The organism is Aquitalea pelogenes (assembly GCF_041914625.1).
Lineage (GTDB): Bacteria > Pseudomonadota > Gammaproteobacteria > Burkholderiales > Chromobacteriaceae > Aquitalea > Aquitalea pelogenes.
This window is the reverse complement of the sequence record NZ_JAYSDA010000014.1, coordinates 57,672-112,717: the sequence shown is the minus strand read 5'-3', so window position 1 is coordinate 112,717 and position 55,046 is coordinate 57,672. Positions and strand designations below refer to the sequence as shown.

The 55,046-nt window shown below is 59.2% G+C and carries 43 protein-coding genes and 1 tRNA gene (1 of these 44 only partly in view); 24 read left to right on the top strand and 20 right to left on the bottom strand.

What is annotated here, in order from left to right; translation table 11 throughout:
• Nucleotides 1-291: 291 nt before the first annotated feature.
• Nucleotides 292-1,074, bottom strand: a complete 783-nt coding sequence (locus ACE3SE_RS12760; protein WP_045846727.1) for a ferredoxin--NADP reductase — start codon at nt 1,072-1,074, stop codon at nt 292-294.
• Between the two features lie 460 nt (nt 1,075-1,534).
• On the opposite strand from ACE3SE_RS12760, the gene ACE3SE_RS12755 reads away from it, so the two are divergent.
• Nucleotides 1,535-2,545 carry an isocitrate/isopropylmalate dehydrogenase family protein gene (locus ACE3SE_RS12755; protein ID WP_062788880.1) on the top strand — a complete coding sequence of 337 codons (1,011 nt, stop codon included), beginning with the start codon at nt 1,535-1,537 and terminating at the stop codon, nt 2,543-2,545.
• A gap of 666 nt (nt 2,546-3,211) precedes the next feature.
• Here ACE3SE_RS12755 and ACE3SE_RS12750 read toward each other — a convergent pair.
• Together ACE3SE_RS12750 and ACE3SE_RS12745 are read right to left on the bottom strand one after the other, a co-directional pair.
• A complete protein-coding gene (locus ACE3SE_RS12750) occupies nt 3,212-4,249 on the bottom strand; it encodes a glycosyltransferase family 4 protein (protein ID WP_374555765.1) in 1,038 nt (345 codons plus the stop codon).
• Nucleotides 4,237-5,172: a UDP-2,3-diacylglucosamine diphosphatase gene (locus ACE3SE_RS12745; protein WP_374555764.1), complete on the bottom strand. Its 936-nt coding sequence runs from the start codon at nt 5,170-5,172 to the stop codon at nt 4,237-4,239. The genes ACE3SE_RS12750 and ACE3SE_RS12745 overlap by 13 nt, the downstream gene beginning before the upstream one ends.
• Nucleotides 5,173-5,412: 240 nt before the next feature.
• Here ACE3SE_RS12745 and ACE3SE_RS12740 point away from each other — a divergent pair, with 240 nt between their 5' ends.
• Nucleotides 5,413-6,075 (top strand): response regulator, encoded by a 663-nt coding sequence (locus ACE3SE_RS12740; RefSeq protein ID WP_045846724.1) that lies wholly within the window; start codon nt 5,413-5,415, stop codon nt 6,073-6,075.
• Nucleotides 6,072-7,433 carry an ATP-binding protein gene (locus ACE3SE_RS12735; protein WP_374555762.1) on the top strand — a complete coding sequence of 454 codons (1,362 nt, stop codon included), beginning with the start codon at nt 6,072-6,074 and terminating at the stop codon, nt 7,431-7,433. Before ACE3SE_RS12740 ends, ACE3SE_RS12735 begins: the two co-directional genes overlap by 4 nt.
• 156 nt (nt 7,434-7,589) lie before the next feature.
• Here the strand turns inward: ACE3SE_RS12735 and ACE3SE_RS12730 are convergent, their stop codons facing one another.
• A complete protein-coding gene (locus tag ACE3SE_RS12730) occupies nt 7,590-7,979 on the bottom strand; it encodes a hypothetical protein (RefSeq protein ID WP_374555760.1) in 390 nt (129 codons plus the stop codon).
• A gap of 138 nt (nt 7,980-8,117) precedes the next feature.
• Here ACE3SE_RS12730 and ACE3SE_RS12725 point away from each other — a divergent pair, with 138 nt between their 5' ends.
• The 5 genes from ACE3SE_RS12725 to ACE3SE_RS12705 all read left to right on the top strand — a co-directional run bounded on the left by ACE3SE_RS12725 (nt 8,118) and on the right by ACE3SE_RS12705 (nt 16,019).
• Nucleotides 8,118-9,377, top strand: a complete 1,260-nt coding sequence (locus ACE3SE_RS12725) for a sensor histidine kinase (RefSeq protein WP_374555758.1) — start codon at nt 8,118-8,120, stop codon at nt 9,375-9,377.
• Between the two features lie 2 nt (nt 9,378-9,379).
• The gene (locus ACE3SE_RS12720) at nt 9,380-9,907 is read left to right on the top strand and encodes a response regulator transcription factor (RefSeq protein ID WP_062788876.1); all 528 of its coding nucleotides are present in this window, start codon (nt 9,380-9,382) and stop codon (nt 9,905-9,907) included.
• 317 nt (nt 9,908-10,224) lie between these two features.
• Nucleotides 10,225-11,847 (top strand): 3-(methylthio)propionyl-CoA ligase, encoded by a 1,623-nt coding sequence (locus tag ACE3SE_RS12715; RefSeq protein WP_062788875.1) that lies wholly within the window; start codon nt 10,225-10,227, stop codon nt 11,845-11,847.
• A 481-nt stretch (nt 11,848-12,328) separates the two neighbouring features.
• A complete protein-coding gene (locus ACE3SE_RS12710; RefSeq protein ID WP_374555756.1) occupies nt 12,329-14,203 on the top strand; it encodes a methyl-accepting chemotaxis protein in 1,875 nt (624 codons plus the stop codon).
• 64 nt (nt 14,204-14,267) lie between these two features.
• A complete protein-coding gene (locus ACE3SE_RS12705) occupies nt 14,268-16,019 on the top strand; it encodes a tetratricopeptide repeat protein (protein ID WP_374555754.1) in 1,752 nt (583 codons plus the stop codon).
• A 4-nt stretch (nt 16,020-16,023) separates the two neighbouring features.
• Here ACE3SE_RS12705 and ACE3SE_RS12700 read toward each other — a convergent pair whose 3' ends face one another.
• From ACE3SE_RS12700 to ACE3SE_RS12670, 7 genes are all read right to left on the bottom strand, one after another.
• Complete coding sequence (locus ACE3SE_RS12700) at nt 16,024-17,421, bottom strand: FAD-binding oxidoreductase (protein ID WP_374555752.1); 1,398 nt, start codon at nt 17,419-17,421, stop codon at nt 16,024-16,026.
• Nucleotide 17,422: 1 nt separating this feature from the next.
• Entirely contained in the window at nt 17,423-17,938 is a 516-nt protein-coding gene (locus tag ACE3SE_RS12695) for a cupin domain-containing protein (RefSeq protein WP_374555750.1), read from the bottom strand.
• 17 nt (nt 17,939-17,955) lie between these two features.
• Nucleotides 17,956-18,579, bottom strand: a complete 624-nt coding sequence (locus tag ACE3SE_RS12690) for a glutathione S-transferase family protein (RefSeq protein ID WP_374555748.1) — start codon at nt 18,577-18,579, stop codon at nt 17,956-17,958.
• Between the two features lie 36 nt (nt 18,580-18,615).
• Nucleotides 18,616-20,139 (bottom strand): sodium:solute symporter family transporter, encoded by a 1,524-nt coding sequence (locus ACE3SE_RS12685; RefSeq protein ID WP_374555746.1) that lies wholly within the window; start codon nt 20,137-20,139, stop codon nt 18,616-18,618.
• On the bottom strand, nt 20,136-20,354 hold the full coding sequence (locus ACE3SE_RS12680) for a hypothetical protein (protein WP_374555744.1): 219 nt from the start codon (nt 20,352-20,354) through the stop codon (nt 20,136-20,138). Before ACE3SE_RS12680 ends, ACE3SE_RS12685 begins: the two co-directional genes overlap by 4 nt.
• 58 nt (nt 20,355-20,412) lie before the next feature.
• Nucleotides 20,413-21,768 carry an aldehyde dehydrogenase family protein gene (locus tag ACE3SE_RS12675; RefSeq protein ID WP_045846713.1) on the bottom strand — a complete coding sequence of 452 codons (1,356 nt, stop codon included), beginning with the start codon at nt 21,766-21,768 and terminating at the stop codon, nt 20,413-20,415.
• Nucleotides 21,769-22,110: 342 nt separating this feature from the next.
• On the bottom strand, nt 22,111-22,902 hold the full coding sequence (locus tag ACE3SE_RS12670; RefSeq protein ID WP_045846712.1) for a helix-turn-helix transcriptional regulator: 792 nt from the start codon (nt 22,900-22,902) through the stop codon (nt 22,111-22,113).
• Nucleotides 22,903-23,693: 791 nt separating this feature from the next.
• On the opposite strand from ACE3SE_RS12670, the gene ACE3SE_RS12665 reads away from it, so the two are divergent.
• Nucleotides 23,694-24,659, top strand: coding sequence for a LysR family transcriptional regulator (locus ACE3SE_RS12665; RefSeq protein ID WP_045846711.1), 966 nt, complete (start codon nt 23,694-23,696; stop codon nt 24,657-24,659).
• Nucleotides 24,660-24,730: 71 nt separating this feature from the next.
• On the opposite strand, the gene ubiT is transcribed toward ACE3SE_RS12665, so the two are convergent.
• The 4 genes from ubiT to ACE3SE_RS12645 all read right to left on the bottom strand — a co-directional run bounded on the left by ubiT (nt 24,731) and on the right by ACE3SE_RS12645 (nt 27,679).
• A complete protein-coding gene (ubiT, locus tag ACE3SE_RS12660) occupies nt 24,731-25,165 on the bottom strand; it encodes a ubiquinone anaerobic biosynthesis accessory factor UbiT (RefSeq protein ID WP_374555741.1) in 435 nt (144 codons plus the stop codon).
• The gene (locus tag ACE3SE_RS12655; protein ID WP_131357604.1) at nt 25,152-26,081 is read right to left on the bottom strand and encodes a U32 family peptidase; all 930 of its coding nucleotides are present in this window, start codon (nt 26,079-26,081) and stop codon (nt 25,152-25,154) included. Before ACE3SE_RS12655 ends, ubiT begins: the two co-directional genes overlap by 14 nt.
• A 54-nt stretch (nt 26,082-26,135) precedes the next feature.
• Nucleotides 26,136-27,152, bottom strand: coding sequence for a ubiquinone anaerobic biosynthesis protein UbiU (gene ubiU, locus ACE3SE_RS12650; RefSeq protein WP_045846743.1), 1,017 nt, complete (start codon nt 27,150-27,152; stop codon nt 26,136-26,138).
• 143 nt (nt 27,153-27,295) lie between these two features.
• Nucleotides 27,296-27,679, bottom strand: a complete 384-nt coding sequence (locus tag ACE3SE_RS12645) for a SirB2 family protein (RefSeq protein ID WP_374555739.1) — start codon at nt 27,677-27,679, stop codon at nt 27,296-27,298.
• A 93-nt stretch (nt 27,680-27,772) separates the two neighbouring features.
• On the opposite strand from ACE3SE_RS12645, the gene recC reads away from it, so the two are divergent.
• From recC to ACE3SE_RS12590, 11 genes are all read left to right on the top strand, one after another.
• On the top strand, nt 27,773-30,967 hold the full coding sequence (gene recC, locus ACE3SE_RS12640) for an exodeoxyribonuclease V subunit gamma (RefSeq protein WP_374555737.1): 3,195 nt from the start codon (nt 27,773-27,775) through the stop codon (nt 30,965-30,967).
• Nucleotides 30,964-34,527: an exodeoxyribonuclease V subunit beta gene (gene recB, locus ACE3SE_RS12635; protein WP_374555735.1), complete on the top strand. Its 3,564-nt coding sequence runs from the start codon at nt 30,964-30,966 to the stop codon at nt 34,525-34,527. The genes recC and recB overlap by 4 nt, the downstream gene beginning before the upstream one ends.
• 122 nt (nt 34,528-34,649) lie before the next feature.
• A complete protein-coding gene (pap, locus tag ACE3SE_RS12630; RefSeq protein WP_374555733.1) occupies nt 34,650-36,134 on the top strand; it encodes a polyphosphate:AMP phosphotransferase in 1,485 nt (494 codons plus the stop codon).
• Nucleotides 36,127-36,855: a substrate-binding periplasmic protein gene (locus ACE3SE_RS12625; protein WP_374555731.1), complete on the top strand. Its 729-nt coding sequence runs from the start codon at nt 36,127-36,129 to the stop codon at nt 36,853-36,855. Before pap ends, ACE3SE_RS12625 begins: the two co-directional genes overlap by 8 nt.
• Complete coding sequence (gene recD / locus ACE3SE_RS12620; RefSeq protein ID WP_374555729.1) at nt 36,852-38,576, top strand: exodeoxyribonuclease V subunit alpha; 1,725 nt, start codon at nt 36,852-36,854, stop codon at nt 38,574-38,576. The genes ACE3SE_RS12625 and recD overlap by 4 nt, the downstream gene beginning before the upstream one ends.
• 126 nt (nt 38,577-38,702) lie before the next feature.
• Nucleotides 38,703-39,584, top strand: coding sequence for an NUDIX hydrolase (locus ACE3SE_RS12615; RefSeq protein WP_374555727.1), 882 nt, complete (start codon nt 38,703-38,705; stop codon nt 39,582-39,584).
• Between the two features lie 137 nt (nt 39,585-39,721).
• Nucleotides 39,722-39,916 carry a hypothetical protein gene (locus tag ACE3SE_RS12610; RefSeq protein WP_062788859.1) on the top strand — a complete coding sequence of 65 codons (195 nt, stop codon included), beginning with the start codon at nt 39,722-39,724 and terminating at the stop codon, nt 39,914-39,916.
• Between the two features lie 359 nt (nt 39,917-40,275).
• On the top strand, nt 40,276-43,956 hold the full coding sequence (locus ACE3SE_RS12605; RefSeq protein WP_374555725.1) for a transporter substrate-binding domain-containing protein: 3,681 nt from the start codon (nt 40,276-40,278) through the stop codon (nt 43,954-43,956).
• Between the two features lie 182 nt (nt 43,957-44,138).
• Complete coding sequence (bfr, locus tag ACE3SE_RS12600) at nt 44,139-44,609, top strand: bacterioferritin (RefSeq protein WP_045846700.1); 471 nt, start codon at nt 44,139-44,141, stop codon at nt 44,607-44,609.
• Nucleotides 44,610-44,617: 8 nt separating this feature from the next.
• Nucleotides 44,618-45,091, top strand: a complete 474-nt coding sequence (bfr, locus tag ACE3SE_RS12595) for a bacterioferritin (RefSeq protein ID WP_045846699.1) — start codon at nt 44,618-44,620, stop codon at nt 45,089-45,091.
• Nucleotides 45,092-45,726: 635 nt separating this feature from the next.
• Nucleotides 45,727-47,199, top strand: coding sequence for a tyrosine-type recombinase/integrase (locus ACE3SE_RS12590; RefSeq protein ID WP_374555722.1), 1,473 nt, complete (start codon nt 45,727-45,729; stop codon nt 47,197-47,199).
• 66 nt (nt 47,200-47,265) lie between these two features.
• On the opposite strand, the gene ACE3SE_RS12585 is transcribed toward ACE3SE_RS12590, so the two are convergent.
• Nucleotides 47,266-47,868, bottom strand: coding sequence for a hypothetical protein (locus tag ACE3SE_RS12585; RefSeq protein WP_374555720.1), 603 nt, complete (start codon nt 47,866-47,868; stop codon nt 47,266-47,268).
• A gap of 2 nt (nt 47,869-47,870) precedes the next feature.
• Nucleotides 47,871-48,626, bottom strand: a complete 756-nt coding sequence (locus tag ACE3SE_RS12580; RefSeq protein ID WP_374555718.1) for a hypothetical protein — start codon at nt 48,624-48,626, stop codon at nt 47,871-47,873.
• Nucleotides 48,627-50,421: 1,795 nt separating this feature from the next.
• On the opposite strand from ACE3SE_RS12580, the gene ACE3SE_RS12575 reads away from it, so the two are divergent.
• Together ACE3SE_RS12575 and ACE3SE_RS12570 are read left to right on the top strand one after the other, a co-directional pair.
• On the top strand, nt 50,422-51,003 hold the full coding sequence (locus tag ACE3SE_RS12575; RefSeq protein ID WP_374555717.1) for a YagK/YfjJ domain-containing protein: 582 nt from the start codon (nt 50,422-50,424) through the stop codon (nt 51,001-51,003).
• Nucleotides 50,943-51,251 carry a restriction endonuclease gene (locus ACE3SE_RS12570; RefSeq protein ID WP_374555715.1) on the top strand — a complete coding sequence of 103 codons (309 nt, stop codon included), beginning with the start codon at nt 50,943-50,945 and terminating at the stop codon, nt 51,249-51,251. Before ACE3SE_RS12575 ends, ACE3SE_RS12570 begins: the two co-directional genes overlap by 61 nt.
• Nucleotides 51,252-51,315: 64 nt before the next feature.
• Here the strand turns inward: ACE3SE_RS12570 and ACE3SE_RS12565 are convergent, their stop codons facing one another.
• Both ACE3SE_RS12565 and ACE3SE_RS12560 read right to left on the bottom strand, forming a co-directional pair.
• A complete protein-coding gene (locus tag ACE3SE_RS12565; RefSeq protein ID WP_374555713.1) occupies nt 51,316-51,591 on the bottom strand; it encodes a hypothetical protein in 276 nt (91 codons plus the stop codon).
• 147 nt (nt 51,592-51,738) lie between these two features.
• Nucleotides 51,739-51,815 (bottom strand) — tRNA-Arg (locus ACE3SE_RS12560).
• Between the two features lie 140 nt (nt 51,816-51,955).
• On the opposite strand from ACE3SE_RS12560, the gene ACE3SE_RS12555 reads away from it, so the two are divergent.
• On the top strand, nt 51,956-52,696 hold the full coding sequence (locus tag ACE3SE_RS12555; RefSeq protein WP_045846698.1) for a c-type cytochrome: 741 nt from the start codon (nt 51,956-51,958) through the stop codon (nt 52,694-52,696).
• Between the two features lie 71 nt (nt 52,697-52,767).
• Here the strand turns inward: ACE3SE_RS12555 and ACE3SE_RS12550 are convergent, their stop codons facing one another.
• Entirely contained in the window at nt 52,768-54,783 is a 2,016-nt protein-coding gene (locus ACE3SE_RS12550) for a UvrD-helicase domain-containing protein (RefSeq protein WP_374555711.1), read from the bottom strand.
• Between the two features lie 150 nt (nt 54,784-54,933).
• Between ACE3SE_RS12550 and ACE3SE_RS12545 the strand changes: the two genes are divergently transcribed.
• Nucleotides 54,934-55,046: the 5' portion of a symmetrical bis(5'-nucleosyl)-tetraphosphatase gene (locus ACE3SE_RS12545; RefSeq protein ID WP_045846696.1), read on the top strand. 709 nt of this gene lie beyond the right edge of the window; the window shows 113 of its 822 coding nt (coding positions 1-113); its start codon is at nt 54,934-54,936; its stop codon lies off the right edge, out of view.

Here is a 55,046-nt window from a genome sequence, read left to right as displayed (position 1 = left end):
AGAAAGTAGAAGCTTCCGCTCAGAAAGCCCAGGCTGCTGACGCTTCCGCTCCGGCCAAGAAGCACGCTGCCAAAAAACATCACGCTAAAAAGCACGCTGCCAAGAAAGCCGCTCCGGCTTCCGCAGCAAACTAATCAGACGTCAGCGTCTGGCTCGCAATAAGAAAAGGGAGGCTTCGGCCTCCCTTTTTTGCATCTGCCATTTCCGCTGATGCCACTGCTGTGGTGTACCGGCAAAGAAAAACGCCATCCGGCTGGATGGCGTTTTGTCATTTCCCCGGAAAAAGCGGAATCATTTTTCCACAAAAGCACGTTCGATGGCGTAGTCGCCCGGTTCGCCCATACGCGGCGATTCCTTGAAACCCATGCCATTCAGGATTTCGCACAGGTCGTGCAGCATGGACGGGCTACCGCAGATCAGCACGCGGTCGTTTTCCGGGTTCAGCTGCGGCAGGCCGATGTCGGCGCACATCTTGCCGTTGGTGATCAGGTCGGTCAGGCGGCCCTGATTGCGGAACGGTTCGCGGGTAACGGTCGGGTAGTAAATCAGCTTTTCTTTCACGATATCGCCAAAGAACTCGTTTTCCGGCAGTTCTTTGGTGATGTAGTCGTGATAGCCCAGTTCATTTACCCAGCGTACGCCGTGGGTCAGGATGACTTTGTCGTAGCGTTCGTAGACTTCCGGGTCCTTGATGATGGACATGAACGGTGCCAGGCCGGTACCGGTGGACAACAGATACAGGTTCTTGCCCGGCAGCAGGTTGTCTTGTACCAGGGTGCCAGTGGGCTTCTTGCTGATCAGCACGGTATCGCCAACTTGCAGGTGTTGCAGTTTGGAGGTCAGCGGGCCGTCTTGTACCTTGATGCTGTAAAACTCCAGATGCTCTTCGTAGTTGGAGCTGACAATGGAGTAGGCACGCATCAGCGGCTTGCCGTTTACTTCCAGGCCGATCATGACGAATTGGCCATTGATGAAGCGCAGGCCGGCATCGCGGGTGCAGGTGAAGGTGAACAGGGTGTCGTTCCAGTGGTGAACCGACAATACCTTTTCAGCGGTCAAATTGGGGGAGGACATATAAATTGCTGCTCGCTATCCAATAGAAATCAAGGAATGAGTGGTTGCGGCGATTTTACCCTTTTCAGGGACGCTTGACTAAACATTGCTAGCTGTTCTCACTATGTCATTAAACATAATGATCAAATCGCCACGACGCAAAGCCTGCAACAGCTTTTGGCATGCTATGGCGGGCATACGGCGGGAAAGTCAACTGGAACAGGATGTTACCTTAAAGAGTGGGGCAGCCCTAACGATTTCTTTCCGCTGTGTTTATTCCTGTTTGTTCTTAGCAATGCGTTGATTTAGATCAGCGAATTGTATCGCGCGCTGCGCTAGTGCATAAAACTGTAGCCAGGCGGCTGTTGTCAGACAGTGTACAGCCAGATGCCGATTTGCCATTCTGATGTCATCTTTTTTGTATGGTGCAAAGCTGGACGCGTACAATCTGCTGTCCTGCTGACAGAAAGCGGAGCAAGCAATGAAGCTGTGTGTGATTCCCGGAGACGGGATCGGCCACGAGGTGGTTCCCGTTGCCGTGGGTGTGCTGCAAGCGGTGCTGCCAGGTTTGCAACTGGTGTTTGCCGATGCCGGCTGGGAAACCTTCCGGCGCCAGGGCAAGGCCTTGCCGGACAAGACGCTGGAGGCTGCGCGCGAGTGTGGTGCCGTGTTTTTCGGGGCGGTGAGTTCTCCCATGCAACTGGTTGAAGGGTATCGCTCCCCCATTGTCCAGTTGCGGCGTGAACTCGGCTGTCATGCCAATATCCGTCCCACGCTCAGCCTGCCGCTGACAGTGTGCCGGCAGGGAATCGACCTGATCATCGTCCGGGAAAATACCGAAGACCTTTACGTTGGGGACGAGCAGTCCGATGGCGAAGTGGCGGTTGCCATCAAGCGCATCACGCGTACTGCATCACTCCGCGTTGCCAGAAGTGCGTTTGAACTGGCCAGACATGCCGGCCGCCAGCGCATCACCATTATCCACAAGGCAAATATCCTGCCACGCACCGATGGCCTGTTTCGCGACTGTGCCCGCGAGGTGGCGCGGGAATATCCGGAAATTGTCGTGGATGAAATGCTGGTGGATACCGCGGCCATGCGTTTGGCGCAATCTCCGGAAAGCTTTGACATGCTGCTGGCTCCCAATCTGTACGGCGATATCCTGTCAGACCTGGTCGCTGCTTTTGCCGGTGGTTTGGGGCTGGCACCATCGCTGAATCTGGGCGTGACCGCCGCCATTGCCGAGCCGGTGCATGGTTCTGCCCCGGATATTGCCGGGCAGGGGATTGCCAATCCGTTGGCGGCCATTCTCAGTGCTGCCATGTTGCTGCGTATCTGGTGGCAGCGGGCTGATCTGGCCATGAGGGTGGAACAGGCGGTTCTGGCGACCTTGCAGGATGGCATTGCCACGCCAGATGTGATTTCGCCGGGGGTGAGTACGCAGCATCTGGCGCGGGCGGTGATCGACAGGTTGAAACAGGCGCAGGGATAGAGAAGCAGAAATAGAAAGAGGGCGGCTTGACCGGCCGCCCTCTGTGGTGTGTCACTGCATGCTTGAAAAGAAGGATTTGCGGGATAACGCAAACATCACATACAAGTCTTCACCCTGCCTGGCCCCGAACATGTCTGCCAACGATGCTCTTGACTGCAGCCTTGCAGGTCTACCAAAGAACAGGCTGTATGCACAGCACAAGATAAGCCTCAAACAACTGATGTTACGGTAGTGCTGCCCGGTTTCGTCTGGGCGGTAACATCATGCTCGCTACCTGTTACGGCAGCGCAGAGGGGAATTTCTTCCCGGTTTACTCATCATGCTTTAGCAAAGTCTGTTGTTTCGTGTCTGGCGTACCGACTACCTGTCGTCTGATGCATCCGCAATGGACGCTTGCTGCGCTCTCGGACAAGCTTGAACTGCCCGCCATCAAACCTGAAAAGGCGATGGGTTCTGAACGCCGGTGTGAACAAGGTTGTCGGAATCCGGCCAATGACTCATCCCAAACCCTCCCTGTTACTGAATGATTTCAGTATAGGCCTGACATTGGCGGACTCAAGTTTTTTTTCGGTCCCGGCGTTGTTTTTTCTATGCCATTGTTCTGATTGTTTGCCAGCGAAGGCTTGGCCAGCGCTGCGATTTTGCAACGCTGGCCAGGCTGGCGACTCAGCCGGTCTGCGCTTCCAGCCTGGCCACTTGTGCTGGCTGATTGGGATGCAGGTGTCGCTCGAACTGACGGGTGGCGGCAGCCCAGGAATATCGCTCGGCCACGGTCCGCACATGCTCACGGTCCAGTTTGAGCGCTTCCAGACAAGCTTGACGCAGATCGTCGTGCAATACGCCAGCGCCGCTGTGGCCCACCACATCGCGCGGTCCGGCTACCGGATAAGCAGCTACCGGTGTGCCACAGGCCATGGCTTCCAGTAGTACCAAGCCAAAGGTGTCGGTCAGGCTGGGGAAAACAAAGACATCCGCGGCGCGGTAGAAGCGGGCCAGCTCGGGCTGCGGAAACACACCGGCAAAGTGGACCTCGGGGTATTCGCGTTGCAGCCGGGACAGCAGCGGGCCATCCCCCACTACCCATTTGCTGCCGGGCAGGTCCAGTTTCAGGAAAGCCTCGATGTTTTTTTCCACCGCAACGCGCCCGATATAGACAAAGCGCGGCGCACGGCTTTCTTCCAGCCGGTCACGTTCACCCGGGCTGAACATGCTGATGTCCACGCCGCGGCTCCACAGCACCACCTTGTCAAAGCCGCGGGCACGCAGGTCGTCGGCAATGGACTGGGTGGGCACCATGGTGGCAGCACCTGCATTGTGGAAGCGACGCATCCAGGCATAGCTGATGGATAGCGGCAGGCGGGTGCGGGCGGCGATGTATTCCGGAAAACGGGTGTGATAAGCCGTGGTGAACTGTAGCTTGTGGCGCAGGCAGTAACGGCGGGCGGCCAGACCAAGCGGGCCTTCCGTGGCAATGTGGATGGCATGCGGCGCCAGTGCGGCGATGCGTTGTGCCACCTGGCGGTAAGGCAATATGGACAGCCGGATGTCCGGGTAGGTGGGGCAGGGCAGGGTGTGGAATTCCAGCGGGGTGATCATTTCAACTTGATGCCCGAAGGCAGTCAGTTCGCGGCAGGTTTCGGTCAGGGTGCGGACTACGCCGTTGACCTGGGGCTGCCAGGCGTCGGTCACGATCAGGATGCGCATGGGGTCTCCTGGCTGGGGTCGGACTGCGAAGGGATGGTGTCGTGGTATTGCAGGGCCTGCGGGACGGCTATGCCGGGCTGGCCCAGCGGGCTGTGTTCGATGCCGGCTTGCGGTTTGTCCTGGGACGCGCGTACTTTCCGGCTGGTTTTTTCCGGCTGGCTCAGCAGCGTGGTCCAGTACACCACTTCCAGCCGGCCATCGGCATGTTCAACCAGGGCTGACAGGCTTTCCACCCAGTCGCCACTGTTGCCGTACAGTACCCCGTCGATGTCGCGGATTTCCGCCTTGTGGATGTGACCGCAGATCACCCCGTCGTAATGGCGGCGGCGTGCTTCTCCGGCCAGGATTTTTTCAAAGTCGCTGATGAAGTTCACCGCGTTCTTCACCTTGTGCTTGAGGTATTGCGACAGCGACCAGTAAGGCAGGTCCAGCTGTTTGCGCAGCCAGTTGAAGCCGCGATTCAGTTGCAGGATGACGGTGTATAGCGAGTCGCCCACATAGGCCAGCCACTTGATGTGCTGGATGACGCCATCGAATTCGTCGCCGTGGATGATGAGCAGGCGCTTGCCGTCGGCGGTGACATGTTCGGCTTCGCGCCGGATGGCGATGCCGCCAAAATCCAGCCCGGTGTAATGACGGGCGGCTTCGTCATGATTACCCGGTACGTATACCACCTGACAGCCCTTGCGCGCCTTGCGTAGTACTTTCTGCACCACATCGTTGTGGCTTTGTTTCCAGTACCAGGATTTCTTCAGCTGCCAGCCGTCAACGATATCGCCCACCAGATAGAGATGGTCGGATTCGTTGTGCTTGAGAAAGTCCAGCAGATGGTCGGCGCGACAGCCGGCAGTGCCCAGATGGACGTCGGAAATCCAGATGGCGCGGTAGTGGCGCGGTTTGACAGTGTCGGTGGCGGGCTGCATATCGGGTCCGTTCTACCGTGGTGTACAGCGCCATGCTGCATGTGCCAGATGACGGGGCGATGAGGCTTTGGTGACGGCTGCATGACGCAGGCGGTTTAAGTCGGGTTTAAGACAGTTGTGCTTTACTGGTGCAAGCCAGGCTGGGGCTCGCTTGATCAGCGCCATGGTTTTTGGGGGCAGGATCGTGTTGCAATAAGCCAGCCAGTCGGCTGTGATGGCGTTAGAGACAAGGAAATCAACATGCGCATACTGGTGGTGGAAGATGACCCGCTGATTGGCGATGGCCTGAAAATGGGACTGAGCCAGCTGGGCTTCGCAGTGGACTGGTTTCGGCAGGGGCGTGAAGGCCTGGCGGCACTGACCGCTGCGCCATTTGATGCCGTGGTGCTGGACCTGGGCCTGCCGGGCATGGACGGCATGGATATCCTGACCGCCTGGCGCAAGGCCGGGCAGGATGTGCCGGTGCTGGTATTGACGGCGCGTGATGCACTGGATGACCGGCTCAAGGGGCTGGATGCCGGTGCCGATGACTATCTGGTCAAACCCTTTGCCCTCAGTGAAGTGGCTGCCCGGCTGCGGGCCTTGATTCGCCGCCGCCACGGCCAGACCAGCAATCGCCTGAGTCATGGCCGGGTGAGTATGGACCCGGTGGCGCGCACGGCCTGGCTGGGCGAGGTGCCATTGGAGCTGACCGCCCGTGAGCTGGCCTTGCTGGAGCTGCTGTTGTCCAGCAAGGACCGGGTGCTGCCGCGCGAGCTGATCGAAGAAAAACTGTATGGCTGGGGGCAGGAGCTGGAAAGCAATGCGGTGGAAGTGTATGTGCACCACCTGCGCAAGAAACTGGGTGCGGCATTCATCCGCACCCAGCGCGGGGTGGGCTATGCACTGGGTGAGCCGGCATGACACGCCAGCCTACCTTGCAACGGCGCCTGGCCATCCTGCTGCTGGTGACCGTGCCCCTGATCTGGCTGGTGTCCACCGGGGTGGCGGCCTATGTGGCGCACCACGAAGTGGACGAATTGTACGATACCCAACTGACCTTGTTTGCCCGCCAGTTGCTGATCGTGAACATGGGCGAGCATGGTGACGACCTGCCCTTGCTGCCCAAAACCAAAAAGCTGATCCGTGGTGGTGATCGCGGTGAAGCCGAGGACGACGACATCGGCCTTGCCGTGTGGAATGCCGATGGCAGCCTGCTGCTGAGCGATGGTAAGGGGCGGCGCTTTACCTTTGATGCCGGCCGGCGTGGCTTTTACAGCGTGCGCGGTGAGGACGGCAAGGATGAATGGCGTCTGTTTTATCTGCCTGCGCCGGATGGCACGCGACTGGTGGCCGTCGGTCAGCGACAGAAGCTGCGCCACGAGGTGGTCATCAAGGTGATAGAAGGGCAGCTGCTGCCCTGGTTGCTGGGACTGCCGGTGCTGTTGTTGCTGATTTTGTGGGCCGTGCGCAAAGGCTTACGGCCCTTGCAGCAGGTGGCAGGCGAACTGGGCCGGCGCAGTGCGCTGGACAGCACGCCATTGTCGGAAAACGTGCCCGGTGAAGTGCTGCCCATGGTGCAGGCACTCAATGCCCTGTTTGCCCGCATTGCCGAAGCCATGGAGCATGAACGGCGTTTCACCGCCGATGCCGCCCATGAGTTGCGTACTCCGCTGGCCGCCCTGCAGGTGCAGGCCGAGGTGATGGCACTGATGCCGGACGAAGCCGGACGGCAACATGCCCTGCAGCAATTGCAGCTGGGTATACAGCGCGCCACCCGCCTGCTGGCGCAGCTGCTGGCACTCTCCCGGCTGGACCCCATGCAGGGATTGCCAAGCCGTCAGCCGGTGGACTGGCAGCAAGTCAGCCGTGATGCGCTAAGCGACGTGACTGCTGCGGCTGCCACAAAAGACACGGTGCTGGAAACCCACTGGCAGACCGGCCCGGATGCGGTATTGCCATTGAGCGGCGATGCCACCTTGCTGACGCTGTTATTGCGCAATCTGCTGGACAATGCGGTGCGCTACTGCCCGGCAGGCAGCCGGGTCGAACTGCTGCTGTCGGCGGATGAAGTGGTGGTGCAGGACAATGGACCGGGCATTGAAGCCCAGTGGCTTTCACGGGTGCAGGAGCGTTTTTTCCGCCCGCCGGGGCAGGAAATGCCCGGTAGCGGGCTGGGTTTGTCGATTGTCGAGCGCATTGCCAGCTTGCACGGCCTGCACATGCAATTGAGCAACCGGGATGAAGGCGGATTGCGTGTCACGCTGCGGCAGCAGGGGTGAGTCGCTGCGACAATCTGTCGCATTGTCATGGGCCGTCAAGGGCTTTAAGGTAGCAAGCAATGCCGGATGACAGGTTTTGCCCCCTGTAACGGCACACTCCAAGGTGTGATTGCCCGCCCCGACCAGGCGGGCTTTCTTTTTGTCGCAGCCAGTTGCTCAGGCTGGCTTGCCACCCGCGCTGGTGGCAGGCAAGTGCCAGTACAGTGCATTGCACACCGCTCCGGCCACTGCGCCCACATAGTAGTTGAACACCGGGTCGTACAAGGCAGGTTGCAGCCAGCGGCTGTAATACAGGGTGATGACCCCGCCTATCAGAGCGCCGGGCAAGGTAGCCAGCAACAGCAGACGCCAGCGCGGCCAGCGCGTTTGCCACTGACTGATGCTGGCCTCCAGCGACAGCCGCAACAGCACCAGCAACACACCGGCCAAGGCTGCGGGCAAGGCACCCAGCATGTAGGCGAGCATGGGCATGACGCCGGTCGCCAGCAAGCCCACCAGCGGCCCCAGCGCAATAAACAGGGTCAGGCCGCAGCCTGCAAGTTTCAAATGTTTCATCCGCACGCGTTCGACAAAAAGTGTTGCAAGACTAGCAGACTGTCGCGATGGCGACGAGCCATGCGCAGACGGTGGTGCGGCATTATGTCGCAGCCACCAATCCTGCGGCGGAATGCTAAAGTGTCGGCCATGCTGGCCCAATTATTATCTTCTTCTGCGCGCCTGGTGGCCGACCTGCCCGATGCGGTGCGCCTGATTGCCCGTTTGCGCTGGCTGATGCTGGCTGCCGGCCTTGTGTTGCTGCTGCTGTGTGCGGCCAGCGGCTTGAGTTTGCCCTGGCTGCTGCTGTTGCAGGCGCTGGCCACCCTGGCCGGGTTCAACTTCATCCTTGGCCGCAATGTGACGCGTCATGGCTCGCCCTTGCTGATGCTGCGCCTCGGCCTGCTGGCCGACGTGCTGGCGCTGACCGAGTGCCTGGCCTTCAGCGGTGGTGCGGCCAATCCGCTGGCATCCCTGTATTTGCCGCCGGTGCTGTTTGCCGCCTTGTTGTCGCCGGGGCTGTTTGCCTGGGGACTGTCACTGCTCAGCATGCTGGCCTATGCCTTGTTGTTTGCCTGGCATTTGCCCTGGCCCTTGCAGGGCAGTGATGCCGCCTATGCCTTTTCCCTGCATCTGGTTGGCATGTGGCTGACCTTTGCCCTGTCCGCGCTGCTGATCACCAGCTTTGTGTCCTGGCTGGCCCGTCAACTGGCCGCACGCGAGGCCGCGCTGGCCGCTGCACGGGAAACCCAGTTGCGCGATGAACAACTGCTGGCTGTGGGCATGCAGGCGGCCGGTGCCGCCCACTCCCTGTCCACCCCCATCAACACCCTCAGCCTGCTGGTGGATGACATGCTGCAACAATATGCGGCGGATGCGAACCTGCAAGAGGATCTGCGCCTGATGCGGGCCCAGCTGGGCAGTTGTGCCCAGGCACTCAGCCGCTTGAAGCAGGGTATTGCCCAGAGCGATACCGCCCAGCCGCTGTTTGCCACGCTGGCCCAGCAGCTGTCCGGCTGGCGCAGCTTGCGGCCGGATGTCCAGCTGCAATGGCAGGCTGCTGCCGGGCCGGACCCGCAGGTACGGCTGGATGCCGCGTTCTGGCCGGCGTTTTTCAACCTCATCAATAATGCAGCCGAAGCCGGTGGCGGTGCCTTGACGGTGACGGCCGCACTGTCCGGCAACTGGCTGCAACTGGACATCATCAATCCGGTTGGCTGTCTGTCTGCCGCGCAGTTGCAACGCGCCGGCCTGGCACCGCTGACATCCGACAAATCGGCGGGAATGGGGCTGGGCGTCATGCTCAGCCATGCCACGCTGGCGCGGCTGAACGGTACGCTGACCCTGGATAACCGACCGGAGGGGGGCGTGCACGCCTGTGTACGCCTGCCCTTGCGGCTGGAGGAATGAGCATGGCTCTGGATTTTTTGCTGGTGGATGATGACGAGGCTTTCAGCAGTGTACTGGCGCGTTCGCTGGGCCGGCGTGGCTTCCGGGTGGAATGTGCGGCGGACGGCGCGCAAGCCTTGCAGCTGCGTGATGAGCCGCCGCTGCGTATTGTGCTGGACCTGAATCTGGAAGGGGAAAGCGGCTTGCGCTTGTTGCCGGACTTGCGCCAGCGCTACCCGCAGGCTGCGGTGGTGGTGCTCACCGGTTATGCCAGCATTGCCACTGCGGTGGAGGCCACCAAGCTGGGCGCGGTGCAGTATCTGGCCAAGCCGGCCAGCGTGGAGGATATCCTGGCGGCTTTCCAGCAAGTGGCAGCCAACCCGGAGTTGCCATTATCCCCGCAGCCCATGTCGCTGCGTCGTGTTACCTGGGAGCATCTGCAACGGGTGCTGAACGAACATGATGGCAATATTTCCGCTACCGCCCGCTCCATGGGCATGCACCGACGCACCTTGCAACGCATGCTGGCCAAGCGGCCGGTAAAAAGCTAAAACGCATCAGCTGTTGCATGTAAATGACAGCTGAAAATCTGCCAGCTGGAAACAAGCTTTCCATCTGGCTTTGCGCCAGTCCTGCAAGCAGCACGCGTCCTGTGCTGCACATTCGCCGCAATGCCGCTACTGTCCGGCATCTCCTCCATTGATGAACCAAGCAAGCGCTCGGATGTTTCCAATGTCATGAATGGAAACATCGGTTTTCATCAGCAGCTCTTTCCGGATTGCATCAGAAAAAATGATTGGAGCCCTCGCCATGAAATGCATATGGTCTTTTGATGGACTCACAAACCACGACAATAGAGGGGAACAAGATGCGTGGACAAATGATGGAGCAGCCGCTGCTGATCTCCGCCTTGCTGCAACATGCCGAAACCTATCATGGCGACAGTGAAATCGTGTCGCGTACCGTGGAAGGCCCGATTCACCGCTACACCTACCGCGAGGCAGCACGCCGCAGCCGGCAACTGGCCAATGCGCTGGCCGGCCTGGGAGTAGGGCATGGCGATACGGTGGGTACGCTGGCGTGGAACGGCTACCGCCACTACGAAATCTACTTTGCCACCTCCGGTTCCGGGGCCATTTGTCACACGGTCAATCCGCGCCTGTTTGCCGAGCAGATCAGCTACATCATCAATCACGGCGAAGACAAGGTGCTGATGTTCGACCTGAGCTTCCTGTCGGTGGTGGAGCAGATTGCCGCCGAACTGACCACCGTGCAGCATTTCGTCTTGCTGACCGACCGCGCCCACATGCCGCGCGAGTCCACACTGGACAACCTGTTGTGCTACGAAGACCTGGTCAACAGCCATAGCGACCACTACCAGTGGCCGGACTTCGACGAAAACACCGCTTCCAGCCTGTGCTACACCTCGGGCACTACCGGCAACCCCAAGGGCGTGCTGTATTCGCACCGCTCCACCGTGCTGCATGCCTTTGCCAGTTCGCTGCCGGACAGCCTGGATATCTCGGCCCAGGGTGCCATCATGCCGGTGGTGCCGATGTTCCACGTCAATGGCTGGGGCCTGCCTTACAGCTGCACCATGAACGGGGCCAAGCTGGTGTTGCCCGGCCCCAAGATGGATGGCGTCAATCTGTACGAGCTGATCGAGACCGAAGGCGTCACCATGGCGGCAGGCGTGCCCACCATCTGGATGATGCTGTTGCAGCACTGCCAGAAGAACCACCTGAAGATTCACAGCCTCAAGCGGGTGATTGTCGGCGGTTCGGCCGCGCCGGAAAGCATGGTGGACCAGCTGGCCGAACACGGTGCCGAACTGCGCCAGCTGTGGGGCATGACCGAGCTGTCGCCCTGTGGCACAACCAGTACGCCCAAATTCAAGCACAACGGCTGCGACACACCGACACTACGTGCACTGCAAACCAAGCAGGGCCGTCCCATTTACGGCGTGGCCATCCGCATTGTCGATGACGAAGGCAAGCCGCTGCCCAACGATGGTGTGGCCTTCGGCAATTTGCAGGTGAAGGGTTCCTGGGTGCTGTCCCGCTACTTCAAGCGCGAGCTGGACGATTCCCATACCGAGGACGGCTGGTTCAATACCGGCGATGTGGTCACCATCGACCGTGACGGCTATATGAAGATCACCGACCGCACCAAGGACGTGATCAAGTCCGGCGGTGAATGGATCAGCTCCATCGAACTGGAAAACATCCTGGTGGGACACCCGGCGGTGGCCGAGGCGGCCGCCATCGGTGTGGTGCATCCCAAGTGGGATGAACGCCCGCTGATGGTGGTGGTGCTCAAGCCCGGTGCCAGCGCAACCCGCGAAGAGTTGATCGGCTTTTATGAAGGCAAGATCGCCAAGTGGTGGACGCCGGACGATGTGGTGTTCCTGGATGAGCTGCCACACACCGCCACCGGCAAATTGCAAAAGATGAAACTGCGTGAAATGTTCAAGGATTACCAGTGGGCTTGAGTGCTGACAGCTGCTGACAAACGCTGGTAGAGAACCCGGGCCAAGGCGCGCCGACGCAGACAGTACAGAAAGTACGGCAAGGAGGCGCAACGCAGGCGCGGAGGTTTTGTCAGCGGGTCTAAGCCGCTGAATTGAATGGACAGAATAGAGCATTTGCGCTAAATTGTGCATCGCACTGAAGGTCGCAAGACCTTTTGTGGTGTTAGCCCCTCGAAGCATCAAGCTGGCAACCCCAGCCAGATGTTTCTTCCTCGTGTTGGCCCCTGAGAACCCTCAGGGGATTTTTTTTGCTTGTCGTTCTCCCTGTCCCTCTTTCTTGCATCCTGCACGCTTGCTGCAAAGCCGCTTTGCTGTTCTGGATCAAAATGTAAATAAGTATTTCATAATTTAATGTCAAGATTGTTGGCAGCCAGGTGTCCGCTGCCACAAAAGCGCTTGCGTTCATGCTTGGGGCATCACCATTTTCGCCAGGGGGGAAAAAATGAAATCCTTGCGCAGTAAACTTATTGTATTCAATGCCTTGCTGATGGCGGTGTTCGGGCTGGTGCTGGTGCTGATCGTATTCATCCAGATGCGCGGCGAAATCCTCAATGGCCTGAACCATGAATTCGACTCCGCGCTGAAAGGGCAGGGCAGCGTGGTGAAAACCTGGCTGGATGAAAAGAAACAGGAAATCGCTGCCCAGGCCGAGGTGGCCACGCAGGCCGATGCCCTGCGCTTTCTCAAGGTGGGCGCGCGGGCGGGCTTCAATGTCAATTACGCGGGTTTTGCCGATGGCCGCTCGGTGTTTTCCGATGACTGGCAGGCACCTGCCGACTACAAGGTCACCACGCGCGACTGGTATCAGCAGGCATTGGCCGCAGGCAAGCCGGTGGTGACCGAGCCCTATGTGGATGAAGCCAGCAAAAAGCTCACCATCACGGTGGCGGCGCCTATCTTGCAAGGGGGCAAGCCAGTCGGCGTGGCAGGTGGTGATGTGTTTGTCGACAACCTGGTGCAGTCGGTACTGTCCTTGAAAGTCAGGGGCAATGGCTATGCCTTCATCACCGACGGCAAGGGCACCATCCTCGCGCATCCGCAGGCCGGGCTTACGCTCAAGCCCATCAGCACGCTGGCACCAACGCTGGATGCTGCCCGGCTGGCCGAGCTGGCGGGCAGCCAAAGCCTGCAGCAGGTCGAACTGGATGGTCAGGACATGCTGTTATCGATACAGCGCATTCCGGGGAGTGACTGGCTGATTGGCCTCGCCACGCACCGTGCTGACATCCTGGCACCGCTCAATACCCTGCTGCTGACCGTGGCTGGCTTGAGTGCGCTGATTTTCGTGCTGCTGATTCCATTGGCCGGGGTGCTGCTGGGACGCATGCTGGGCGGGCTGGTGGCATTGCAACAGGCCATGCAGGATATTGCCCACGGCGAAGGCGACCTGACCCTGCGGCTGAAAATAACAGGTCAGGATGAAATTGCCGCCACGGCGACGGCATTCAACCAGTTTGTCGAGCAGCTGGGCAGGCTGTTCCGCGGGCTGCGCGACGATGCCAGCGGGGTTGTGGTGGGCGTGAGCCAGGTATCAGGACAGGTGGGCGAGGTGGCCGAGCGGGCGCGTGGTATTTCCGATATGTCCTCCGCCAGTGCGGCCACGCTGGAGCAGATTACGGTCAGCATTGCCCAGATTGCCGACCACGCGCGTGAAGCCGCGGTGCTGGCCACCCGTACCGGCCAAGGCCTGGATGCCGGGGCCAACGGCATGCATCAGCTGGCCAGCGGCATGGAAAGCACCGGCCAGTCGGTGTGTGCGCTGGAAGGCATGCTGGCCGCGCTGGAGCAGCGCTCGCAGCAGATTTCCGGCATTACCGAGGTGATTCGCGATATTGCCGATCAAACCAATCTTTTGGCGCTCAACGCTGCCATCGAGGCCGCCCGTGCCGGTGAACAAGGTCGTGGCTTTGCCGTGGTGGCCGACGAAGTGCGCAAACTGGCGGAACGCACGGCCCAGGCCACGGTGGAAATAGCCGGCATGGTCAGCGCCATCCGCACGGAAACCGGCAAGGCGGTGGACGACGTCCAGCGCACGGTGCATGTGGTGAATGACGGTGTGCAGCTGACGCGTGATGCGGTGGCCAATATCCAGTCCATCCGCCATTCCATGCAGGACGTGGTGAGCAAGATGTCGGAAATCTCCCATTCCACCCAGGAGCAGCACAATGCCAGTACGTTGATTGCGCAAAGCTCGGAGCAGATCAACAGCCGGGTGCTGGAGAACGATGACATGCTGCAACAAGCCAGCCATACCTTGCAGGGGCTGGCCGACAAGGCCGGACAAATGAATGGCCAGTTTGCCAAATTCCACTTGTAGGCTTTTACAATGGCGGGGCTGCTGATGTGCCGGATGCATGGCAGCATCGATCAGGAGCGCCGCCATGAACTTGTCCCCACTGGCCTTGCGGGCCGCCACCTTGTTGGCGGAACAGAATCTGCCCGCTGCCTTGCAGGCGGCGCAGGCTTGCTTGCAGGCCGAGCCGGACAATGCGCCGGTGTGGAATCTGCTGGGCGTCTGCGCGGCCCGGCTGGGGCAGGGCGAACTGGCCGAACAATGCTGGCAGCAGGCTTTGCAGCTGGATGCCAGCGTGGCCGATGCCCATTACAACCTGGGCTGCCTGTACGCTGAAAGTGGTCGGCCGGAACAGGCCGAACAGCATTACCGCGCCGAATTGCAGCGTCAGCCGGACCACCCGGCAAGCCTCGGCAATCTGGCCAGTCTGCTGGCCGATGGCGGCAGGCCGGATGCAGCGCAAGCTTGCTGGGAAGCATTGCTGCGCGTGCAGCCACACGATAGCACTGCTCTGGCCGGGCTGGCGCATTGTCATCAGCAGCGGGGCAACCCTGCTGCTGCCGAGGCTTGCTGGGAGCAGTTGCTGCAGCAAGACCCGCATCACCTTGTTGCCCTCAACAATCTGGCCCTGCTCCACCAGCAGCAACAGCGTTGGGCGCAGGCCGACAGCCTGCTGCAGCACGCCTTGCAACAGCCAGACCCGCCTGCGGAAATCTGGCTGAATCAGGCCAATGGCCTGTTGCTGCAAGGCAAGGCCGAAGCTGCGCATGCGCTGCTGCAGCAGGGCATTGCACACCATCCGGCAGCGGCGGCCTTGCACGACGCTTTGGGCATGGCCTGCAGCGAACTACGCCTGGCCGATGCCGCAGAGCAAGCCTTGTGCACGGCAGTGCAACTGGCTCCGCAGCAGCCGCGCTTCCGGCAAAACCTGGGCTATCTGCTGCTGTCGCAACAACGCTGGGACGAAGGCTGGCCGCTGCTGGAAGCCCGCTTGCAACGTACGCCGGGCAGCGCCGGTGTGCCGCAGATTGCCTCGCCGCGCTGGCAGGGTGAGGCACTGGCGGGGAAACACCTGCTGTTGTGGTTCGAACAGGGGCTGGGTGATGCGCTGCAATTCTGTCGCTATCTGCCCTTGCTGCAGCCTGCCCGGCTGACCGTGGTATGCCGTCCCGAACTGTTGCGCCTGCTGCAAAGCCTGCAACTGGATTATCCGGTGGACTGGCTAGCCATGCAGCGGCTGGACATGGACTTGCCCGCGCATGACTGCCATGTATTTGCCATGAGCCTGCCGCGCTGGCTGGCTGCCGACCCGGCCTCCGTGGCACCGGCCCGTTTTGTGATGCCGTCAGCCGCCAGGGCGCGGCCGGCTACGCGCCCTCGCAAGCTGGGTCTGGTATGGCGCGGGCATGCCCGTCATCCTTTCGACCATCACCGTTCACTGCCCGATGTGCGACTGCTGGAACCCTTGCTGACCTTGCCCGGTATGGAATGGACCAGCCTGCAATTGCCGGTGCAGGCCGCCGAGCAGCAATGGCTGGCCGGGTTTGCCAACTGGCAGGCAGGGGAAAACGGGCTGGATGATCTGGCTGTCACGGCGGCGGTACTGGGCGGGCTGGATGGCCTGGTGACGGTGGATACCGCCATGGCGCATCTGGCCGCCAGTCTGGGCTTGCCCACCTGGCTGCTCTTGTCTGCCAGCCACACCGACTGGCGCTGGGGCTGGCAGGGCGAAACCAGTGTCTGGTATCCCGCCATGCGCTTGCGCCGTCAGCAGGCTGCAGGGGATTGGGCCGGGCTGATCAGCCGTCTTGCTGCCGAGCTGGCACAGCCCGCAGCCTGATGTCTCAGCGACTGGCGGGCGACAGCCACTTGCCCGGGTTCATCAGTCCCTGCGGGTCCAGCAGCTGCTTGACCCCTTGCATCAGCTGCAAGGCAACCGGGTCCTGATAGTGTTGCAGCCAGTGGCCCTTGAGCTGGCCCACGCCGTGTTCTGCCGCCAGCGTGCCCTGATGGCGGTAGACCAGATCGTAAACAATGGCATTGACGCTGGCTTCGTCGGCGAACAGTTCCGCGTTGTCAGGCCGGGTGTAGCTGATGTTGTAGTGCAGGTTGCCGTCGCCGGCATGACCGAAAGCGATGATGCGCACGCCGGGAAAAGCGGCGCGCAGTGCTGCTTCGCATTCGGCCAGGAAGGCCGGAATGGCGGAACTGGGCACGCCGATGTCGTGCTTGATGCTGGCACCGTCGCGCTTCTGGGTTTCCGACATGGCTTCGCGCAGCTGCCACAGTTGCTGGCGCTCGGCTTCGCTGTGCGCCAGTACGCCATCGGCCAGCTGTTGCGTGCTCAGCCATTCCACCAGCTGTTGTTGCAGCAGATGACTGTCGCCACTGTCGGACAGCTCCATCAGCACCGCCCAGGGCTGGATGAAGGGCAACTGGCCCGGATGGTATTTTTCCAGCAGCTGCTGGCAGGGCTGCGACATGATTTCAAAGGTGGTCAGTCGGTCGCCAAAGGCCTGGCGCAAGGCGGACAGCAGGTCGATGGCGGCCTGGCTGCCATCCACACCCAGCCAGGCGGTGGCGTGGGCGGTGGGGCGCGGGAACAGTTTGAGCGTGGCGGCAGTAATCAGCCCCAGCTGCCCTTCCGCGCCGATAAACAGCTGCTTCACGTCCAGCCCGCTGGTGTCCTTGCGCAGGCCGGACAGCTGGTGCAGCACGCGGCCATCGGGCAGCACCACTTCCAGCCCCAGCGTCAGTTCGCGCATGGTGCCGTAGCGCAGCACCGCCAGCCCGCCGGCATTGGTCGACAGGTTGCCGCCAATCTGGCAGCTGCCTTCACTGGCCAGCGACAGCGGAAACAGCCGGTCCGCATCGGCGGCCAGTTGTTGCAGTGTGGCCAGCGTCATGCCGGCTTCCACCGTGATGCTGTTGTTGGCGGTGTCGATGGCGCGCAGGCGGTTGAGGCGCTGCATGGCCACCACCAGTTGCTGTCCGGAGCCATCCGGCGTGGCCGCACCGCAAGTCGAGGTGTTGCCGCCTTGCGGCACCACGGCCACCTGCTGGCGCTGGCACAGCTGCAGCAGGGCCGCCACTTCGGCGGTGCTGCCCGGCAACACCACGGCCAGGGGCTGGCCCTGATAGCGGCGACGGTAGTCCAGCGTATAGGGTGCGGTATCTTCCGGCCGGATCAGCACATGGGCCGCACCGACAATGGCTGCCACGGCATCAAGGAGGTGGGGCATTTCAGTCATGCTCCTGTTGCGCGCGCAAGGCATCCGGCAGACCGTCGTGTTTGCCCTGCAACTGGCCGGGGCAATCTTGCCAATGGCGGGGGCCAAGTGCGCTGTTGCGCGCCGGGTGCAGCGGGTAGTGCAACTGATTGTCTTCGCGATTACGGTCCCCTACGCACAGCAGCCGCACATCGTGCGCCGTGTTGTTGAGGAAGCTGTGGGCAATGCCACTGCCGGCTGGAAAGCCTACTGCATCGCCGGGCTGCAGGCGGTGCAGCACGCCATCCAGCCAGACATCCGGTTCGCCTTCCAGTACGTAGACGAACTCGTCTTCAGTCTTTTCGGCATGGGGCAAGGAGGTGCGGCGGCCCGGTGGTAGCAATTCGTGGTGAATGCCAATGCGTTGCAGCCCAAAAAAACGTCCCAGAGGTGAGCCGATGGACAGCAATTCGCTGCTATCCGGGTAACTGGCGTTGTCCGGCTCTTGCAGTTCGCGCCAGTGTTTGATGCAGGATGGCCGTTCCATCATCTGTCCTCTTGCTGATATCAGTCCGGAATTTCCGCGGCCATCAGCTCGTCCGGATGCTGCCAGCCGGGCAACTGGCTGATGCGTTCCAGCCAGGCAGCCACATGCGGCCAGCCGGCAATATCCAGCCCGGCATCGCCCAGCCACCACAGATAGGCGCTGGCCGACAGGTCGGCAATGGTCAGTGTGCTGCCAATCAGATAGGCATGACGGCTCAGCGTGCTTTCCAGCTCGTTCAGGTCCGCCTTCACCCTTTGTTCCAGCCAGGTGGTGACTTCGGCCGGCTGCGGGAAGAATTTGCGTGCCAGGCGCAGGTTGGGCAGGGAAAAGCCGATGCGATTGCTTTCCCAGCACAGCCATTCACGCACCAGCTGGCGCTCACCCGGCGCGCCATCCAGCCGGCCGTAACTGTCGGCCAGCCATTGCAGGATGGCATTGGACTGGCACATCGGCGTGCCATCGGCCACCAGTACCGGTACTTCGCCAAAGCGGCTGGCGGCTCGGAAGTCTTCCGGCCGCTCGGCACGTGGCAGGGCCAGGTCAACATGCACGTAGTCATGGGAAACATCGGCCAGCATCAGCGCCAGGCGTACTTTGTAGCTGTGTCCGGAAAAACAGTTGCCGTACAGGGTAAGAGTGGTCATGTAGTGAGGTCTTGTCGTGATGTTGATGATGCTTGTTCAGTTGCCGTGGCCAGATGCAGTGTCTGCGCCTGCGCCATTGTCGTCAACGGGCTTGACCCGTCGCCAGCCTGCCGAGGCCAGCCAGGCGGCAACAAAGGCGAAGGGGACGCAAAACAAGGCCGGATTGGCATAAGGGAACAGCGGGTGGGCATGGCCCAGCATGCCCACCCAGACTGCGGGTCCGGTCAGGATGCAAAGCAGGGCGGCCAGCATGCCGCCATAGCCGCCAGCCAGCACGCCGGCCACGCGCAGCCCAGGCCAGTACAGGCCCAGCAACAGTACCGGGAAATTGCTGGACGCGGCGATGGCAAAGGCCAGCCCTACCAGAAAAGCAATGTTCAGGTTCTGGAAGCTGCTGGACAGCAGCAGTGCTACCACGCCAAGCACTACACTGGCCAGCCGCGACAGCTGCCATTCGCGCTTGGGGTCGGCCTTGCCATGGCATAGCCACAGCGCGTACAGGTCGTGGCTGATGGTACTGGCACCGCTGATGGCCAGGCCGGCCACCACTGCCAGAATGGTGGCAAAGGCCACCCCGGCAATCAGTGCTTGCAACCAGTTGCCACCCAGCAGGCTGGCCAGATGCAGCGCCGCCATATTGCCACCGCCCAGCAGTTTGCCTGCCGCGTCGTGAAAGCGGCTTTCCGGAGCCAGCAGGACCAGCGCACCATAGCCAATGATGATGTTGAGGCAGAAGAACAGGCCGATCAGGCAGGTAGCCCAGCCAGCCGAACGACGTGCGGTCCTGCTGTCTGCCACGGTGAAAAAGCGCATCAGTACATGCGGCAGCCCCAGCAGGCCGAGGCTGAGCCCCAGCCCCAGCGATAGCGCCTCCACCGGATTGGCCAGTGATTTGCCTGGCAGCAGCAACTGGCCGTGCTCGATTTGTGCGACGCGGGCAAACAAGGCAGGTGCACTGAAACCGAAGCGGGACAATACACCTCCGGCCAGCACCAGTGCACACAGCAACATCAGCACGGCCTTGACCATCTGGATCCAGCTGGTGGCCAGCATGCCACCCAGCGCCACCTGCAGCACCATCAGCACGATGACCAGCCCCACCGCAAACAGATAGGGCAGGCCAAACAGCAATTGCAGCAATTTGCCTGCGCCAACCAGTTGCACGATCAGATAGCACACCGTCACGGTCAGCGAGCTGATGATGCCCAGCAGGCGTACGCGCGGGTCGTCAAAGCGACTGTTGAGCACCTCTGCCACGCTGTAGCGGCCCAGTGCGCGCAGCTTGTCGGCCAGCAACAGCATCAAGAGGGGCCAGCCGGCCAGCGTACCCACGGCATAAACCAGTGAATCGTAGCCCTGGCCCACATACATGCCGATGGCCCCCAGAAAGGCGGCGGCCGACAGATAGTCTCCAGCCAGTGCCAAACCGTTTTGCCAGGCAGGCAACTGGCCGCCGGCGGTATAAAAATCACCGGAGGAGTGGGTGCGTCTGGCCGCAAACAGGGTCAACAACAGGCTGGAGGCGACAAACAGCAGGAAAAACATACTGGCTGCCGTCATTCGGATTGCTTCCGCTCGCTGACGCCAACCTGCCACACGGTAATGGCCAGAAACAGTGCAAACAGCAGCAGGGCCAGCAAGATGCTGCGCGGCCAGCCCGCCACACTGCCCACTAACAGACCGGGGGCGCAGGCGATGAGCAGAAAGTAGCCCAGACAGCACAGCAGTATCAGTACGGCCAGGCTGCCGGGGCGGAGAATGCAAGACTTCATCATGAACGGTATCGCACAGGCTGAACGCAGCAGTGAGCCAGCGGACTGCTGCTGGCCAAAACTATTTTTGCCAGTAGGTTTTGACATTAACGAATTCGTACAGGCCGAATTCGGACAATTCACGGCCATAGCCAGACGCCTTCACGCCGCCAAACGGCAGGCGCAAATCGGAGCTGGTATGACGGTTGATGAACACACTGCCCACTTCCAGCTGGCGCGCCAGCTCCCAGCCATGGGCGGTATCAGCGGTGTAGATGGAAGCGCCCAGACCAAACGGTGTGTCATTGGCCAGCCGGATGGCATCGGCCTCGTCCCGTGCACGCAGGATGCTGGCCACCGGGCCGAATACTTCTTCGTGATACACGCGGCAGGACGCATTGACATGGTCCAGCACCGTGGCCGGGTAGAAAAAGCCCGGCGGAGGTGGCAGCTGTCCTCCCAGCAACAGGCTGGCACCCTGATGACAGGCATCCATCACCTGCGCATGCAGGGCTTCGCGCAGGTCACCGCGGGTGAGGGGTGACAGCGTGGTGGCCGGATGGCGCGGGTCGCCGGGGCGCAACTGGCTGGCAGCCTCGACAAAGGCAGAGACAAAGGCTTCGGCAATTTCCGGTACCACAATCATGCGTTTGGCCGCGTTGCAGCTTTGCCCGGCATCGCGAAAACGCGAGTTGACGGCATCTTGCGCCGCAGCTGCCACATCGGCATCGGCCAGCACGATGAAAGGATTGCTGCCGCCCAGCTCCAGCACCGTTTTTTTCAGATGCTTGCCAGCCAGACTGGCAATGATGCGTCCGGTATGGGTGGAGCCGGTAAAGGCCACGGCATCGCTGCGCCGGATGGCTTCTTCAACCAGTTCGTGATCGATCCAGGCAATATCCAGACAATCCAGCCCGGCTGCCCGGACCAGCTCCAGCAGCAACTGTGTGCACTGCGGCACCGAGGGGGCCGGTTTGACCAGGCAGGTGTTGCCCGCCATCAGGGCCGGTACGGCAAAACGCAGTAGTTGCCAGATCGGATAATTCCACGGCATCACGGCTAGTACACAGCCCAAGGGTTCAAATGCCACCCCGCTCTGGCTGGCCTGGGTGGGAATGGCTTGCGGTGCCAGCAGGGTGGGTGCCAGCTCGGCGTAATAGCGGATCAGCTGGGCCGATTTGTCGATTTCCGCCAGGCACTCTGCCGTGCGCTTGCCGACTTCCAGTGTAACCAGCGCTGCCAGTTGCTCGCGGTGTGCCTCCAGCTGGGTGGCCAGTTGCAGCAGGTGTTCGGCGCGTTGCGCCACCGAGAGCGATGCCCAGCGCGATTGGGCGGCTTTCAGGCGATCCAGGGTATGGTCGAGTTGGTCCCGGCTCCAGCCCGGACGGGTAAATACCACTTCTGCGGTGGCGGGGTTACAGCTGGTAAAGGCATTCATGGCCGGCAGGCAAAGGAATCAGCAAGAGCTGGGACTGTAACAAATCGCCCTGGCTTGTGACAGGGTTTTGTCATGTTTGCGCGCTGCGGTGCAGACAGCGCAAGCGGGCCGGGGGAGTGGACGCCGCCACATGCATCCAGACAAAAAAAGGGCCCCGTGGGGACGGGGCCGAATCTTTCAGGTGAGTGCATGGGTCAATCAAAAGAGACTTGCAGATAGAAACACCTCCTGCAATCACCCGGTTTGTACAAGCGCATGACTGCAATCGGTCTGGCGATTCTAACCAGCAGTTGCTGCGATGTTTACTGGCTTTTAGACGGTATCTACCGACTTGCCAGATGCTCATGTCACACCGGCAACCGAAGTCAGGCCAAGTTGCAGGCCAATCACGATGGCGTGGGTCCGGTTGTTGGCATTGAGCTTGCGGATGATATTGGCGACGTGGAATTTCACCGTACGCTCGCTGATGCCCAGAATGGTGGCAATTTCCCAGTTGGTCTTGCCATGGCTCATCCAGTGGAAAATGTCGAACTCACGCTGGGACAGCGGCATGGTGGCCGGTGCTGCCGGGGCCAGATTGGCCACCCGGCCTGCTGCCTGGCGCAAATGCAGCAACAAGGCATTCAGCATTTCCGTCAGCTGGCTGTCCTTGCCGATTTCACTGCCGGAAACCGACAGTACACACACCAGGTTCTGGCGCTCGGACAGTGCGCTGAAACTTACCCCGTTGCCCATGCCGATTGAATTGAGTTCCTGGATGAACTGCTTTTCCTGCTGCCCCTTGGCGCGGGAAAACTTGTCCGCCCAGTGAATGGGCCCCTGGCCCATGACCGAGCGCAGGATGGGGTCACAACTGATGTAGTTGTGATCCATGTAATGGGATACCCAGTCTTCGGGAAAACTGACATTGACCACCTTTTCCACCCGCTGCAACTGCTGGTGCTGGTTGATGCGCCCAAGGGTAATCACCATGTGCTTGGTGGGCAGTTGGGTCTGCAGGTGGTCCAGATAGAGTTTGAATTCGTTTTCGGTTTCTATCTGCCCTGCATCGTGTATCCACTCCAGCAGGGTTTTCTGGCTGGATGGGGTCAGGTTGGCCGGTAGTGGCTGTGTGAACGGAAGCTTGTTGTGCATGATGACGTGACCTTCATATTCGGGTGGTCAGGACGGTGGTCCGCTTCTAACGTTCCAGCGTTAATCATCAAGAGGTGGCTCCGTGACATCGTGCCTGGCTCCATTGCGATGGTTGCTGGTTGATCTGGAGTGTATTAAGCACTTGGCAAGTGAAACCAGTGGGCAGAATGCCAAGTAGAGCGATCGGCATGCTGAATAAGTAATTTCTCTGTACTTGCTGGGATTTGGAGGAAATTTCTGGCTGTTTTGAACGGAATTTCCGGCAATCAAGTCGATTCCTGGATGGCTTGTCGCATCTCTTTCCGTGCAGCCTGCGTTACGGGGATGAATGCTACCCGCATCGCTCTTGATCAAAAGCATGGTGAGTGGAGGGCTGACGAGTGCAAGATACCGGTACGCAGTCATGACATGACCAAGGACTGCGCAGGGAGAGGGGGGTAGCTGATTGCACAATCTTGATCAAAAGGCTGTTGCCAAGCCCGTTTTCCCTGCTATCACTTGATGGATACGCTTGGAAATTTGACGTGAAACTGGGTGTTTATTTTTGAAAGTGAAGCCTGATTCTGCGCTGCCTGGATGGGCAGACCGAACCGGTTTGTGAAATTTGAAACAGATTACTGGTATTTCAGCGCGGAAAGGAAAGTCAAACTTCATTATTCACTGGAACTGGTGTACGCTTTTTAAAGAAGAACTACTTAATAATGAAGCTGGCAAATCATGTGGCTGGGGCGGGGATGGTCTTCATCAAAGCAGCCGTATGGGTTTAATGCCGCTCAGGGAACGTTTCTGCTATGGATACTTTAAAAGCTTTGATGGTCTTCATGACCACCGCCGAGAACGGCAGTTTCTCGGATGCTGCAAGAAAACTCGGCGTATCGCCGGCGGCTATCAGTCAAAGCATTGCCCGACTGGAGCAGGAGCTGGAGGTGCGTCTGTTCAACCGGACCACCAGACAGTTGACGCTGACCGAGGATGGTCGTCGTTTCTATGCCCAGTGCCGTGGACCGGTGAACAACCTGGATTCGGCCATCAACCAGCTCAAGGCCAGTCGTGACGAGCCGGCTGGCCATCTGCGCGTGAGCATGCCCAACTCTTTTGGCCGTCGTTTCATTCTTCCCATCATGGGCGAATTCTGCGAACGCTATCCCAAGGTGCGGGTGTTTTTTGGCCTGGACGACCATTTCAGTGATTTGATCGAAGATGGTTACGACGTTGGCGTGCGTATCGGCATGATGCCGGATAGCCGCATGGTGGCGCGCAACCTGGCGCAGATTCCGCAGTATGTGGTGGCGTCGCCCGAATACTGGGACAAGAACGGCCGCCCGGAAACGACCGAAGAATTGAGCAATCATGATTGCATCAACTTCCAGTTTCCTACCTCCGGCCGGCTGTACAAGTGGGAATTCGACCGCCGCGGCGAGCGCATTCCGCTGGAAGTGACCGGCACGTATACCCTGAACGAGATGGAAGCCGTGTGTGAGCTGGCACGTCTGGGCATGGGTGTGGCACAGCTGCCGGGGCACGAGGTGGTGCACCTGATTCGCAGTGGCGAGCTGGAGCCGGTACTGACCGATGTGGTGTCGCTGGAGCGTTCCATTTACATCTGCTTCCCGCATCGCGACCACATCGCGCCGCGTACCCGCGTCTTTGTGGACTTTGTGGTGGAGAAGCTGGCGGATCATCCGGATATCATGGCGGATCTGCCGGGGCTGGATTTGTCCGCCAAACGCAAGGCAGCGGCGCAGCTCATGGGCTGATGCCAGTCTGTTTGCTAATAAACAAAGCCCGGCATGTGCCGGGCTTTTTGCTGTTTGTCTGTCAGACCCGTTTACACGGCCATGAAGCGTTGCAGCGGTGTGGCGCTCCAGTCCACGCTGTCCAGCAGGTTCTTCACGATCAGCCCCAGCTCGGTATCCCCTTCAATCACCAGTTTGCGGTTGAAGAACAGGGTGTCCGGGTCTTCTTCGCGCAGCATCATGCGGGCAAAGTCGGCCAGGTTGGCCGCCAGGCGCAGGTCGGGTTCTGATGGGGTGCTGTCCACGCTGAAACGTGCGTCGTCTGCGGTGAAGCGCAGGTGCATGTCGGCATCCAGAATATGGACTTCAAAGCTGTGCCCGGCCAGCAGGCTCATGTCTACCGGCAGGATGTCGCGCTTTTTCAGTTGGTTCAGCGTGGTGACCAGCGCCCAGCAGGGCGGTGTGCTGGGCAGTTTGCCCAGTATGCTGGCCAGCTTTGCCGGCAGGGTCAGGTCAGGAATGTGCATGGCTGGTTTCTCCTATGGCGCTGATGCCGGCACTGCCGCGCCAGTAACCGTCCACCAGCAGGCTGTCGGAATACGGGCTTAGGTCCACTTCGCCGGTAGTGCGTGATTCGATGGCAGCAACAGCCTGCTGGTAGCCCTGTACTACCTGGGCCGTGTGTTGCCACTGCGGGCTGATGCGCAGGGCGGTAATGCCCATGGCGCTGATGTCAGCCAGGTGTGGCAGCAGGGACTGGCAGCCGTCGGACATGGTCTGGATGCCGTTGATGGTGAGGAAGGCCTGTTGTTCGCGCGTGTTCAGGCGCAGGCCGTCCGGGTGCTCCATGCAGCGGAACTGGCAGTCGTCCTTGGACAGGTTGTAATGCCGCGCGGTGAAGCAGCGCGCGGACAGTGCCAGTGGCAGCCTGCCCCAGGCAAACAGCTCGGTTTCGATCTGTACGCCATTGAACGCCGCCTGACCCAGCACGGCAGACAGGGTGTCACGGTCCATTTCCACCGGTGGAATCCAGCGCCGCGCGCCCAGTGAGCGGATCAGCGCCAGGGTGTCGGCGTTGTAGATATTCAGGTGATGACCGGCAACAAAGGGCTGGCCTTGTTGCTGCGCCAGCCGGGCTGCGCCCAGATCATTGGCTTCCAGCTGCAGTTCGCCGTTTTCCACCAGCTTGCGCAGGCGGCGCAAGTCGGATTCGCTTTCGATCAGCGCCTGGCTGGACAGCACCACCTGGCGTCCGCTCTGGGCCAGTTCGCGTCCCAGGCTGATCCAGTCCTGGCCGCGCAATTGCTGGCGGCGCGAGCAGACCGCCTCGCCCAGATAAATGGTTTCCAGCGGCCAGTCGGCGGCCTCGCTGTAAAAGCGCAGGATATCGTCGCGGGACCAGTAAAACAGTACCGGGCCCAGTGTCAGTTGCAATTTTTTCATATCAGGCCTGCTTGTGAGGCCGGCATGGCAGCTTGCCCGCCGGCACACGGTATGTCATTTCCAGGGCCGGTTGTAGGCACCCAGCGTCTGCTGCTGGCCTTCCGCCAGCTTGGACAGGGCCTGGGTCCAGGCGGGCTTGACGGCAAAGCGCTGCTTGTCCCGGCCTGCGGCATCCAGCGCCTCGCGCAGGGTGCGGGTGACCTGGGCCACGTAGGCCGGGCTGCGCTGGCGGCCTTCCACCTTGATGGCGGCCACACCGATGTCGATGATCTGCGGCAGCATGCTCATCACGTTCAGGCTGGTGGGTTCTTCCAGTGCGTAGTAGGTATCGCCTTCCACCTCAAAACGGCCTTTGCACAAGGTGGGGTAGCCCGCCGGTTCGCCCTGCTGGTATTCGTCGATCAGGATGCCGTTCAGCCTTGCTCCCAGTGCTTGCTGGCCATGTTCCCAGCGCACGAACTTGGCGGGCGAGCACACGCCATGGCTGTTGGGTGATTCGCCGGTGGCATAGCTGGACAGCAGGCAGCGGCCTTCCACCATCACGCACAGGCTGCCAAAGCCGAATACCTCGATTTCCACATTGGTGTGGTCAATCACTTGCTTGACCTGGTCCAGCGTCAGCACGCGCGGCAGGACAGCTCGGCGGATGTCGAACATGTCCTGGGCCAGCTTGATGGCTTCGTAATTGGTGGCGGAGCTTTGCACCGACATGTGCAGGCGCAGGTCCGGGTAACGGTCGCGCGCGTATTTCATCAGGCCGATGTCGGCCAGGATGATGGCGTCCACGCCCAGTGCCGCCCCTTCGTCGATGGCGCGATGCCAGCGGCTGATGTCACCGCCCTGGGCATAGGTGTTGATGGCCAGCAGCACCTTGCGGCCATGCTGGTGCGCGTAGTGGATGCCTTCGCGGGCGGTGCGGTCGTCAAAATTCAGCCCGGCAAAATTACGGGCATTGGTATCGTTTTTCAGGCCGAGGTAGACGGTGTCGGCACCGTTATCCACGGCTGCCTTGAGGGCAGGCAGGCTGCCCGCCGGACAAACCAGCTCCGGCAGGGGGCGTGTGGCAGGCATGATGGCAAAATGTCGGCAATTGAAACCGCCAGACATTAGCAGAGCGTTGCAGCGCGGGACTTGTTCTGGGTCAAGTCGCCGGGATGGTGTGGGGCTGGGCGTGGCCGGGATGGCACAGGCCATCCCTCATCCGGGAGTCCGGGTCAGAACGGCAGCACCAGCTTGGTCTTGGCCACCAGCACGATATACGCCACCACCAGCAGCGCACAGAGCAGGGCGATGCTGCGTATCTGCTTGGTGCGGCCGCGCTTCAGCGCAATGGTACCCAGCGCCACATAAGCCAGCAGGCCGGCTATCTTGGCCAGCAGCCATGGCGTTTGCAGCAGCGGCCAGGCGCCCACCACCACCAGGGTGATGCCCAGTGCCAGTAGCGCGGTATCAATTACGTGCGGCAGGATGCGCAGCAGCTTGCTGGCCAGGATTTGCTGTTTGTCGGCCAGCATCAGCCCGCCACGCAGCGCGAACAGGGTGATGGTGAGATAGGCCATGCCCATGTGGGCGTGTTTGAGAATCTGGTAAGTGTTCATGCCTGCGTCTGCCATTTATGCCTTCTGCATGGGGTGATGAGGGCCAAAGGCTGATGGTACACTGAAGCCTTCGTTTCATCAGCGTTCCCGACCATGCTTTTTCTCTATCAGTCCAATCGTCTGGAGCAATTGGGCCAGCTTTATGCCGCCATGTTGCAGGCACAGCCGCTGAGTGACCCGTTTGCCGCCGAAACGGTGATCGTGCAAAGCCGGGGCATGGGGCGCTGGATGACGCTGGACCTGGCGCAGCAATGCGGCATTGCCGCCAATACCGACTTTGTCTTGCCCGCTGCCTTTGCCTGGCGGCTGATGCAAAAGGCCATTCCCGGCTTGCCGCGCAAGTCATCGTTCAGCCCGGAAGTGCTGAGCTGGCGCCTGATGGAACTGCTGCCCACCCTGCAAGGCGAGGTGTTTGCCCCCTTGCAGCGCTATGCCGCCGGTGGCGAGGCCGCCGCGTTCGAGCTGGCCGGCAAGGTGGCCGATATTTTCGACCAGTACCTGGTGTTCCGCCCGGACTGGATCCGCGCCTGGGAAGCCGGAGAACGACTGGACCTGGGCGATGACGAAGCCTGGCAGGCCGCGCTGTGGCAGCAACTGGCAGCACAGGACCCGGCCCGTCACCGCGTACGCATGCTGGATGAATTCTTTGCCGCCTTGCGGCCGGAACACCTGCCGGAGCGCATCACCCTGTTTGGCATTGCCAGCCTGGCACCGATGTATCTGGCGCTGATCAAGCGGCTGGCCGAACTGACTGATGTCTGCCTGTTCACCCTCAACCCCTGCGAAGCTTACTGGGGCGATATTGTCGATAACCGGCGCAAGCTCAAGCTGCGGGAAAAGGGCGATCTGTTCGCCACCGAAGGCCACCCGCTGCTGGCCTCGCTAGGCAAGCAGGGGCGCGACTTTTTCGAGCTGATTGCTGCCGATGCCGAGCTGGACGCCCGGCCCCTGTTTGCCGAACCGGCCGGTGACAGCCTGCTGGCGCGCTTGCAGCGCGACATCCTGCAATTGCAGATGCCGGGTGAGGATGGCCAGTGGCTGGCGGCGGAAGACGGCTCGGTGGAGCTGCATGCCACCCACGGTCCGATGCGCGAACTGGAAGTACTGAAAGACCGGCTGCTGGCCATGCTGGCGGAAGACCCCTCGCTCAGTAGCGCCGACATTGCCGTGCTGACACCGGACATCAACAGCTATGCACCGTATATCGACGCGGTGTTTGGCAAGCGCGACGATGCGCCCAGCCTGCCCTATGCCATTGCCGACCGGCAGGTGGAGCGGGAGGAACCCTTGCTGGCCGCCATCGGCACGCTGTTGCAGTTGCTGGATTCCCGCTTTGCTGCCGATCAGGTACTGGCCTTGCTGGACAGCCCGGCGCTGTTGCAACGTTTCGGCCTGCAAGCCGAAGACCTGCCCTTCATCCAGGACTGGGTCCGGCAGAGCGGCATCCGCTGGGGCCGGGATGCCGCGCACAAGGCGGCACTGGGCCTGCCGGCCGACCCGCTGTTTACCTGGCGCTGGGGGCTGGACCGCCTGCTGTTGGGCAGCATCCTGCCACCGGCCATGGCCGGGGATGACAGCGGCCTGTTTGCCAACCTGCTGCCGCAGGGTGGCGCGGGCGGGCAACTGGCCGAGGTGCTGGCCCGTTTTGCCAACTGTTATGCCGTGCTGGATGAATTGGCGGTCAGCTGGGCCACGCCAGCCAATGCCGCCGACTGGGCCCTGCGTCTGCTGGAAGGCATTGACCGGCTGTTTGCCGTGGATGACGAAGGCGAAGCCGCGCTGGGTGTGGTGCGCGATGCGCTGCAGGAACTGGTGGACGATGCCGCCATGGCCGGTTTCACCCAGGCCTTCAGCCTGCCGGTATTGCGCGACTGGCTGCAACGCAAGCTCACCATGGCCTCGCCGCTGGGCTTTTTGTCCGGTGGCGTCACCTTTTGCGCCATGGTGCCGATGCGTTCCATCCCCTTCAAGGTGCTGTGCCTGATCGGCATGAATGACGGGGCATATCCGCGTGACGAGCGCCCGGTCAGCTTCGACCTGGTGGCCCGCCACCCGCGGCGGGGCGACCGTTCACGCCGCTTTGACGACCGCTACCTATTTCTGGAAGCCATCCTGTCGGCCCGCCAGCGGCTGTATCTGTCCTATGTCGGCCTGTCCGCCCGCAATAACGAGCCGCTGCCGCCCTCGGCGCTGATTGCCGAACTGCTGGACTGCTTCAAGGCCATGTGTGGCGAAGCCGCTGCGGTACAACTGCTGGTGCGACATCCCTTGCAACCGTTCTCGCCGCGCTGCTACGACGGTAGCAATCCCCAGCTTGCCAGTTTCGACCCAAGCTATGCTGCCGCACTGGTGGCACCGCCAGCCCAGCCGCAGCCCTTTGCCTGCGTGCTGCCACCCTTGCAGTCGCTTGCGGTGGTTCACGTCAATGACTTCATCCGCTTCTGGAAGAACCCGCCGCGCGCCTGGCTGGCCGAGCGGCTGTCCATCCGCTTGCAAGGACAGGAAGAAGAACTGCCGGTACGCGAACCCTTCAGCGTGGACCGCGATGCCAGCCGCACCATGCGCACCCAGCTGGTACAGCGCATGCTGGAAGGCAAACCGGTGGCACCGGTGCGCCAGCGTCTGGTGGGGGCCGGCTTGCTACCACCCGCACAACTGGGGCAGGCCTGGCTGGGCAGCGAAACCGCCAGCGCAGCGCGTCTGGCGCATCGCTTGCCTGCTGTGCTGACCGAAGCCACCTTGCCGCCGCTGCCCATCAGCCTCACCCTGCATGGCACCACGCTGGCCGGGGAACTGGGCGGGCTGCGCCCGGAAGGGCAGATCCGGCTGGTGATTGGCAAGATGAATGCCGCCGAACGGCTGGAATGGTGGCTGACCCACCTGCTGCTGTGTGCCACCCGTCCGGCAGGCATTGCCTGCCAGTCCATGCTGTACGACGACAGCGGCCATTACCGGCTGGATGACGAAGCGGATGCCGCCGGGCTGCTGGAAGCCTGGGTGGTGCGCTGGCAGCAGGGCCAGCAACAGCCATTGCCCTTCTTTGGCCGCACCAGCTGGGCCTATGCCGAACAGCTGTTCAAGCAGAACGACGCTCCGCAGCTGGCGCTGGAAAAGGCGCTGGACAAGTGGGACCCCAGCTTTGTCGGTGACTTTGCCGCCCCGCAATGTGAAGAACCGGTCAACCGGCTGGTGTTCCGTCACCAGGACCCGCTGGCCGATCCGCTGTTTGCCCAATTGGCAGAAACCCTGTTGCTGCCGCTGGTGGCCAGACTGGAGGGGCAGGCATGAGTCTGCAAGTACTGGACGCCCTCAACTGCCCGCTGGCAGGCGTCAACCTGATCGAAGCCTCGGCGGGTACGGGCAAGACCTGGACCATCGCCGCGCTTTACCTGCGTTTGCTGCTGGAAGATGTGGACGGCGAAGCGCCGCCGGGCATCGACAGCCTGCTGGTGGTGACTTATACCAAGGCCGCCACTGCCGAGCTGCGCGAACGCCTGCGCCAGCAGCTGAGTGATTTTCTCGAAGTATTGCAGGACCAGCCGACCAACAACCCCTTCTTGCAGGCGCTGGCGGCCCGTTTTGCGCCGGGCAGTGTGCGGGAACTGGCCATGCAGCGCTTGCAAGCGGCCATCAGCGGTTTTGATGCCGCCGCCATCTACACCATTCACGGCTTCTGCCAGCGCGTGCTGACCGACGCGGCGTTTGAAAGCGGGCAAACCTTTGCTGCCGAACTGGTCAGCGATGACGACCGCCTGCTGGTGGAAGTGGTGGACGATTTCTGGCGTCAGCGCGTGGTAACCAGCCCCTTGCTGTCGCAGGTGCTGGCCGAGGCCGGGGAAACACCCGATGGCTGGCTGGCAGAAATCCGCCCCTGGCTGGCCAAACCCTATTTGCAGCTGGTGCAGCCTGCCGCGCATGATTTGCAGCAGGCCTTGCAGCAGGTGGAACAGCACTGGCATACGCTGGCCGCCGACCCGGCCACCATCCAGGCCGGGTTTGATCTCTTGCTGGCAACGGCAGGTTTCAAGGCCACCAGTCACAGCCCGGCCCAGCTGGAACGCAGCATGGACGAGCTGCAACAGTGGCTGGCCGAACCGGACAGCCTGCCCATTATCGGCAAGGATGCGCTCAAGCAACTGACCCGGCTGACCCCGGCCGCGCTGGCCAAGGGCATGAAGAAAGGCTTTGTCGCGCCTGAGCATGCATTGTTCCAGCGCATTGGCGACTGGCTGGAGGCCTGGGACGGCTATCTGGCCCAGCTGCAACTGTCGCTGGCGGGCCTCAAGCTGGAACTGATTGACTGGGTCAACCAGGAGCTGGCGCGCCGTCGCAGTCAGGAGCGGGTGCGCAGCTTTGACGACCTGCTCACCGAACTGGGCGACGCGCTGGCCGACCCGGTTGGCGGCGCACAGCTGGCTGCGGCGGTGGCGCGCAGCTTCCGCGTGGCGCTGATTGATGAATTCCAGGATACCGACCCCATCCAGTACAGCATTTTCCAGCAGTGTTTTGCCGTGCAGAAGCGGCCGCTGTTTCTGGTGGGCGACCCCAAGCAGGCCATTTACAGCTTCCGCGGGGCGGATATCTTTGCCTATCTGGACGCCCGCAGCGACGCCCCCAGCGCCCAGCACTACTCGCTGGATACCAACCGCCGTTCCGACGTGCCGCTGGTACACACCGTCAACCAGCTGTTCAGCCGCACGCGTCCGTTCCTGCTGGATGAAATTGCCTACCAGCCAGTGCAGGCTGCGCCCAGCTCCGGTGCGGTACTGGAGGTGGACGACGATGATGCCGCATTTACCGTGCTGTGGCAGGAGCCGGAAACCGACAAGCCGCTGAACAAGGACAGTGCCGCCCGAGCCAGCGCGCAGGGTTGCGCCCATGAAATTGCCCGCCTGTTGACGCTGGCCGGACAAGACCGGGCCGCCATCATCAAGAATGCCCAGCGTCGTCCGCTGCGTGGCGGTGATATTGCCGTGCTGGTGTCCACCCACCGCCAGGGCGACCAGATGCGCCAGGCGCTGGCCGAACGCGGCGTGCCCAGCGTGGCGCTTACCCAGGAAAGTGTGTTTGCCAGCCGGGAGGCCGGTGAGATGCTGGCCCTGCTGCGCGCCTGGGCCGAGCCGGCCAGTGAAAGCCGCCTGCGTGCGGCACTGGTGACCGAGCTGTACGGGCTGGATGCCACTTCATTGCTGGCCGACGTGGAAGACGAAGCGCGCTGGGAGGCCCGTTTGCTGGCCAATGCGGCCGATCATCAGCGCTGGCTCGAACATGGCTTCATGCGCGCCTGGCGGCAGTTCATGGCGCGCGAGCAACTGGCCGTGCGCCTGCTGCCCTTGCCCGATGGCGAGCGGCGGCTGACCAATCTGTCCCATCTGGCCGAGCTGCTGCAAAGCGAAACCGACCGCCGCCATGGCATGGCACCCTTGCTGGCCTGGCTGGAGGGCAGGGTGGCCAACCCGCCAGGCGGTGAAGAAGCCATGCTGCGGCTGGAAAGTGATGCCGCGCTGGTGAAAATCGTCACCATCCACACCTCCAAGGGCCTGCAATACCCGGTGGTGTTCTGCCCTTATCTGTGGGATGGCGCGCTGGAACGACGCAATACCAGTTTCTGGCGCTACCGTGCCGCAGAACGCGCCATGCTGGCACCGGACGTGCTGGCCGATGCCGCCGTGCGTCAGCAAGCCGCCAGTGAAATGCTGGCGGAAAAACTGCGCCTGCTCTACGTGGCGCTGACCCGTGCCCAGCACCGGCAATACCTGGCCTGGGGCTGGGTGAAGGACATGCACACCGCCGCGCTGTCCTGGTTGCTGCATGCGCAGGATCGCCCCGACCTGGCTGCGCTGCGCGAGCTGGAACTCACCGCCGCCCAGCTAGCCAGCCAGCTGGCTACGTGGCAGCAAGCCCTGCCGCAAGCCATGACATTGCGCGCGCTGGAGCAGGGGCTCAACCCCTTGCCTCTGGCGCAAGACAGCCGGCAGGACTATAGTGCGCGCCTGTTCGAGCGGACGGTTTACAGCCCTTGGCGAGTGGCCAGCTTCACCTCGCTTGCCCACGGGCAGAGCGGCAAGTCCAGCGAGCGACCCGACCACGACAGCACGCCGCAGCAAGTTGTGCCAGCGCAGGAAGATGCGTTGCCGCCGGACAGCCCGTTTGCCTTTCCGCGTGGCGCGCGCGCTGGTACTTGCCTGCACGCCATGTTCGAAAACATCGACTTCGGCATGGCTGATGAAGAACTGCAGGCCCCGGTAGCCGAGCAATTGCGACGCCATGGTTTTGCCGAGCAATGGCAGCCAGCCGCCATGCAGTTGCTGCGCCAGACGCTGGATGCCGAACTCGACCCCGGCGTGCGCCTGTCGGCGGTGCCTGCCGGACAAAAACTGGTGGAGATGGAATTCACCCTGCCGGTGCGGCAACTGGACGTGGCCGCCCTGCGTGCGGTACTGGCCGACCCTGCCCATGGCCTGGCCGAGCCGCTGCGCCAGGCCGCAGCGGAGCTGGATTTCCACACCGTGCGCGGTTATCTCAAGGGCTTCATCGACCTGGTGTTTGCCGTGGACGGCCGCTTTTATCTGGTGGATTACAAGTCCAACCACCTGGGCAATCAGCCGGACGACTATGTCCCGGCGCAACTGGTGCAGTCGGTGGCGCGTGAACATTATTATTTGCAGTACCTGATTTACTGCGTGGCGCTGCGTCGCTATTTCAGCGCCCGCCAGCAGGATTTTGTCAGCCGCTTTGCCGGGGTGCGTTATCTCTATCTGCGCGGCATGGGGCAGCCCGGCATGGGGGTGTGGTGCGACCAGCCTTCCGCCAGCCTGTTGGCTGCGCTGGATGATTTGCTGCGTTGACGGGAAGGGGTTGAAGGGAATGGGCATTGCCTTGCCATTGGCATGGAGTAGACTGCTAAACATCAGCCCCGCCACACAAGGCGGGCAAGCACAATGGCTGCGATGCGGCCGGGGAGACAGGAATGTTTGAATCGGCAGAAATCGGCCACGCCATCGACAAGGACACTTATCGCCAGCAGGTGCCGGTATTGCGCGAAGCGCTGCTGGATGTGCAGTACGACCTGAAGGAAAAGGCCGATTTCCCGGTGTTGATCCTGATTCACGGTTTTGACGGCGCGGGCCGTGGCGAAACCATGAACCTGATCAACGAATGGTTGGACCCGCGGCTGATCGACACCGTGGCCTTCTCCACGGCCAATGACGAAGAACGCGCCCGCCCGTGGATGTGGCGCTACTGGCAGAAGCTGCCGGCCAAGGGGCGCATCGGCATGTTTTTTGGTTCTTACTACTCGGATGCCCTGTTCGACCGGGTGTACGAGCAGATCGACCACGACGCCTTCGACCGCGAAATCTTCGACATCATGCGGCTGGAACGCATGATCAGCCAGGATGGCGCGCTGATCCTGAAATTCTGGTTCCACCTGACCAAGGACAAGCAGCGCAAGCGCCTGAAAGAACTGGAAAAAGACCCGGCCACCCGCTGGCGCGTCACGGCGGACGACAAGGCCAATATGGAGCGCTACGACACCATACGCAAATATGGCGAGCACATGATCCGCCTCACCAATACCGCCTACGCGCCGTGGATCGTGGTGGATGGCGAGGACGCCAATTTCCGCAGCCTGACCGTAGGGCAGACCATTCTCAAGGCCATCCGCAACCGCATGAGCCAGAACGGCCATGTGGTGGATGCCTCGGAAGCGCCGCCCCTGCTGGCCCCGATTGACGACAAGGTAATCCTGGACACACTCAAGCTGGACCAGGACATGGACAAGGCCACCTACAAGAAACGGCTGGCCGAGCTGCAAGGCAGGCTCAACAGCCTCACCCGCGACGAACGCTTTCGCAATCATTCGCTGGTACTGGCCTTTGAAGGCAATGATGCCGCCGGCAAGGGCGGTACCATCCGTCGCATTACCCAGGCACTGGATGCCCGCAGCTACCGGGTGATTCCGGTGGCCGCCCCCACCGAGGAAGAGCGTGCCAAACCCTGGTTGTGGCGCTTCTGGCGTCGTATACCGGGCAAGGGCGGCATCACCATCTTCGACCGTACCTGGTATGGCCGCGTGCTGGTGGAACGGGTGGAAGGCTTCGCCCGCGAGCCGGACTGGATGCGGGCCTATTACGAAATCAACGACTTCGAGCACCAGCTGTGCGAAAACGGTGCCATCGTGCTGAAGTTCTGGCTGGCCATCAGCAATGAAGAGCAGATGGCCCGCTTCAAGCTGCGCGAAGAAACCGGCTTCAAGCGTTTCAAGATTACCGAGGAAGACTGGCGCAACCGTGAAAAATGGGATGCCTACAAACTGGCAGTCAGCGATATGGTGGACCGCACCAGCACCAGCAAGGTGCCGTGGACGCTGGTGGAAGCCAATAACAAATACTATGCCCGCATCAAGGTGCTCAGCACCATTTGCAATGCGCTGGAGGCCAGACTGGGTGCGTAGTGTCCTGTTGCTGCTGTGCTGCCTGCTGCTGATGCCGGTGCAGGCGGCTGAAGTCAATCTGCGGGCCGGGGTGGTGGTAGACAATGCCGGCCCCTACAACTTTACGCCGGACAGCCCGATGGCCGGTATCTACCGCGAGGTGCTGGAGCATATCGGCAAGCACAGCGGCGTGCGTTTTGACATCGAATATTATCCGGCCCTGCGCATCGAGCAGTTGTTCGAGGTAGGCAGGCTGGACGTTGAAGTCGGGGTCAATCCCTCCTGGCGCAGCATGTCACCGGTGGGCGGGTTTTATACCCAGCCCATCGGCACCCTGGAATTCCAGCTATGCAGCCGACCGGGCAGCAGCCGGCTGCGCAATCTGGAAGAACTGCGTGGCCAGCGCATCGGTCTGTTGCAAGGGCAGCCGCTGGTCAGCTTTGCCGCCGATCTGCAGCGCTACGGCATACGCTATGAGATGTCCCAGGGCGAGAACGAGGCGCTGAGCAAGCTGCGCCTGGGGCGCTTGCAGGCGCTGGTGCTGGAAAAGCGCCAGATTGAGCGCATGAACATGATTCCCGAAGAGCTGCGCTGCGAGCCGGGCGGGGTGATTGCCGTGCAGCCGGTGATGCTGCGCATACACCCGCAATATCGCCAGTGGCTGCCGGCACTCAATCGCGCCATCGCCCAACTGCAGGCCAGTGGCAGGCTCAAGGCCATTTTCCAGAAACCACGCGGATGAACACCGTTTTCGCTACCCCGACCGAGCCGCAGCTGGCCACCCAATTGCGCCAGTTGTTCCTGCGGCTGGACCCGGCACTGGATGACAGCGTACTGGCCCTGCTGGGTGAACTGGCTGCCGCCAACCAGAGCGGACACGTCTGCCTGCCCATCGGCCACCGTCCGGAGCGACAGCGCTTGCAAGCCTCGCCGCTGCTGGGCGAGCCGGGCAGTTATGCACCCCTGATTCTGGATGCCGCCAGCCGCTTGTACTTTGCTCATCACTGGTTTGACGAACAGTGTCTGGCCCGGCAGCTGGCTCGCCTGGCTGCCACGCCGCTGCCACAGGACGCCCATGCAGTCGCCCAGGTACTGGAGCAGCTGTTTCCCCCTGGCCAGAGCACAGGACCGGACCGGCAAAAGCAGGCCGCAGCCCTGGCTGCACGCCAGCGCCTGCTGGTGGTGTCCGGCGGCCCCGGCACCGGCAAAACCACCACGGTGGTGCGTTTGCTGGCCATGTTGGCCATGCTGGCGGAACGACCACTGGTCATGGCCATGGCCGCGCCCACCGGCAAGGCCGCTGCCCGCATGAGCGAGTCGGTGCGCAACGCCCGTGACACGCTGCCGGTGGCCGACGCCATTCGCCAGCAGCTACCGTTACAGGCACAAACCCTGCATCGACTGCTTGGTTTGCGACCGGGCAGCGCCCAGCCGCGCTTTCATGCAGCCCAGCCACTGCCGCTGGATGTGCTGGTGGTGGATGAAGCCTCGATGATCGACCTTGGCATGATGGCGCGCCTGCTGGATGCACTGCCGTCACAGGCCAGGCTGATTTTGCTGGGCGACCGCGACCAGCTGGCCTCGGTGGATGCCGGTGCCGTACTGGGCGACCTGTGCACGCAGGTGGCCTACCGGCCTGCTACCCGTGACTGGCTGCAACAAGCCGGTGCCGGGGAGCTGCCCCCGGACGAAGGTCAAGCCGGGCTGCTGGCGGACAGCGTGGTATTACTCACCCATAGCCACCGCTTTCGCGCTGACTCGGGCATCGGCAGGCTGGCCGCCCTGGTCAATCATGGGGATGCCCAGGCAGCCTGGGCCTTGCTGCAAGCCGGGCAATACCCGGACATTGCCGCGCTCGCCCAGCTGGACGATGCCGCGCTATGGCAGCAACGCCAACCGTATCTGGCTGCCATTGCCACAGACCAGCCGCTGGCCCAGATACAGGCAGCGTTTTCACAGTTCATGCTGCTGGCCGCCCAGCGCAGCCAGGTTGCCCTGGTCAACCAGCGCATGGAACAACTGCTGGAGCAGCAAGGCCGCAAACAGGCCGGGCGCGACTGGTATGCCGGTCGGCCGGTGATGATTACCGCCAATGATTACGGCCTCGGCCTGTTCAATGGCGACATCGGTTTTACCGTCGTGCGAGACAGCGGCCTGCGGGTTGCATTTCCTGCGGCCGACGGCAGCTGGCGCGAATTTGCGCCGGGGCGCCTGCCGCAGCATGAAACGGTGTTTGCCATGACTGTCCACAAAAGCCAGGGCTCGGAATTCGACACCGTCTGGCTGCAATTGCCAGCCACACCGGGGCCGCTGCTTGATCGCGCCCTGGTATACACCGCCATTACCCGTGCCCGTCGCCAGTTTGCGGTGTGCGGTGACGAGGAAACCTGGCTGCAGGGCGTGAGGCTGGCCCCGGTACGGCATTCCGGTCTGGCAGATCTGTTGCTGGACGGGAGACGATGATTTTCTGCAACACTTCCAAATGGAATAATCGGATTTCAGCGGCAAGATGCTGAAAAAGTTGGGCAAATCCGGTTTTGCATCCTATGATGGCGCCTTCCCGCAATAGGCAGTCTGTTCGGAGTCATCATGCAAGTGGATGGAGTCCTGGGGTATCTGGCCAAGATCACCCGTTTCGATCGCAGCGCATTCACCCCGTTGTTTATCGCAGGTCAGCCAATGGGCTGTGTCAACCAGGTATGGCTGGCGCGGCTGCTGGAGAGCGAAGCCGCCTTGTTCCGCTTGCAGGCGGATGGTTTGCACTGCACGGTAGAGGGCGATTACGCCGCCATCAGCCATCAGCTGGACCAGGCCGCAAAACGCTGGCAAGCCGCCGGCTGGCTCAATGGCTGGCGCAATGAAAACTTTACCGCCTTCCTGCCGGATGCCACGCCGCTGTTCGAACTGGAACGCGCCGCCTTCCGTCCGCTGGGCCTGACCAGCCGCGCCGTACACCTGAACGGACTCACTCGACTGCCAGATGGCGAAGTGCGCATGTGGCTGGGCCGCCGCAGCCCGGACAAGGCGGTAGACCCCAACCGCATGGACAATATGATGGGTGGCGGTATTGCTGCCGGCGAGTCCATCGAGCTGGCGCTGGAACGTGAAGGCTGGGAAGAGGCAGGTATTCCCGCCGACAAGCTGGAACTGTTGCCGCAAACCGGCGTGCTGCTGGCCGAGCGCCCGGTGCAGCGCGGTCTGCATCGCGAGTGGCTGCATGTCTACGACCTGTGGCTGTCTGGCAAGGAAGAGCCTTGCAATCAGGATGGCGAGGTGGCCGAGCATGTCTGTGTGCCACTGGCCGAAGTCGAGAATTTGCTGGTGGCAGAGCGCTTCATGATTGATGCCGCCCTGGTGGCCATTGATTGCCTGCTGCGTTTGCAGTATTGGGGCCAGCACAATCAGCAGGTGGCAGATGCCATGGCTGATTTACGCTTCCAGCCTGGTTTTGCCGAACACGCGGCGCACTGACAGCGGACTTTGCCCATCCATGCATATGCCGGCCAAGAGGCCGGCTTTTTTGTGTCCGCTTCACGATCAGGGGCAGGTCTGGCATCATCTGCCAATCGTCGCAATAATTCCATTGGAAACCCCCTGAACTGGAGTGCATGATGTACCGATTGCGCCTGATTTCGCGTGAATTCGGCGTGGATGACACCGGGCCGTGGCATTCTACGCACGAGCAGGCACGCAAGGCCGCCAAGCTGATGTATCTGTTGTACAAGGGCAAGATCCGCGTCGAGATTCACCGGGTGGTGGACTTGCGTACCCGCAAAATGGAAAAAGTCGAAGACCTGCAATAAGCCCAGCTGGCAAAATGACGGGTCAACAGCGTCGTCCCCAGGCTTTTGCCTGACAACACCCCCCGCCTGGCATGCGCAGTCAATGCCTTGTCTTTACTGAATTTTCAGCCTTTCTTTAAATGGCTGTCTTCCTGCTTATCCCCGTCTACTAGTCCTAAGTATTACTTAGTATTTTTGAGAAATTTCCCTAATACTGTTCAGAAGTAGTTTGCTAGAAAAAGACAAATGCCAACGTACCCTCTGGCTGGGTGGTATTGGCTCATGCATTCGATGGTAGCTGCCACACCCTGCCTGGCTCGCCTTGCTTCTGGACGAGTGACCGGAGGCCGGCACATCGAATACTGAACAGTGGGAATGCCATGCACTTCTTGTTTCGCTGCTTCGTCATCTGCTGTTGTTTGCAGGCCGTGCCCAGCATGGCGGCAACGTCGCTTGCTGCACCGACTACTGCTCCGCAGCCACTCACCTTGCTGGCTCAGCCACTCAATGTGCCTGGGCGGCTGGAGCTGACGCCGGAGGAAAGCAAGTGGCTGCATGACAAGCAAGTGCTGCGTCTTGGTGTTGCCCGCGATTTGCCGCCCTTCGACATCAGCAATATGAGCGGCACCTTTCAGGGGGTGAGTGCCGATGTGCTTGGCTATCTGGGCCAGGCGCTGAAAGTAAAGCCCGTTGTGGTGAGCTATGCCAGCCGTCAACTGGCCATGGAAGCAGCGGTGCGCGGTGAGATTGATTTGCTCAGTGCGGTCACGCCCTTCGAACTGCAACTCAACAAGTTGCAGCTGAGCAAGCCCTATCTGCGCGACATGCCTGTGCTGGTGGGGTTTGAGGAACCCAATCCGCACAAGGTGCGCATTGGCATGCGCCAACTCTACCATTCCCCTGCGCTGGCCAGGGAGGTCTACCCTGAGGCGGATATCAGTTATTACGACTCGGTAGCCAAAGGCTTGGCCGCCTTGCAGGCCCACCAGATCGACCTGTTCATGGGCGATGCCACCGCCATCAATTACGAAGCCAATCAGAATCTGGTGGATGACCTGCGCATCATTCGCCGTGCGCGCTGGGACAGTGACTGGTCCTTTGCCATGCCGGCTGGCAGCGGTCCCTTGCAAACGGCGGTCAACAAGGCACTGGGACAGTTGGGCCAGGCCCAGCAATTGCAATTGATGCAGCGCTGGAGTGGCGGCGCCATGTTCTTGCAGCCCTATGCCTTCCCCATCAACTTCACGCCGGCGGAGCGGGAATGGCTCAAACAGCATCCGGTGCTGCGCATAGCGGCCAGCCATACGCTGGCACCTATTTCGTTTTTTGATGACCAGGGCGAATGGCGCGGTGCCACTGCCGAGCTGCTGGAGCTGATTGCGCCACGTATCGGAGTGCGACTGGAAGTGAAGAAGTCGCACTCGCTGGAAAACACCATGGAAATGATGCGCTACAAGCAGGTTGACCTTGCGGTCACGCCAGTGCGCATTGGTGGTGAACACAAGCTGGGCCTGCTGTTGTCCGATCCGGTGACCTATCTTTCCTACAATCTGGTCATTCGCAACAATGCCGATGCGCCGCGCAGTGTGGACGATCTGCACAACAAGGTGATTGCGGTCAATCGCGGCCTGGTGGAAGCCATGGGCTGGGGCAAGGTACTACCCGGTGCCATATTCAAGGAGGTGAATAACCCGGTATCGGCATTCGACTTGGTGGAAAACGGCAAGGCCGACATGGCGCTGGTGGCCACCATGAACAGCCGCTACTACCTGCCCTTGTTGTTCAACGGCAAGCTGCGTGAAGTGAATATCACCGGCCTGCCCACCAATGCCCTGACGCTAGCCATGCAGGCAGACGAGCCGATGCTGCGCGACATCATCAACAAGGCCCTGTTCAGCATCGGGCCGGAAAGCCTGGACAATCTGTTCAATGAACGCTGGCGCACCAATGTGGGGGCCAGCAACCAAAGCTGGTATGACTACAGCCTGGGTCTGATCTATCTGGTGATCGGGGTAGCCAGCATCCTGTTGCTGGTGTCCCTGGCCTGGAACAGCCGTTTGCGCAAGCAGATCGTCAAGCGGCAAACCGCAGAAAAGGCCCTTAACGACCAGCTCAACTTCATGACCACGCTGATTGATGTCACCCCTTATCCGGTTTATGTGCTGGACCGAAAGGGCTTGCTCATCAGCTGCAACGAGCATTATTTGCAGGCGCTGGCGCTGACGCGTGAAGAGGCCATGAGCCATCGCGACAATATTGGCGGCCTCATCGACATTGATGACAAGACCCGCACCACACTGGCCCAGGATTACCAGCTGGCCATCGAATACGGTGTGCCCATCCAGCGGGACCGGGAGGTCATGCTGAACAAGCAGCATGTCTCTGCCTTTCACTGGATCCAGCCGTTCCGCGATACCGAAGGGGTGATTCGCGGCGTGATATGCGGCTGGATTGACATCAGCGAACGGCGCCGGCTGATTGAAGAACTGCAAGCCGCCAAGGATCAGGCTGACAAGGCCAGCCAGGCCAAGACCACCTTCCTGGCCACCATGAGCCATGAAATCCGCACGCCGATGAGTGCCGTCATCGGCATGCTGGAGCTGGCCTTGCGTCAGGCAGAACACGGCATGGTCGACCGGCCGTCCTTGCAGGTGGCATATGACTCGGCACAGGGGCTGTTGGGGCTGATTGGCGACATTCTGGATATCGTGCGCATCGAATCCGGTCATCTCAGTCTGAACCCGGAGCCTTGCAACCTGCTGGAGCTATCCCAGTCCGTGGTGCGGGTTTTTGACGGCTTGGCGCGGCAAAAGCAGTTGGGGCTGTTTCTGGATGTAGAGCCACCAGACCCGGCACAGTGGCAAGTCATGCTCGACCCGCTTCGCTTCAAGCAGATCTTGTCCAATCTGCTCAGCAATGCCATCAAGTTCACCACCCAGGGCAGTGTCAATGTCCGGGTCCGCCAAAGCCTGCTGCCCGATCAGCAGTTGCTGGTGCACATCCGCGTCACCGATACCGGTATCGGCATTTCCGAAGAAGACCAGCAGCGCCTGTTCATGCCGTTTGGCCAAGCACGTGGCACAGCACGCAATGTACACAGCGGCACGGGCCTGGGGCTGGTGATCAGCCGCACCCTGTGTGAAATGATGCAAGGCTCGCTCAACCTCAGCAGCCGCCTGTATGACGGCACCCGGCTGGATATCGAACTCAGGTTGCCGCTGTCGGAACAGGCCTATGTTCCGACAGCGCCGGCCAGCCAGACCCCGGGCAGCAACGGACTGGACGATGAACTGGCCTTGCGCATACTGGTGGTGGATGACAATGCGGCAAACCGGCTGCTGTTGGCCCAGCAACTACGCTATCTCGGACACCAGACCAGCACGGCCACCCATGGCCGCGAAGGCCTGATGCTGTGGCAGCAGGGGCAGTTCCACGTGGTATTTACCGACTGCAATATGCCGGAAATGAATGGCTATCAGCTGGCACAGGCAATCCGGCAGCAAGAAGAGCAGGAGCAACGCCCGCCTGTGCTGTTGCTGGGCTTCACTGCCAACGCCCTGCCGGACGAAAAGGCACGCTGTCTGGCCGCCGGCATGGACGACTGCCTGTTCAAGCCCGTCAGCCTCTCCGGCCTGCGCGTCTGCCTGCAACATCACATGAAAGACAGGCTGGAGCTGGAAGAAAGCATTCCCGCTGTCAGTTACAGCCTGAACGAACTGGAGTTCATGGAAGACGAGCAGCTTCATCAGTTGCTGTCACACCTGCGACAAGGCTTGCAGGATGACTCGGAGGCGCTCAGATCGCTGGTACTGCTGGGCAACAGCCCGGGGGTAGCGCGGCAGGCGCACCAGATCAAGGGAGCCGCCCGCATCATCAGTGCCAGCCAGGTGATCAACAGCTGTCAGGCGCTGGAAGCCTATTGCCACGAGCATGAAGACATCAGCGAAGCCCTGCCACAGGTGCAAGCCCTGTATGCCGCGGTGGATGATTTGCAGGCGGTACTGGACAAGCAACTGCAAGCGCTCAGTTCGGCACAGGCCAATCAGGGTTCTTCATCCTGAGCCAGAACAGGACTGCTGCACCTGTTGTGCATTGACCGCGGCATGGTACTAGACTGATGACTTCAGAACCTTGCACGGATAGCATCCGGCAAGCGGATATACCCGTTACAATCCGTGATGTTCATGTGCTTAAGGCCGTGGCCTGGGTACAGCTGTATATCACAGACGGAAGGAATTCCCTTATGCAAGGCAAACAAGCCATTATTGATTTGCTCAACACGCTGCTGGCTGGAGAGCTCACCGCGGTCGACCAGTACTTGCTGCATGGTGAAATGTATGCCGACATGGGCCTTGGCAAACTGGCGGAAAAGGCATTGCACGAATCCGCCCACGAACGCGAACACGCGCAGGCCATCATCCAGCGCATCCTGTTTCTGGAAGGCAAGCCCGACCTGAGCAAGCGCGAAGCACTGCACATCGGCAAGACTGTTCCCGACATGCTCAAGGCAGACCTCGCGCTGGAGTACAAGGTCACTGCTGCCTTGAAGCAAGGTATTGCCCAGTGTGAACAGGCAGAAGACTTTGTCAGCCGTGAAATGCTGGTACTGCAACTGGATGACACCGAAATGGACCACGCCTATTTCCTGGAAAAACAGCTGCGACTGATTGACCTGACCGGCCTGCCCAACTACCTGCAAAGCCAGATGGCGTAAGGACACCCATGAAAGCAGACAAATCCGTCATCAAGCTGCTCAACCACGTCTTGCGCAACGAACTGACCGCCATCAACCAGTATTTCCTGCACGCCCGCATGTTCCGTAACTGGGGCCTGGAGAGGCTGAACGACTACCAGTACAAGCAATCCATCCGCGTGATGAAGGAAGCGGATGAACTGATCGAGCGCATCCTGTTTCTGGAAGGCCTGCCCAATCTGCAAGACCTGGGCAAATTGCATATCGGCGAAAACGTGGAAGAGTGCCTGCGCAGCGACTTGCGCTATGAACTCGAAGTACAGCGCCCCTTGCTGGTAGAGGGCATCGCCCATTGCGAACAGAAGCAGGACTACGTCAGCCGCGAACTGCTGCAAGAACTGCTGGAACACTGCGAAGAAACCATAGACTGGCTGGAAACCCAGCTCAGCCTGATCCGGGATGTCAGCCTGGCCAACTACCTGCAAAGCCAGATCCAGTCCTGACCCATATCTTTACAGACGTCTACGCGGCCTTGACTCGCTGCAGCGCAATACCAGCCAGCCTGCAAACGCATGCTGGCTGTTTTTCTGCCTGATCGCAGTTTTACATATGGGTGGCATGTTGGAATTTGCCATGGCACTTCTGACCAAGGGGAGTGGTAACAGAGCAGGGGCTGGTGCGGATGTGCTGCCTGGTTGTTATCACAGCAACACATGACTAGAACGATATTTAGCAGAATTTACCCATGGCAATAGTGAAAATTCTGTACATAACAATTTGGGAAATGAACGATGCGGGGTGACTCTGGAAACAAGAAGAACAATCCGGGGTATGCCCTCAGGGGCGTTTTACCTGCAGCATTGACGGGGAGTTTTGTCTAAATGCTTGATATTATTGGCGCACCCGACAGGGATCGAACCTGTGACATTCAGCTTCGGAATCTGAATTTTCATTGTCCGAAGAAATCCAATATTGTTTTTTATGTGTTTTTATGTCATTGAATATAAACGATAAATTTAGGTTTGTTGTCCTGTAATGTCCAGGGATGTACTATACAAGCCATGACTATTTGGTCCCCCAGGAAGTCCCCCGGAGTCCCCCGATTGGTCCCCCAGAGACCAGCTGTCTGGAGTGAAAAATGCCTCGTGATTTGTTGACTGAAACCAAGATTAGCAAAGGGGCCAAGCCCAAGGAAAAGGAGTACCTCCTTGGTGATGGTGACGGCCTTTTTCTGCGCGTTCGTCCAACGGGGGCAAAAGACTGGCTATTCAAATACAAGTCTTCCTCTGGGATAAAAAAAATTGGGCTTGGTAGTTATCCTGACAGGACGTTGGCTTCTGCCCGAGAGGAAGCCAATCGCCTGCGGCAACAGCGCACAGAAGGAGTAGATCCTGTTGAAGCGCGAGAAGAGGAGAGAACGCGCCAAGAAGCGGAGATGCTTGAGCGTGTGAAGCTTGAGCAACAGGCTGCCCTAGTCATGACCATGGATGAGTTGTTCGAATCTTGGGATTCCAGTCATGGCGTAACGCTTGATACTCATTGGCGCGCAGTACGCAGATCTCACTGGCGCTGTCACATTACTCCCGTTCTTGGTCATCAGAAGATCGATATCGCAGAGAAGCAGCCGATGCTGCAGCGTTACGATCAGATGGTACGAGAAGGTAAAGAGGAAACTGCGCGTCGGGTGCTGGCCTTGTTGAAGCAAGTCGTTGCATGGGGTATCGAGCGTCAGTATGTGGCGGATGATCACCCGTTGGGACGCCTTGTCCTTCCGAAGAAGCAGAGATCAGTCAGATCGGATCAACTGCCTGAAAATTTCGACATTCAACAATATCTGACTGCACGAGGAGAAGAGGCTGTCGGCAATGACCTGGAGGACTCCCTGGCTGGGCGGGCCTTACAGTTCTCAGAGCTGGTGACGCTACTCTCGGATTTACTGCCCAAAAGTACCCAGGCACTGACCGGTAAGCATTTGATGTGTTTGATGCTGGCTACGGGTATTCGCTCGAGTGAGGCGGTGCGACTGCGCTGGCAATGGATTGATATTGAGAGGCGGTTGATGATCATCCCTGCTGGCAGTATGAAGAAGCGCAAGATGCATCACATTCATTTGTCAGAGTATGCCATCAGGCAGTTAGATGCCATGCAAGCGATCCGAACAGGTGATTTCGTTTTTCCGGCACCGAGAAAAGAGAACGACCACATCTTGAGGACTAATGTAGGTAATGACATCAGTAGCCGTCAGTTCTACCGTGCACCCGATGAGTCGAACGCAAAGTTTGAGGCTCGCTTTGCCAAGCGCATGCAGTGCCGTCGGGCCAAGCAGGACTACGACCTCTACAATCTTCCTGGGGGTAAATGGACTCTTTATGATTTGCGCCGCACTGTAGCCACTCGGATGGAAGAGTTGGGCGTTGAGCGGGACATGGTTGCCAGGGTCTTGGCTCATGCAAGGCCGGATGCTAAAACGACTGGGCGTTATGCAAGGCATACCCATTGGGAACAGCGCTGCAAAACACTGGATCTGCTGGGGAGCGCACTTGAGCGCTGTGCGAATGGTCAACTTCCCTTGATAGAAGGTGGGAATGTTGTTCAGCTCAAAAGAGCCTGATTTGGATCCTCGCCATCGACATCACTGTCTTCCATGAAGGTGGTGTGGCCAAATGCTCACCACTTTTTAGCTTGCATCATTTTCCTCTGCCAAACCTGCCGCTGACCAGAAATGGTCGAAGTCATCACCTACACCCCAGCCAACCTCCTGTCCCAGTTGGCGCACGTGGTCAAGCCGAACCAAGAAAGCAGTCTGCTGTGCTTTTGGCAAGGTCAGTATGTATTGCAGCGCCTGCTCAAACATCCGCACCAGTGCATCATAAAACCCTTCGTCGTCTATGCCGCAACCTGCAAGAAATTTGAACACCTCTTCGCAGTAGAACACGGTTAGTTCTGCCAGGCTCTCAGCGTGTCCCTGTGCTCTCTTGTAATCACGGATCGCCTTTTGGGCTTTACTGACCGAAATTGGACTACGAAAATCCTGTGGATTTATCCAGTGTATGATCATATCTTTGTAAGGTTTCAGAGGGTCGTCTCCCAGACTAAATCGAGCGTGAAGGAGGGCCTTATTATCGTTGCTAGCGGCATACATATCTTGTACCAGCCCGATAAGACCTGCACGATCAAAGTCTTCTAGACTGGATTTCACGTCGCGCCAGCATGGCTTTCTCTTGGTTGTTTTATTTAGTGTCATTTTTTTAAAATTAGTTTTTCTGTATGTGTGGTGCATCTTTATTGCGGAGTGCTAGATATGGTTTTGTTATATTCTTCATTAATTAGATCTTCAATAATTTCTGTCATTTTTTTGTCATTTATTTTTGCTAATTCTTCTAGCATTGATATTGTTTTAATTTTCAGAACATAATTGCATTGCTTTTTGTTTTTTACTTTTTCTTTATATTTTGCCTGATTGAATCTTCTTTTTATCCTATCAATGTAAAGAATTTTTTCGGATGTGTTTGACGTAATTTTATCAAAGTAAATGATGAGATCGGTAATGCTTTGGAAGTTTTGCTGTGGGAGTTGCGATGCCATCTGTGATGGGGTTGGTTTGAGTTGTTCTAAGTTGTCACAAAGCCAGGAGTATGCTGTGGCTAGTTTTGATTGCGTGTCATGTTTTCCAAACCAAGTAAATATTTTATCAGTTGATTTTAATGCCCTCCATTTGTTTTCAAGTAAATGTATTGATTGGGATTTTATTATTACGGAAATTTGTTTGCAATCAATGCTGGTTATGAACTCTTTGGTATTCTTTTCATTCACTGAAAATGATTCAGCGAAATTATATAATCCAGTCTCTATTTTTATTAAATTTAGCCAGCTAATTAATCGTTCCTGATCGCCCTCACGTAGTATCCATTCTAGGCAGTTTTCATTAACCAGCATGCTGTTCTTAGTTGTTCTAATCTCATTGTAGTGCCGGTTATCGCCAGATAGTGCCATTAACGCTGCTAGATCAATCAAGCCTTGTGGTGTGTTGTAGTTCATGGGTGGGAGTGGGTAGATGAGGAGCGGTTCTGTGCTCATGAAGTGCCACAGCCAGTTGACTAGTCGCATGTTGATGACTTCGTTAGGAAAGACCAAGCTGAGTTGCGAGATCGCATTCTTGATCTCCAGCGAGGACTGCTTGATCGGTTCCAGGTAGGACATCGGGTCGGAGGTAGGTTGTGTCATTTCAATCCCTCATGATGAAATTCTGTAATTTACTCTAGAGTAAATCAAGACTAACTCTATACGTTTTCTATATCAAATATAGTATTAATCAAGGCTCGCACTAGGTTACATTCATGTTTTTTTTCCTTTAAGGAACAACTTTTCTATCTAGGTGTGATGTTGAATAAGCGCTATCCTCATGACTGAAGGGGACTTTTCTACCCCTGCTATTGTCAGGCGTAAGATGGCGCACGGTGGTGGCATGCTGGTTCATGGAGCTGACTACGCGGTTGCCATGCAGTAAGGAATGTGTGGAACGTACTCTGGGGTTGCTGCCTGTGGGTATGTGTGTCGTGAAGCGCGGAGGTCGGAGAGGCTGGATTGGTAGGCTCGCAGGGCTAGGTGCTGATGGTGCTGTTTGATGGCCCCGTAGGCCGAGCTGGAGAGGGATGCCCGACGTTGCCAAGAGGCCGGATTGGCTGCTCATGATGGCCTATCGATGACAATGGGGTTGGCTGTGCTGAATGATGTTTTTCTTTCTATTCGGAGCAATTATTTTACCGGAGTAGATATTTTCATTGCGCACTATGCCAATCTTGATGTTGAACGGTTCAGTTCACCATTGTTCGTTATGAGAGCGTTGCTTTGATAGAAATTGCTTACCCGGTTAATGGTAGTATTACTACTAGTTTATTCGAAAGTTAATACTTAGGTAGGTGGGTGACATAGCCAGCTGGATTGATGTATTAGCAATACCATGTCGAGTGTGATTGATTAGCAAGCTTGCCTGCAAAGAAAGTATTTTGAATGCCAAACGCCATGCTGTATGGACGATGCTAATAGCTATCACAGATCACGTCTGTGCGTTGGTAGAGCTGAATGTGCGAACGTAAAAATTTGATTGTTTTTATGGCTCTTTGACTAGCTAGGTTGATCGTTGTATTAGGTTCTATTCGCGTGTAGTGAGTTTCTAAGTGCCACTCTTTCAGGTTGGTGCAACTAGAGATGTTTTCTTATTGTGTTGTAGTTAAGGAAATCGTTGCTCAGACTATGTGGGTCAATTAATACTGCTATGCATTTCATTGCTTTATATGGCTCATTATCCATTGTTGATGGGCGTGGATGGAGTCGATGCAGCTTTTTTGGATCGATGTTACTGCATCAATTTATTTTAATCGTGTTGGTCATTGTAGGAGATGGAGGCTATTTCATGCAGGGCTGTTCTGATTCGTGTGATATATTTTCTTTACTCTGCTTTCGTTGGAGTATTTTAGCCTTATCATTCCTCATGGCTAGTCATTGTTAATGAAGAGCAGGGGTGGAATGACTATCGAGATACATAGGCTACGATGGAATTGGCGTACGATAGTGGTGATTCAGTGATGGCTATTGGCAGGAAACAGACAGGAATTGATAAATACTTATTTGATCATAACTTTGCATTGTGAGGCATGGTGAGTGCAAACTGAGCCTGCTGCTTCCATGAGCTCTTGGTGTTCAGGAGATGAGGGTAGAGTCAGGTCTCGGAGGTGACTGCTTAAGACCTGTAGCCGAGTGTGATGGTGTGGGGTGTGCAGTCAAAAATTATTGCTGCTGGTGATGCTATGGAACATCACACAGGAGCAGTACCATGGCATGCCATCCGAACAATTCCAACCTGTCCTTGTACAGTGGCACGTACTATCGCAGCTTACCATTGAACCCCGCTCATGCTCCGTACATTGCGGAGTATCTGGAACAGCTGTATCAGTCCATCCAGTACGCACTGCGTGATTATGCCAAGGTGCTGGCATTCCGACTGGATCTTCATCTTCCGCCAGGCATCATCAGGAGTGAAGGCGAGCTGATTTCTCGTTTCATCGAGTCGTTCGATGCCAAGGTGCAGCACAACCGTAAGAAAGCAAGGCAGCAGAATTCCTCCGCCAACCTGACCAAGGTACGCCAGGTGTGGGCGAAGGAGAATGCCAATGCCTGTCGATCGCACTTCCATCTGGTCATCCTGCTGAACTATTCGGCCTTCAGCACGCTGGGCTACTTTGAACTGGGTCGGGACAACCTGTTTAACAAGTTGGTAGAGGCTTGGTCCAGTGCGCTGCAAGTTTGCATCGAGGATGCGGCAGGGCTGGTGCACATTCCGGTTAACCCAGTGTATTGTCTGGAGCGGGACTCCCCATCTTCCAGTGCCGCGTTTTTCACACGTGCAAGTTCCTGATCCCCACTCCAGTAGGCGACTACAACCCCGACTGGGCGATCTCATTCAAGGAAGGCGCTGTCAAACACGTCTACTTTGTGGCCGAAACCAAGGGCTCGATGTCTAGCATGGAGTTGCGCGAGATCGAGAAAACCAAGATTAAGTGCGCCCGGAGGTTCTTCGACGACATCAACGAGAAGTTCTCCCCGGAGCAGGTCAAGTACGACGTGGTGGACAGCTTCGGCAGGTTGATGGAGTTGGTGAAGTGAGATAGATGAATTGATTGGGTCTCTTTGCGCTAAGGAGCCCAGCATGAGTGAGCAAAAAGCCAACTTACCAAGTTGGCTTTTTTAGTTTCTGTTGGCAAGTTTGCAGTTCACCTACCCGGGTGAAAGTGAGTAGGGCTAGTTCCATCATCAGTGCGGTCTGCTTGTTGCCATCGAAGCTGGCCAGACGCTTGAAAAAGTCTGGTAGGTCATACTGATGCAAGGCACGACTTGGCGTGGATTGTTGAGTGTGCAGGGTCTTGGTGATCGGTGGGCTGTTAGCGTAGCTGGTTGTCACCGCCACAACACATTCTTCGGAAGAAAATTTGAAGAATCTGGCCATAGCTACGTCAAAGAAGAAGCAGGGGGGCTTTCGGTGATGGTAGATGAGCGGTGAGTCGAGAAATGCTAGGAGTCCCCCAGGAAGTCCCCCAGAGGTATTTTTAGTGCCATGACTTAGAGTTAAACTACTCTAAGTGGTTGAATTTATTGGCGCACCCGACAGGGATCGAACCTGTGACCTTCAGCTTCGGAAACTGACACTCTATCCAACTGAGCTACGGGTGCGCTGTGATGTTGCTGCAAAGCAGGGCGGATCATAGCGCAAAGGGCATGCCCGAGTCCAGTGTATGGTTTTTGCCTTGCTTCGCGGCTTACCGTATAATCCCACTCCATCTTAATTGTCATTTTTTTCAGGCGAGGCTCGAATGAGTAATGAGAACGGAATGGCTCCCGGTCAGGTTATCAAGGTCCTGGTTGGCGTCGTTGTTGGTCTGGTAGTGGCAATCTGGTTGCTGGCCAAGCTGGCTACCGGTGGTTACAACGTTGATGCCGAGGTCATGACCAAGGAGGCTGTTGCCGCTCGTCTGAAACCGGTAGGCGAAGCCAAGGTCAGCGATGCACCTCCGGGCATGCGTACCGGCGAGCAGGTATTCAAGGCCATTTGTATTTCCTGTCACGGCCAGGGCCTGGCTGGTTCGCCCAAGTTTGGTGATGCCGGTGCCTGGGGCCCGCGTATTGCCAAGGGTTGGGATGTGCTGACCCAGCATGCGCTGCAAGGCTTCAACGCCATGCCGGCCAAGGGTGGCGCTGCTGACCTGACCGACGATGAAGTAAAACGTGCTGTTGCCTACATGGGTAATGCAGGTGGTGCCAAGTTTACCGAACCGCCGGTTGGTGGCGCTGCTGCTGGCGCTCCGGCTGACCCGGCTGTGGTTGGCAAGAAGATTTACGAAAGCGTTTGCGTTGCCTGCCACGGTAGTGGTGCTGCCGGTGCGCCGAAGTTTGGCGACAAGGCTGCCTGGGCTGAGCGTACCAAGGTTGGTCTGGACGAAGTGGTGAAGATTGCCACCAAGGGCCTGAACGCCATGCCGCCCAAGGGTGGTTTCGGTGGTAGCGATACGGAATTCCGTGCAGCTGTTGAATACATGGTGAATAACGCCAAATAAGCAGAACACTCTGCCAATGAAAAACGCGCTGCTTGCAGCGCGTTTTTTTATGTCTGGATGACAAGAGAGGTTCAGTTATCTGCCGGCTTGGTCTTTTCCGCCAGCATGGCCGAAAGGCTGGCCAGCCGCGATTTGCCTTCGCTCTTGCTGACAATGGGTTCTGCGCCGGGGCGGCCAAAGTGGCGCAGGTCACTGCCGTCGATTTCGGCAATGAAGCGTGATGGTTCGACAAACTGCCATTCGCCCGCACGGCGGCGTTTCACGCAGTAGGAGAGGGTGAGCATGCGCTGGGCGCGGGTGATGCCCACGTACATCAGGCGCCGTTCTTCTTCCACCATGCCGTTATCCACCGATTCGCTGTGCGGCAGAATGCCTTCTTCAGTTCCCACCAGGAAGACATACGGATACTCCAGCCCCTTGGATGCGTGCAGGGTGGACATTTTCACCGCATCCACTTCGCCTTCGTCGCGGCCTTCCAGCATGGTGATCAGGGCGATGGTCTGTGACAGCTCGATCAGGTTCTTTCCATCGGCCTCGCCCTTCTTGGCCAGCCATGCCACCAGCTCCAGCACGTTTTTCCATTTGGTTTCGGCAATGCGCGGGCTGTCCTCGCTGTCATACAGCCAGGCTTCATAGCCGATGGCCTTGACCAGTTCCATGGCCAGTTCGCCAGCCGGTTCACGGATGACACGGTATTGCAGGCGGTTGATGAAGTCGCAGAACTGGCTGAGCGGTTCCAGCTGGGTATTTTGCACTTGTACCCGGAAACCCGGTTCGAAGGCGCTGGCAAACAGGCTTTTGCCGCACTGACCGGCCCAGCCGCCCAGTTTTTCCAGTGTCCCGGCTCCTACACCGCGTTTGGGCGTGGTGACGGCGCGGATGAAGGCCGGGTCGTCATCCGGGTTGGTCAGCAGGCGCAGATAGGCCAGCACGTCCTTGATTTCCGGCTTGTCGAAGAAGCTTTGTCCGCCTGCCATCTGGTAGGGAATGCGCTGGTTGCGCAGCGCCTGTTCGAAAATGCGCGCCTGATAATTGCCACGGTACAGGATGGCGTAGTCCTTGAACTCGGTACGGTATTCAAACTTGTGCGCCAGCAAGCGTTGCACCACCAGTTCGGCCTCGTGTTCTTCGTCCTTGCATTGCACCACGTGGATGGGTTCGCCCAGGCCCAGTTCGCTCCACAGCTGCTTTTCAAACAGCTTGGGATTATTGGAAATTACCGAGTTGGCCGCCCGCAGGATACGCGCGGTGGAGCGGTAGTTCTGCTCCAGCTTGATGATGCGCAGCTGCGGGTAGTCCTGTTGCAGCAGACGCAGGTTTTCCATATTGGCACCGCGCCAGGCGTAGATGGACTGGTCGTCATCGCCCACGGCGGTGAACTGGCCGCGCACCCCGGCCAGCAGCTTCACCATCTGGTACTGGCAGGTGTTGGTATCCTGATATTCGTCGATCAGCAGGTAGTGCAGCTTGCCCTGCCACTTGAGCAGCACTTCCGGGTGGGTCTTGAACAGCTGTACCGGCAGGCGGATGAGATCGTCAAAATCCACCGCCTGATACGCCGTCAGCGTGTCCTGATAGGCCAGATAGGTGCGGGCGCAGATGCTTTCCCATTCGCCTTCTGCCTCAACCAGCATCTGGTCCGGGCTTTTGAGGTCGTTTTTCCATAGCGATATCTGGCTTTGCACCTTGCGCACTTCGTCCTTGTGCGTGCTTTTCAGGATGTCGGCGATGATCTTGCCGGCATCGAAGGCATCAAGAATGGAAAACTGTGGCTTGTAGCCGAGGTGAGTGGCTTCCTGGCGCAGTATCTGCATGCCAAGCGAGTGGAAGGTGGACACGGTAATGCCGCGGATTTCCTGGGCGGTGAGCAGCTTGCCCACCCGTTCCAGCATTTCGCGCGCGGCCTTGTTGGTAAAGGTGATGGCGGCGATATGCCGTGCCGGGATATTGCCGTGGCGGATAAGGTGGGTGATCTTGTAGGTAATCACCCGCGTTTTGCCGGAGCCCGCACCGGCCAGTACCAGCAAGGGACCGTCGAGGTGATGGATTGCTTCGCGTTGCGGCGGATTAAGCTGTGGTGCGGCCATGGGTGGAATTCCGGCAATGAAGGCAGACGCTGGCAGAAACGCTCAGCAGCGTTGCATGGTGGTAACCAAGGTGCTGCATTGTAGCATGCGGTATCATGTGGCTCCCGGCGGCTGGCACCGGCTTGGCCTGTCGCACTGTCCGAGGTGAAGATGGCAACATACGCAATTGGCGACATTCAGGGCTGTTTCGGCCCATTTCAGCAACTGCTGCGGCAGATTGACTTCAATCCCGGCAAGGACACGTTGTGGTTGACCGGCGATTT

What these genes read in the sequence shown, in the direction of transcription:
- ACE3SE_RS12760 (WP_045846727.1), bottom strand. Translation starts at nt 1,074, where the DNA reads ATGTCCTCCCCCAATTTGACCGCTGAAAAGGTATTGTCGGTTCACCAC.
- ACE3SE_RS12755 (WP_062788880.1), top strand. Translation starts at nt 1,535, where the DNA reads ATGAAGCTGTGTGTGATTCCCGGAGACGGGATCGGCCACGAGGTGGTT.
- ACE3SE_RS12750 (WP_374555765.1), bottom strand. Translation starts at nt 4,249, where the DNA reads ATGCGCATCCTGATCGTGACCGACGCCTGGCAGCCCCAGGTCAACGGC.
- ACE3SE_RS12745 (WP_374555764.1), bottom strand. Translation starts at nt 5,172, where the DNA reads ATGCAGCCCGCCACCGACACTGTCAAACCGCGCCACTACCGCGCCATC.
- ACE3SE_RS12740 (WP_045846724.1), top strand. Translation starts at nt 5,413, where the DNA reads ATGCGCATACTGGTGGTGGAAGATGACCCGCTGATTGGCGATGGCCTG.
- ACE3SE_RS12735 (WP_374555762.1), top strand. Translation starts at nt 6,072, where the DNA reads ATGACACGCCAGCCTACCTTGCAACGGCGCCTGGCCATCCTGCTGCTG.
- ACE3SE_RS12725 (WP_374555758.1), top strand. Translation starts at nt 8,118, where the DNA reads ATGCTGGCCCAATTATTATCTTCTTCTGCGCGCCTGGTGGCCGACCTG.
- ACE3SE_RS12720 (WP_062788876.1), top strand. Translation starts at nt 9,380, where the DNA reads ATGGCTCTGGATTTTTTGCTGGTGGATGATGACGAGGCTTTCAGCAGT.
- ACE3SE_RS12715 (WP_062788875.1), top strand. Translation starts at nt 10,225, where the DNA reads ATGCGTGGACAAATGATGGAGCAGCCGCTGCTGATCTCCGCCTTGCTG.
- ACE3SE_RS12710 (WP_374555756.1), top strand. Translation starts at nt 12,329, where the DNA reads ATGAAATCCTTGCGCAGTAAACTTATTGTATTCAATGCCTTGCTGATG.
- ACE3SE_RS12705 (WP_374555754.1), top strand. Translation starts at nt 14,268, where the DNA reads ATGAACTTGTCCCCACTGGCCTTGCGGGCCGCCACCTTGTTGGCGGAA.
- ACE3SE_RS12700 (WP_374555752.1), bottom strand. Translation starts at nt 17,421, where the DNA reads ATGCCCCACCTCCTTGATGCCGTGGCAGCCATTGTCGGTGCGGCCCAT.
- ACE3SE_RS12695 (WP_374555750.1), bottom strand. Translation starts at nt 17,938, where the DNA reads ATGATGGAACGGCCATCCTGCATCAAACACTGGCGCGAACTGCAAGAG.
- ACE3SE_RS12690 (WP_374555748.1), bottom strand. Translation starts at nt 18,579, where the DNA reads ATGACCACTCTTACCCTGTACGGCAACTGTTTTTCCGGACACAGCTAC.
- ACE3SE_RS12685 (WP_374555746.1), bottom strand. Translation starts at nt 20,139, where the DNA reads ATGACGGCAGCCAGTATGTTTTTCCTGCTGTTTGTCGCCTCCAGCCTG.
- ACE3SE_RS12680 (WP_374555744.1), bottom strand. Translation starts at nt 20,354, where the DNA reads ATGATGAAGTCTTGCATTCTCCGCCCCGGCAGCCTGGCCGTACTGATA.
- ACE3SE_RS12675 (WP_045846713.1), bottom strand. Translation starts at nt 21,768, where the DNA reads ATGAATGCCTTTACCAGCTGTAACCCCGCCACCGCAGAAGTGGTATTT.
- ACE3SE_RS12670 (WP_045846712.1), bottom strand. Translation starts at nt 22,902, where the DNA reads ATGCACAACAAGCTTCCGTTCACACAGCCACTACCGGCCAACCTGACC.
- ACE3SE_RS12665 (WP_045846711.1), top strand. Translation starts at nt 23,694, where the DNA reads ATGGATACTTTAAAAGCTTTGATGGTCTTCATGACCACCGCCGAGAAC.
- ubiT (WP_374555741.1), bottom strand. Translation starts at nt 25,165, where the DNA reads ATGCACATTCCTGACCTGACCCTGCCGGCAAAGCTGGCCAGCATACTG.
- ACE3SE_RS12655 (WP_131357604.1), bottom strand. Translation starts at nt 26,081, where the DNA reads ATGAAAAAATTGCAACTGACACTGGGCCCGGTACTGTTTTACTGGTCC.
- ubiU (WP_045846743.1), bottom strand. Translation starts at nt 27,152, where the DNA reads ATGCCTGCCACACGCCCCCTGCCGGAGCTGGTTTGTCCGGCGGGCAGC.
- ACE3SE_RS12645 (WP_374555739.1), bottom strand. Translation starts at nt 27,679, where the DNA reads ATGAACACTTACCAGATTCTCAAACACGCCCACATGGGCATGGCCTAT.
- recC (WP_374555737.1), top strand. Translation starts at nt 27,773, where the DNA reads ATGCTTTTTCTCTATCAGTCCAATCGTCTGGAGCAATTGGGCCAGCTT.
- recB (WP_374555735.1), top strand. Translation starts at nt 30,964, where the DNA reads ATGAGTCTGCAAGTACTGGACGCCCTCAACTGCCCGCTGGCAGGCGTC.
- pap (WP_374555733.1), top strand. Translation starts at nt 34,650, where the DNA reads ATGTTTGAATCGGCAGAAATCGGCCACGCCATCGACAAGGACACTTAT.
- recD (WP_374555729.1), top strand. Translation starts at nt 36,852, where the DNA reads ATGAACACCGTTTTCGCTACCCCGACCGAGCCGCAGCTGGCCACCCAA.
- ACE3SE_RS12615 (WP_374555727.1), top strand. Translation starts at nt 38,703, where the DNA reads ATGCAAGTGGATGGAGTCCTGGGGTATCTGGCCAAGATCACCCGTTTC.
- ACE3SE_RS12610 (WP_062788859.1), top strand. Translation starts at nt 39,722, where the DNA reads ATGATGTACCGATTGCGCCTGATTTCGCGTGAATTCGGCGTGGATGAC.
- ACE3SE_RS12605 (WP_374555725.1), top strand. Translation starts at nt 40,276, where the DNA reads ATGCACTTCTTGTTTCGCTGCTTCGTCATCTGCTGTTGTTTGCAGGCC.
- bfr (WP_045846700.1), top strand. Translation starts at nt 44,139, where the DNA reads ATGCAAGGCAAACAAGCCATTATTGATTTGCTCAACACGCTGCTGGCT.
- bfr (WP_045846699.1), top strand. Translation starts at nt 44,618, where the DNA reads ATGAAAGCAGACAAATCCGTCATCAAGCTGCTCAACCACGTCTTGCGC.
- ACE3SE_RS12590 (WP_374555722.1), top strand. Translation starts at nt 45,727, where the DNA reads ATGCCTCGTGATTTGTTGACTGAAACCAAGATTAGCAAAGGGGCCAAG.
- ACE3SE_RS12585 (WP_374555720.1), bottom strand. Translation starts at nt 47,868, where the DNA reads ATGCACCACACATACAGAAAAACTAATTTTAAAAAAATGACACTAAAT.
- ACE3SE_RS12580 (WP_374555718.1), bottom strand. Translation starts at nt 48,626, where the DNA reads ATGAACTACAACACACCACAAGGCTTGATTGATCTAGCAGCGTTAATG.
- ACE3SE_RS12575 (WP_374555717.1), top strand. Translation starts at nt 50,422, where the DNA reads ATGGCATGCCATCCGAACAATTCCAACCTGTCCTTGTACAGTGGCACG.
- ACE3SE_RS12565 (WP_374555713.1), bottom strand. Translation starts at nt 51,591, where the DNA reads ATGGCCAGATTCTTCAAATTTTCTTCCGAAGAATGTGTTGTGGCGGTG.
- ACE3SE_RS12555 (WP_045846698.1), top strand. Translation starts at nt 51,956, where the DNA reads ATGAGTAATGAGAACGGAATGGCTCCCGGTCAGGTTATCAAGGTCCTG.
- ACE3SE_RS12550 (WP_374555711.1), bottom strand. Translation starts at nt 54,783, where the DNA reads ATGGCCGCACCACAGCTTAATCCGCCGCAACGCGAAGCAATCCATCAC.